Source organism: Lachnobacterium bovis, assembly GCF_900111325.1.
Taxonomy (GTDB): Bacteria; Bacillota; Clostridia; order Lachnospirales; family Lachnospiraceae; genus Roseburia; species Roseburia bovis_A.
In genome coordinates, this window is sequence record NZ_FOGW01000011.1 from 57,672 (window position 1) to 115,258 (window position 57,587).

At 32.2% G+C, this 57,587-nt stretch carries 44 protein-coding genes, 1 pseudogene and 1 other annotated feature (1 of these 46 only partly in view); of the genes and pseudogenes, 43 read left to right on the forward strand and 2 right to left on the reverse strand.

Features of this window, described 5'->3' with window-relative positions; translation table 11 throughout:
* From BMY79_RS05980 to BMY79_RS05990, 3 genes are all read left to right on the forward strand, one after another.
* Positions 1-606, forward strand: the 3' portion of a protein-coding gene (locus BMY79_RS05980; RefSeq protein WP_027422194.1) for a vitamin B12 dependent-methionine synthase activation domain-containing protein. The gene continues 66 nt to the left of window position 1, outside the view; 606 of the gene's 672 nt are visible here — the last part of the coding sequence; its start codon lies off the left edge, out of view; it ends in the stop codon at positions 604-606.
* Positions 599-3,043: a homocysteine S-methyltransferase family protein gene (locus BMY79_RS05985; protein WP_074730584.1), complete on the forward strand. Its 2,445-nt coding sequence runs from the start codon at positions 599-601 to the stop codon at positions 3,041-3,043. The genes BMY79_RS05980 and BMY79_RS05985 overlap by 8 nt, the downstream gene beginning before the upstream one ends.
* A 102-nt stretch (positions 3,044-3,145) precedes the next feature.
* Complete coding sequence (locus BMY79_RS05990) at positions 3,146-5,041, forward strand: bifunctional homocysteine S-methyltransferase/methylenetetrahydrofolate reductase (RefSeq protein WP_074730585.1); 1,896 nt, start codon at positions 3,146-3,148, stop codon at positions 5,039-5,041.
* A 315-nt stretch (positions 5,042-5,356) separates the two neighbouring features.
* On the opposite strand, the gene BMY79_RS05995 is transcribed toward BMY79_RS05990, so the two are convergent.
* Positions 5,357-6,886 carry a sodium/proline symporter gene (locus tag BMY79_RS05995; protein ID WP_074730586.1) on the reverse strand — a complete coding sequence of 510 codons (1,530 nt, stop codon included), beginning with the start codon at positions 6,884-6,886 and terminating at the stop codon, positions 5,357-5,359.
* A 247-nt stretch (positions 6,887-7,133) separates the two neighbouring features.
* Between BMY79_RS05995 and sufC the strand changes: the two genes are divergently transcribed.
* The 25 genes and pseudogenes from sufC to BMY79_RS06120 all read left to right on the forward strand — a co-directional run bounded on the left by sufC (position 7,134) and on the right by BMY79_RS06120 (position 34,755).
* Positions 7,134-7,883, forward strand: a complete 750-nt coding sequence (gene sufC, locus BMY79_RS06000; RefSeq protein WP_022749573.1) for a Fe-S cluster assembly ATPase SufC — start codon at positions 7,134-7,136, stop codon at positions 7,881-7,883.
* A gap of 48 nt (positions 7,884-7,931) precedes the next feature.
* Positions 7,932-9,344: a Fe-S cluster assembly protein SufB gene (sufB, locus tag BMY79_RS06005; RefSeq protein ID WP_074730587.1), complete on the forward strand. Its 1,413-nt coding sequence runs from the start codon at positions 7,932-7,934 to the stop codon at positions 9,342-9,344.
* 405 nt (positions 9,345-9,749) lie between these two features.
* Positions 9,750-10,445: pseudogene (locus BMY79_RS12555) on the forward strand (SufB/SufD family protein); the annotation flags it as partial.
* Between the two features lie 114 nt (positions 10,446-10,559).
* Positions 10,560-11,759 (forward strand): aminotransferase class V-fold PLP-dependent enzyme, encoded by a 1,200-nt coding sequence (locus tag BMY79_RS12560; RefSeq protein WP_027430026.1) that lies wholly within the window; start codon positions 10,560-10,562, stop codon positions 11,757-11,759.
* Positions 11,749-12,171, forward strand: coding sequence for a Fe-S cluster assembly sulfur transfer protein SufU (sufU, locus tag BMY79_RS06020; protein WP_022749569.1), 423 nt, complete (start codon positions 11,749-11,751; stop codon positions 12,169-12,171). The genes BMY79_RS12560 and sufU overlap by 11 nt, the downstream gene beginning before the upstream one ends.
* A gap of 437 nt (positions 12,172-12,608) precedes the next feature.
* Positions 12,609-12,884 (forward strand): flagellar biosynthesis anti-sigma factor FlgM, encoded by a 276-nt coding sequence (flgM, locus tag BMY79_RS06025; RefSeq protein WP_074730588.1) that lies wholly within the window; start codon positions 12,609-12,611, stop codon positions 12,882-12,884.
* A 60-nt stretch (positions 12,885-12,944) separates the two neighbouring features.
* Positions 12,945-13,457, forward strand: coding sequence for a flagellar protein FlgN (locus BMY79_RS06030; protein ID WP_022749567.1), 513 nt, complete (start codon positions 12,945-12,947; stop codon positions 13,455-13,457).
* 40 nt (positions 13,458-13,497) lie between these two features.
* The gene (locus BMY79_RS06035) at positions 13,498-15,357 is read left to right on the forward strand and encodes a flagellar hook-associated protein FlgK (protein ID WP_022749565.1); all 1,860 of its coding nucleotides are present in this window, start codon (positions 13,498-13,500) and stop codon (positions 15,355-15,357) included.
* A gap of 13 nt (positions 15,358-15,370) precedes the next feature.
* Complete coding sequence (locus BMY79_RS06040) at positions 15,371-17,215, forward strand: flagellar hook-associated protein FlgK (RefSeq protein ID WP_027422187.1); 1,845 nt, start codon at positions 15,371-15,373, stop codon at positions 17,213-17,215.
* Positions 17,216-17,237: 22 nt separating this feature from the next.
* Complete coding sequence (locus tag BMY79_RS06045; RefSeq protein ID WP_022749563.1) at positions 17,238-18,740, forward strand: flagellin N-terminal helical domain-containing protein; 1,503 nt, start codon at positions 17,238-17,240, stop codon at positions 18,738-18,740.
* A 146-nt stretch (positions 18,741-18,886) separates the two neighbouring features.
* Positions 18,887-19,384 (forward strand): flagellar assembly protein FliW, encoded by a 498-nt coding sequence (gene fliW, locus BMY79_RS06050; protein ID WP_074730589.1) that lies wholly within the window; start codon positions 18,887-18,889, stop codon positions 19,382-19,384.
* Between the two features lie 2 nt (positions 19,385-19,386).
* The gene (gene csrA / locus BMY79_RS06055; RefSeq protein ID WP_022749560.1) at positions 19,387-19,620 is read left to right on the forward strand and encodes a carbon storage regulator CsrA; all 234 of its coding nucleotides are present in this window, start codon (positions 19,387-19,389) and stop codon (positions 19,618-19,620) included.
* Positions 19,621-19,857: 237 nt separating this feature from the next.
* Positions 19,858-20,289, forward strand: a complete 432-nt coding sequence (locus BMY79_RS06060; protein ID WP_022749558.1) for a flagellar protein FlaG — start codon at positions 19,858-19,860, stop codon at positions 20,287-20,289.
* 35 nt (positions 20,290-20,324) lie between these two features.
* Complete coding sequence (gene fliD, locus BMY79_RS06065) at positions 20,325-21,806, forward strand: flagellar filament capping protein FliD (protein ID WP_074730590.1); 1,482 nt, start codon at positions 20,325-20,327, stop codon at positions 21,804-21,806.
* Between the two features lie 69 nt (positions 21,807-21,875).
* Positions 21,876-22,274 (forward strand): flagellar export chaperone FliS, encoded by a 399-nt coding sequence (fliS, locus tag BMY79_RS06070; RefSeq protein ID WP_022749555.1) that lies wholly within the window; start codon positions 21,876-21,878, stop codon positions 22,272-22,274.
* 33 nt (positions 22,275-22,307) lie between these two features.
* A complete protein-coding gene (gene flgN, locus BMY79_RS06075; protein WP_022749554.1) occupies positions 22,308-22,784 on the forward strand; it encodes a flagellar export chaperone FlgN in 477 nt (158 codons plus the stop codon).
* 181 nt (positions 22,785-22,965) lie between these two features.
* A complete protein-coding gene (locus BMY79_RS06080) occupies positions 22,966-23,778 on the forward strand; it encodes a flagellin N-terminal helical domain-containing protein (RefSeq protein WP_074730591.1) in 813 nt (270 codons plus the stop codon).
* Between the two features lie 325 nt (positions 23,779-24,103).
* Entirely contained in the window at positions 24,104-24,916 is an 813-nt protein-coding gene (locus BMY79_RS06085) for a flagellin N-terminal helical domain-containing protein (protein WP_027422184.1), read from the forward strand.
* Positions 24,917-24,998: 82 nt separating this feature from the next.
* Positions 24,999-26,159 carry a glycosyltransferase family protein gene (locus BMY79_RS06090; RefSeq protein ID WP_027422183.1) on the forward strand — a complete coding sequence of 387 codons (1,161 nt, stop codon included), beginning with the start codon at positions 24,999-25,001 and terminating at the stop codon, positions 26,157-26,159.
* Between the two features lie 17 nt (positions 26,160-26,176).
* Positions 26,177-27,136 (forward strand): glycosyltransferase family 2 protein, encoded by a 960-nt coding sequence (locus BMY79_RS06095; protein ID WP_074730592.1) that lies wholly within the window; start codon positions 26,177-26,179, stop codon positions 27,134-27,136.
* Positions 27,129-28,571: a lipopolysaccharide biosynthesis protein gene (locus BMY79_RS06100; protein ID WP_074730593.1), complete on the forward strand. Its 1,443-nt coding sequence runs from the start codon at positions 27,129-27,131 to the stop codon at positions 28,569-28,571. Before BMY79_RS06095 ends, BMY79_RS06100 begins: the two co-directional genes overlap by 8 nt.
* On the forward strand, positions 28,549-29,742 hold the full coding sequence (locus tag BMY79_RS06105; protein WP_074730594.1) for a CDP-glycerol glycerophosphotransferase family protein: 1,194 nt from the start codon (positions 28,549-28,551) through the stop codon (positions 29,740-29,742). Before BMY79_RS06100 ends, BMY79_RS06105 begins: the two co-directional genes overlap by 23 nt.
* Positions 29,736-30,698 carry a LicD family protein gene (locus BMY79_RS06110; RefSeq protein WP_074730595.1) on the forward strand — a complete coding sequence of 321 codons (963 nt, stop codon included), beginning with the start codon at positions 29,736-29,738 and terminating at the stop codon, positions 30,696-30,698. Before BMY79_RS06105 ends, BMY79_RS06110 begins: the two co-directional genes overlap by 7 nt.
* Positions 30,699-30,700: 2 nt before the next feature.
* Positions 30,701-31,834, forward strand: coding sequence for a phosphonopyruvate decarboxylase (gene aepY / locus BMY79_RS06115; protein ID WP_074730596.1), 1,134 nt, complete (start codon positions 30,701-30,703; stop codon positions 31,832-31,834).
* Between the two features lie 2 nt (positions 31,835-31,836).
* Entirely contained in the window at positions 31,837-34,755 is a 2,919-nt protein-coding gene (locus tag BMY79_RS06120; protein ID WP_074730597.1) for a glycosyltransferase, read from the forward strand.
* A 43-nt stretch (positions 34,756-34,798) separates the two neighbouring features.
* Here BMY79_RS06120 and BMY79_RS06125 read toward each other — a convergent pair whose 3' ends face one another.
* Entirely contained in the window at positions 34,799-36,097 is a 1,299-nt protein-coding gene (locus tag BMY79_RS06125; RefSeq protein ID WP_074730598.1) for a hypothetical protein, read from the reverse strand.
* 592 nt (positions 36,098-36,689) lie between these two features.
* Between BMY79_RS06125 and rpmG the strand changes: the two genes are divergently transcribed.
* From rpmG to tuf, 15 genes are all read left to right on the forward strand, one after another.
* Positions 36,690-36,839, forward strand: coding sequence for a 50S ribosomal protein L33 (rpmG, locus tag BMY79_RS06130; RefSeq protein ID WP_022749961.1), 150 nt, complete (start codon positions 36,690-36,692; stop codon positions 36,837-36,839).
* Positions 36,840-36,865: 26 nt separating this feature from the next.
* Entirely contained in the window at positions 36,866-37,081 is a 216-nt protein-coding gene (gene secE, locus BMY79_RS06135; RefSeq protein ID WP_022749959.1) for a preprotein translocase subunit SecE, read from the forward strand.
* Positions 37,082-37,097: 16 nt separating this feature from the next.
* On the forward strand, positions 37,098-37,616 hold the full coding sequence (nusG, locus tag BMY79_RS06140; RefSeq protein ID WP_022749958.1) for a transcription termination/antitermination protein NusG: 519 nt from the start codon (positions 37,098-37,100) through the stop codon (positions 37,614-37,616).
* Between the two features lie 13 nt (positions 37,617-37,629).
* A complete protein-coding gene (gene rplK, locus BMY79_RS06145; protein WP_022749957.1) occupies positions 37,630-38,055 on the forward strand; it encodes a 50S ribosomal protein L11 in 426 nt (141 codons plus the stop codon).
* A gap of 161 nt (positions 38,056-38,216) precedes the next feature.
* A complete protein-coding gene (gene rplA / locus BMY79_RS06150) occupies positions 38,217-38,912 on the forward strand; it encodes a 50S ribosomal protein L1 (protein WP_022749956.1) in 696 nt (231 codons plus the stop codon).
* Positions 38,913-38,987: 75 nt separating this feature from the next.
* Positions 38,988-39,131, forward strand: a sequence feature (ribosomal protein L10 leader region).
* Positions 39,132-39,190: 59 nt separating this feature from the next.
* The gene (rplJ, locus tag BMY79_RS06155) at positions 39,191-39,724 is read left to right on the forward strand and encodes a 50S ribosomal protein L10 (RefSeq protein ID WP_022749954.1); all 534 of its coding nucleotides are present in this window, start codon (positions 39,191-39,193) and stop codon (positions 39,722-39,724) included.
* A gap of 67 nt (positions 39,725-39,791) precedes the next feature.
* Positions 39,792-40,166 carry a 50S ribosomal protein L7/L12 gene (gene rplL / locus BMY79_RS06160; protein WP_022749953.1) on the forward strand — a complete coding sequence of 125 codons (375 nt, stop codon included), beginning with the start codon at positions 39,792-39,794 and terminating at the stop codon, positions 40,164-40,166.
* Between the two features lie 165 nt (positions 40,167-40,331).
* The gene (locus BMY79_RS06165; RefSeq protein WP_074730599.1) at positions 40,332-41,498 is read left to right on the forward strand and encodes a glycosyltransferase family protein; all 1,167 of its coding nucleotides are present in this window, start codon (positions 40,332-40,334) and stop codon (positions 41,496-41,498) included.
* Positions 41,499-41,621: 123 nt separating this feature from the next.
* Positions 41,622-42,794, forward strand: coding sequence for a glycosyltransferase family protein (locus BMY79_RS06170; protein WP_027422177.1), 1,173 nt, complete (start codon positions 41,622-41,624; stop codon positions 42,792-42,794).
* 472 nt (positions 42,795-43,266) lie between these two features.
* Positions 43,267-47,208 carry a DNA-directed RNA polymerase subunit beta gene (locus BMY79_RS06175; RefSeq protein ID WP_022749949.1) on the forward strand — a complete coding sequence of 1,314 codons (3,942 nt, stop codon included), beginning with the start codon at positions 43,267-43,269 and terminating at the stop codon, positions 47,206-47,208.
* 15 nt (positions 47,209-47,223) lie between these two features.
* Positions 47,224-51,021 (forward strand): DNA-directed RNA polymerase subunit beta', encoded by a 3,798-nt coding sequence (rpoC, locus tag BMY79_RS06180; protein ID WP_034226276.1) that lies wholly within the window; start codon positions 47,224-47,226, stop codon positions 51,019-51,021.
* Positions 51,022-51,468: 447 nt separating this feature from the next.
* Positions 51,469-51,888 carry a 30S ribosomal protein S12 gene (rpsL, locus tag BMY79_RS06185; RefSeq protein ID WP_022749947.1) on the forward strand — a complete coding sequence of 140 codons (420 nt, stop codon included), beginning with the start codon at positions 51,469-51,471 and terminating at the stop codon, positions 51,886-51,888.
* Positions 51,889-52,103: 215 nt separating this feature from the next.
* Complete coding sequence (gene rpsG, locus BMY79_RS06190) at positions 52,104-52,574, forward strand: 30S ribosomal protein S7 (RefSeq protein WP_207637420.1); 471 nt, start codon at positions 52,104-52,106, stop codon at positions 52,572-52,574.
* Positions 52,575-52,696: 122 nt separating this feature from the next.
* The gene (gene fusA, locus BMY79_RS06195) at positions 52,697-54,814 is read left to right on the forward strand and encodes an elongation factor G (protein ID WP_022749944.1); all 2,118 of its coding nucleotides are present in this window, start codon (positions 52,697-52,699) and stop codon (positions 54,812-54,814) included.
* A 108-nt stretch (positions 54,815-54,922) separates the two neighbouring features.
* Positions 54,923-56,110 carry an elongation factor Tu gene (gene tuf / locus BMY79_RS06200; RefSeq protein WP_022749943.1) on the forward strand — a complete coding sequence of 396 codons (1,188 nt, stop codon included), beginning with the start codon at positions 54,923-54,925 and terminating at the stop codon, positions 56,108-56,110.
* The last annotated feature ends 1,477 nt before the right edge of the window (positions 56,111-57,587 follow it).

Here is a 57,587-nt window from a genome sequence, read left to right on the forward strand (position 1 = left end):
GCACTTGATGAAGGAATTAAACAGCAAGTGCTTGATTCTATTACAAGGGTTAATGAAGCTTCAGAAGCTAAATATATTTATAAAGTTTTTGAGATGGAAGAAAACAGTTTTCCCAAGGAGCTCATTTTTTTAAAGGGAGATGGAATAAAAAATCATCTTAAAGGTTGTCACAAAGTTGTTTTGATGGCTGCAACAATAGGTATAAATGTTGAAAGGTTAATTAGAAGAGAACAAATCAAGAATATGTCTAATGCCGTTATTATGGATGCTTGTGCAAGTGTCTTAATAGAGGCTGTTTGTGATACGGTTGAATCCAATTTGAGGAAAGAGGTAGCTAAAGAAGGTTTATTTTTAACGACTCGTTTTTCACCAGGGTATGTGGATTTACCAATTGAAATTCAAAATCAGTTTTGCGATACATTAAATACTGCAAAAACAATAGGACTTACAGTTAGTGATAGTGGAATCTTGATTCCAAGAAAGTCAGTAACTGCAATTATGGGGATATCTAAAAGTTCAGTAAAAAAGAATAAAAGAAGTTGTAATGATTGCAATTTGAAAGAAAATTGTAGATTTAGAAGAAATGGAGTAAGTTGTAGTGAATAGTATTATTTTTTTAGACGGTGGAATGGGAACAATGCTTCAGGAGGTTGGTTTAAAGCCTGGTGAGCATCCTGAAGAATACGGTTATTATAATCCAGAGGTTGTATGTGAAGTACATGAAAAGTATCTAAAGGCAGGAAGCGATGTGATTTATGCTAATACATTTGGAGCAAATTCACATAAATTAAAGGGTTGTAAAATCGATACAAAATGTGCAATTGATTCTGCAATAAAGACAGCCAAAAAAGCAATTGATAAATTTGAAAGTCAAAATGATGTAAAAATTAAAAAAAGAGTTGCGCTTGATGTTGGACCAATTGGAGAATTACTAGAACCGTTAGGAACGTTAAGTTTTGAAGAGGCCTATGACGTTTATAAGGAAGTAATGATAGAAGGAGAAAAAGCAGGAGCAGATTTGGTTGTTATCGAAACATTTACAGATTTACTTGATGCAAAGGCAGCAGTTTTAGCTGCAAAAGAAAACACAAAATTACCAGTGTGGGTGACTATGACCTTTGAAAAAAATGGTAGAACTTTTACGGGGACTACTGTTGAGTCAATGGCGCTTACTATGTCGGGCTTGGGTGTTGATGCACTTGGAGTTAACTGTTCGTTAGGACCTAAAGAGATTTTGAAATTTGCTAAAATTTTAAAAGACTGGACTAATTTGCCTATTATTATTAAACCGAATGCAGGTCTGCCTGATCCAGCGACTGGATTATATGATTTGAAAGATGTCGATTTTGCAAAGGAGATGTTAGAGTATATTCCGCTTGGTGTGGATATTATGGGAGGATGTTGTGGAACAAACCCTTCATACATTAAAAATCTTGTGGATAACGTAAATAAATCTTTAAAAGAAAACAAAGATAATCATGAAGTATTAGGCGCAGTTGAAGAAAATAAAATCGGAGCAATTAAAAACGGTGTTTGCTCAACAACAAACGTTGTTACGTTTGGAGGAGTAAGAGTAATTGGAGAACGTTTAAATCCTACTGGTAAAAAAAGGTTTAAACAGGCTTTAGAAGAATGCGATTATGAATACGTTTGTAAAGTGGCACTTGAAGAAGAGGAAGCAGGTGCTGATATTTTGGATGTAAATGTAGGAATTCCTGGTGGTGAAGAAATTAAACTGATGAAAGATGCAATTAAGGAATTGCAGGGAGTTGTTTCAGTTCCACTTCAAATTGATTCATCAAATCCAAAGGTTATTGAGGAAGCATTAAGGGTTTATGCGGGTAAACCTATAATTAATTCAGTTAGCGCTGACGATGAAAAACTTGATGCAGTATTGCCTTTGGTAAAAAAATATGGGGCAGCAGTTATAGGACTCGCATTAGATGAGAATGGAATACCAGATACGGCAGAAGGGCGTTTTGAAAAAGCAAAATATATTTATGATAGAGCAAGAGAATATGGAATTCCTAAAGATGATATTTTGATAGATTGTCTTACACTTACAGTTTCGGCTCAGCAGGAACAGGCTGTTGAAACACTTAAAGCTGTACGAATGGTAAAAGAAAAACTGGGATTACATTGTACGCTTGGAGTTAGTAATATTTCATTTGGATTACCAGCAAGAAAGCATATAACAGAAAATTTTTTGATTCAGGCAATGCACTGTGGACTCGATTTTCCAATCATTAATCCAAATGTTTTAAGCTTGATGGATGCAGTGTCTTCTTTTAAGGTTCTATCTGGAGAAGATGTTAACTGTGATAATTATATAGAACGTTTTACAGGACGTATAGAGACAACAACTGTTAGTTCGGCAGAAAAAGATAAATCAAATAAATCAGATGTTAGTGGAGAAACAAATGAAATATCAACTTCAGTTCTAAAAGGTCTTGGGGAAGAGACAAAAAAATTGGCAAAGGAGTTAATTGAATCAGGGAGCAAAACGGAGATAGAAGTTATTAATGAATTTCTAATTCCGGCACTTGATGAAGTTGGTCAGCTTTATGAAAAGCAAAAGATATTTTTGCCTCAGCTTATTAATTCAGCAAATGCCGCTTGTGCAGCGTTTGATATGATTAAAGAAAGAATTGCAAATCGCGGAGGCGAGAGTGTATCCAAGGGAAAAATAATAGTTGCAACGGTAAAAGGCGACATTCATGATATTGGAAAGAATATTGTTAAAGTTATTTTGGAAAATTATGGATACAAAATAATTGACCTTGGAAGAGATGTGCCGGTAGAAAAGGTTGTTGATACAGTATTAAGTGAAAATGTTACACTAGTTGGACTTTCAGCCTTAATGACAACAACATTACCAGCTATGAAGGAAACTATTGTAGAAGTAAAAAAGGTAGCACCAGAGTGTAAAATCTGGGTGGGAGGTGCTGTGTTGACTCCGGATTATGCGATGGAAATAGGCGCTGATTTTTATGCGAGAGATGCAAGAGATTCTGTAGATATTGCCAAAAAAGTATTGGGATAATGCGGTTATCAATACAGAATCAATTAAAAAATGAATTTGCTAGAAAATCGTAGTTAATAATATTGCATATTGAATAATAGGAAGAATAGGATAGGGATTATTATGTTTAAAGAAAAAAATGTTTATTTATTTGATGGTGGTTTTGGTACATATTATAGCCAGAAATATGAAGAATCAAGCAACAGATGTGAAGTGATTAATCTAAAGAATCCACAAAAAGTTATAGATATTCACGTAGAATATATCAATGCTGGTGTTGATGCAATAAAAACTAATACATTTGGAGCTTTTTTTGAAAATTTTGGTAATGATTATGAAAAAATAATTAAAACTGGATATAATTTAGCTTTAAAAGCTAGAGAAATAAGCAGGCGTAATGTTGATATTTTTGCAGATTTAGGTCCGGTTACAGGAGATGAAGTAGTTAATCAAATTGAGGAATATAAAAAAGTCGTTGACGTTTTTTTAGAGGAGGGGGCAACGAATTTCCTTTTTGAGACGTTAGGTGATTCTAGCGCAGTTATTGAAATTGCGAAATATATTCGTCAGAGAAAAAAAGCTGCTACAATAGTGGTGTCATTTGGAGTGATGCCAGATGGATATTCTCCAGATGGCTTTTTTGTTAAAGATTTATTGGAAGAAGTTTTAAATGATGTAAATATTGATGCAATTGGTTTGAATTGTATTTCAAGTGCAATCCATTTAAATAATCTGTTGCTTCGATTGGTTAACACTTATAAGTTTGATATTACACAAAAAGCATTTTTATTTATGCCCAATGCAGGTTATCCGGTTGTAAGAGGATATAGAACTTTTTTTGAGGGGAATATTGATTTCTTTGAAAAGCAAATCGAATATGCACTAGGATTGGGTGTATCTATAGTTGGTGGATGTTGTGGAACGACACCAAAATATATTAAAAAAATTAAAGATGGAATTAATAATTTTAAAAAAAATACTGATACAGATCAGAATTTAGATGGTAAAGAGAGAAAATGTTTAGACGAAAATGTGAATCATAATGCTGAGTTAAATCTCAACAAGATTAATGAAATAAAATCCGAGATTAAAGAATTATTATTTTCAGATGATAATATTAAAGCTGATAGTATTGAAACAAATAATAATAAGCTAAAAACGATAAGTGATAACATCTCAAAAACCGGTAAAATTTTTGCGGTTGAATTAGATTCTCCTAAAAATGATGACACTTCTACCTTTATGAAAAATGCCAAAAAATTACAAGAGGCAGGCGTTGATAAGATTACAATTGCAGATTGTCCAATTGCTAGGCCGAGAATGGATTCGAGTTTATTGGCATGTAAGGTTAAAAGAGAGCTTGGACTTGATGTTATTCCACATATGACTTGTCGTGATAGAAATATTAATGCGACAAAGGCTTTACTTCTGGGTTTGTCTGCTGAAAAAATTAGAAACGTGTTAGTGATAACTGGGGATCCGATTCCTTCTGCACAAAGAGATGAAGTAAAGAGTGTATATCAATTTAATTCACGTAAATTAGCACGTTATATAAATTCATTAAATCAAGAATTACTAAATGGAAAGATTAATATTTATGGGGCGTTAAATGTTAATGCAGTAAATTTTAATGTAGAATTAGATCGAGCACTACAAAAAATGGAGGAAGGTGTGTGTGGTTTTTTGACACAACCGATTCTAACGCATAGAGGATTTGACAACCTAAAAATCGCAACTGAAAAATTAAAAGGAGCTTTAATTTTAGGAGGAATAATTCCAGTTGTAAGTGAAAGAAATGCGAGATTTATGCAGAGTGAAATTAATGGCATAGATGTAGATGACGAAATAATAGAACGATATGTTGGCAAAACAAAGGAAGAAGCAAGGGTGATTGCAGTAGAGTTATCTGTTGAAATCGCTAGTAAAATTAAAGATTATGTTGATGGTTATTATTTGATGACCCCATTTAATAGAACTGATATTATAATTGATGTAATAAAGAGAATCAAAGAATTATAAAAAGAAAAAAGAGCGAAATCATAGTGTGTAGAAAGGTACTATGATTAAGCTCTTTTTTCTTTTGCTATGTTAAACATGGCAGTTAACTGTTAGCAATATTAAATGTTTTTTTATTTCTTGATTGATGTATATTTTTATGTAGGTTATATTATTGATATTTTGAATATTTATTATGTAATGCATTTCCTTTACAGTTATAATTATAGCACAAAAAATACAAAAATATAACCTGGATTTAACAATAAAATAACCAAAAATCATTATCTTTTTTTGACTATTTGTTATAAAAACTAAAAGCAAATATAAAATATTTGTTTATTTTTTACAAATTGAGTCAAATTCTTTTGTGACCTCTTCAGATGGAGCTTGTGTAAGTAAACTTACGATGATATTTACAATTAAAGCAATTACAAATGCAGGTAATAATTCATAAATTCCGAATAGTCCACCGAGTTTTGATATACCGAATTTCCAAACAAATACCATGATTCCACCGATGATTAATCCACATAATGAACCTTGCATATTTGATCGTCTCCAGAATAAGGCAAGTAAAACAATAGGACCAAATGTGGCTCCAAATCCAGCCCAAGCAAACGATACGATACCAAATACAGAACTATTAGGATCCCAAGCTAAAAATACACCGAGTAAAGCGATTAATAATAATGTTATTCTAGAAAGAATAATTAATTTTTTATCGCTTACTTTTGCTTTAAAAAATCCTACGTATATATCGTTTGAGATTGCAGAAGATGCTGCTAGCAACTGCGAATCTGATGTTGACATTGTTGATGCAAGAATACCTGATAAAACAATACCAGCAATAACAGCAAAAAGTGTACCATGTGAACTAAGTAATGCTGAAATTTTTACAATTACAGTTTCTGAGGCAGAACCATGTAATACAGGTATTTTTTTGTGTGCGGACATAGATAATCCGATTACACCAATAAAAATAGATACTGCCATTGAAATAAAAGCCCAAATAGATGCAACTCTTCTTGAAAGTGCAATTTTTTCCTCGTTTTCAATAGCCATAAATCTTACTAATATGTGTGGCATACCAAAGTATCCAAGACCCCATGCGAGATTGGATAGTATTGATAAAAGTGAAATAGAAGTCGAACTTTTTGTGACAGGATCGTAGGCACTTGTTAAGCCTAAATATCCTGGCAAAGCTTTAGCATTATCTAATACGTTATCAATTCCACCGACCGTATTAATTCCAAATAATAAAATAATAAATAAAGCAATTGTCATAACAATACTTTGAATTAAGTCAGTTGTACTAGCAGCTAAAAATCCACCAAGTGTTGTATATAATATGATTACGATGGCACTTACTACCATTGCAAGATGATAATTAATACCGAATAAACTATTAAATAATTTTCCACATGCGGCAAAACCTGATGCTGTATATGGAATAAAGAATATTACGATTTCTATTGCAGCTACAAAAGCTAATATATTTTTTTTGTCGTGATATCTTTTTGAAAAGAATTGCGGTAATGTTATGCTGTGGTTTACAGCAGTGTATCGACGTAATCTCTTAGCAACGATAAGCCAATTGATATAGGTGCCGATTGCAAGACCGAGAGCTGTATAACCAGCACTTGAAACACCTGCCAAATATGCAACACCTGGGAGTCCCATCAACAACCAACTACTCATATCTGAAGCTTCAGCGCTCATAGCAGTAACAAACGGGCCAAGCTGTCTACCACCTAAGTAAAAATCATTTACAGTTTCATTTTTGTTAGATAGTTTAATTCCTATTCCGACCATAGCGAGCAAATAAATTGACATCGCTATAAGCATAGCAATTTGTGATATTGTCATAATTTTATGCTGCGAAAAAAGCAGCTCCTCCTTTATTTTTACTAGCACTTTAATTTAGTAAAGTATAAAACTACTAGCTACAATAGAATACCTTCTAATGAGCATATTGTCAAGAAAATACAGAGTTTTGTAATAAAAAAACATAAAAAATTAAATTGATTTTTAAGAATCTTATGGGTTGCAAAATGCAAAAAGTAGTGTTATCATTAATCCTAGTAAAATAGTAGGAATAAGAGAGGAAAACAATATGATCAACAATTCATTATTAAAGATAAACAATTTAAAAGTAAATGTAGAAGATAAAAATATTTTAAAAGGTATAAATTTAGATATTAAACCAGGTGAAACTCACGTAATAATGGGACCTAATGGTGCAGGAAAATCAACACTTGGTTACAGTATTATGGGAAATCCAAGATATGAAGTAACTGAAGGCAATATATCATTAGAAGGCGAAGACATTACTACAGATTCAACAGATAAAAGAGCAAGAAAAGGTATCTTTTTATCATTCCAAAATCCACTTGAAGTTGCTGGTATATCATTAGGAAGTTTTATCAAAAACGCTATTCATGAACAAACTCAAAAACCAATTAAACTTTTTGCAATGAGAAAAGAATTAAACAAAAATATGGAACTTTTGGATATGGATGAAAAATATGCAGATAGAGATTTAAATGTAGGTTTTTCTGGTGGAGAAAAAAAGAAAGCTGAAATCTTACAGATGTTAATGTTAAATCCTAAGCTTGCAATTTTAGATGAAACAGATTCCGGATTAGATGTTGATGCAGTTAGAACAGTTTCAAAGGGCATTAAAGAATTCCAAAATAAAGAAGATAGTGCGTTATTGATTATAACTCATAGTACTAAAATTCTTGAATCACTACATGTTGATTATACACATATTTTAGTAGATGGAAAAATTGTCCACACAGGTGATGCAAGTTTAGTTGAAGAGATTAATGAGAATGGTTTTGAGCGCTTTTTAACAGCATAAATTATAAAAAAGTTATATGTACGGAAATATTTTTAAGTGGAGAAGAATATGGTAGAGAAAGATATTTTATTAAAAAAAACAATTGAAAATATGTACGATTTTAAGGATAAAGAGACCTCTGAAAATTTTGTTAGAGAAAAAGAAGGTTTAGATGAAGAAGTAATAAGAAGAATTTCAAAAGGAAAAAATGAGCCTGATTGGATGCTTGATTTTAGACTAAAATCGCTAAAAATATATAATGAAAAAAAGATGCCAAATTGGGGACCTTCTATAGAAGGTCTTGATATGGATAAAATAGTTACATACGTTAGATCTAAAACTCCTATGCAAGGAAAATGGGAAGATGTACCAGATGATATAAAAAACACATTTGAAAAATTGGGAATACCAAAAGCTGAGCGAAAATCTTTAGCTGGTGTTGGTGCTCAGTATGATTCAGAGCTGGTATATCATAATTTGAAAAAAGAAGTAGCAGAAACTGGCGTAGTTTATACAGACATGGAAAGTGCATTAAACGGCCCATATGCAGATATGGTTAAAGAATATTTTATGACACTTGTTCCTCCTACAGATCACAAGTATGCGGCACTACACGGTGCTGTTTGGTCAGGTGGATCATTTGTTTATGTACCAAAGGGTGTCAAAGTTGAAGTACCTTTACAGTCTTATTTTAGATTAAATGCAGCAGGTGCAGGTCAGTTTGAACATACTCTTATCATTGTGGATGAAGGCGCAGATTTACACTTTATTGAAGGATGTTCCGCACCAAAATATAATGTGGCTAATCTTCATGCTGGTTGTGTTGAGTTATTTGTAAAAAAAGGCGCAAAATTAAGATATTCAACTGTAGAAAATTGGTCAAAGAATATGTACAACTTAAATACTAAAAGAGCAAAAGTTGAAGAAAACGGCATAATGGAATGGGTATCTGGATCTTTTGGATCGAAAGTTTCTTATTTATATCCAATGACATTATTGAGTGGTAAGAATTCAAAAATGACATACAATGGAATTACTTTTGCAGGTGAAGGACAAAATCTTGATACAGGTGCAAAAGTTGTGCATGCAGCTTCTAATACATCTTCGATAATTAATGCCAAATCGATTTCTAAAGATGGTGGAATTGGAACATTTAGAAGTTCAATCAAGATTTTAAAAAATGCAAAAAATTCGAAATCAACGGTGGATTGTCAATCGCTTATGTTAGATTCTATTTCTCGTTCTGATACCATTCCTGGAATGGATATTAGAACAAACGATGCAAAAGTTGGACATGAAGCAAAGATTGGTAGAATTTCAGAAGAAGCAATTTTCTATTTAATGAGTCGTGGAATTAGTGAAGAAAATGCAAAAAGCATGATTGTAAGTGGCTTTGCAGAACCAATATCTAAGGAACTTCCGCTTGAGTATGCGGTTGAGATGAATAATTTAATCAAACTTGAAATGGATAGAAATATGTAATAGTTGATTAAATCAAACTAAAGGAGACGTAAAGAAATGGATTTAAATTTAAATATAAATAAATTGCCAGTTACAACGTATAATTGGTTAAAAATGAACGGCAATCAAATTTTTATGGATGAAGATTTTTCTAAAATCAATGAAAATTTTGAAATAAAAAATCAGCCTGATGGAATATCAGTCAAGGATATATCAAAAGAGCAAATGGTTGAATTAGCAAGCTCTTTTAATAGAGAAATTCAGGATAAAACGAATGACTTAAATCCTGCTAATGGTCAGACTTATGGTAGGGATGAGCAAGTAATCAAAACGGGATTAGGCAAGGATTTTGATGAATTTTTAAAAAAAGAAGATATAAATACTAAATTAATTACTGTTGAAAAAAGTTTAGATGATAAGAATCCAATGATTATAAATTTTCATCAGGAAAATGATACTGTTGGTGTATACTCACAACTTATTCATGTAAAAGAAAATGTAAACGCAACTATTATAATGTCATACGATTCAGCAAGCAATGCTAAAGGCGTTGAGGCGATAAGTACAAAAGTATTAGTTGAGAAAAATTCAAATCTAAAATTAATTAAGCTTCAAACCCTTGGAAAAAAGGTATGGCACTTTGATGACATTGGATCAATTTGTAAAGAAAAAGCAAATTTAGATTTGATTCAAATAGAATTAGGCGGACAAAAAAACTGGACAGGTGCATTTGTAGAACTTGTTGGTAACGACTCAACTTTTAACAATAATATGGGATATTACATGCAGGATGAACAAGTTTTAGATATGAATTACGTTGTTTCTCAAAGGGGAGAAAAAACAGAGTCTAAGATGTTATTTAAAGGTGCATTAAATGATGAAGCTCAAAAGACTTGGAGAGGAACAATTGATTTTCATAAAGGATCAAGTGGCTCAAAAGGTGATGAGCAAGAAGATGTTCTTTTAGTAAGTCCTGATATTGTGAATAAATCAATTCCTCTTATTTTATGTCATGAAGAAGATGTTGACGGAAGACACGGAGCATCTATTGGACAATTAGAAGAAGATGAGTTATTTTATTTCCAGGCTCGTGGAATTTCAAGAGAAGAAGCACAAAAGATTATGATTAAGGCTCAATTAAATTCAATTGCTGAATTATTACCATTAGATGATGAGAAGGATAAAATTGAAGCATTCATAACTGAAAAAGTAAGTGATGAATTTGATGTTCAAAGAATAAGAAAAGATTTTCCTATTTTTGAGAGCGATTATATTTATTTAGATAGTGCAGCAACAAGTCAAAGACCAAAACAAGTTCTTGATGCGGTTGTTGATTTTTATCAGAAATCAAATGCAAATCCACTAAGAGGTCTATACGATTTAAGTATCGATGCAACTGATAGATATGAGGATGCAAGAAAAACGGTTGCGAATTTTATTGGAGCTAAAAGCAATAGAGAGATTATTTTTACGAGAAATACAAGTGAGTCTTTGAATTTAGTTGCATATAGCTATGGACTAAGTAACGTTAACGAAGGTGATGAGATAGTAACTACAATTATGGAACATCATAGTAACATGTTGCCATGGCAAATGGTTGCAAAAGAAAAAAAGGCTAAACTTATTTATTTAGAGCCTAACAAAGAAGGCGTAATTGAAAAGAGCGAATATGAAAGTAAAATTACTCCAAAAACCAAAATTGTGGCAATAGCTCATGTGTCAAATGTTTTAGGTGTTACAAATCCGGTTAAGGAAATTGCAGAATATGCGCATAAAATGGGAGCAATTGTCGTTGTTGATGGAGCGCAATCTACACCACATATGGAGATTGATGTCAATGAGTTAGGAGCTGATTTCTTTGCATTTTCGGGACATAAGATGCTTGCGCCTATGGGAATAGGTGTCTTGTATGGAAGACTTGAGTTACTTGAGAAGATGCCTCCATTTTTAGTGGGGGGAGAAATGATTGAATATGTAACTCGCGAAGGCGCTACATATGCAGAGGTTCCTCATAAATTTGAAGCTGGAACAGTTAATGCAGCGGATGCTGTTGGTTTAGCAGAGGCAATTAATTATATAAAAAATATTGGATTTGAGGCAATACATAATCAAGAACTTCTTTTGACAGAAAGATTGATGAGTGGTTTGAGGAAATATGATTTTGTTAAAATATATGGCTCAAGTGATCCTAAAAAACATTGTGGTATTGTGACGTTTACAATTGATGGTGTGCATCCACATGATGTATCAACAATTTTAAATGAAGATAAGATTTGTGTTAGAGCAGGAAATCATTGTGCACAGCCATTAGTTGAATTTCTTGGAGCGTCATCTACGGCTAGAGTTAGTGTTTATTTTTACAATACGCTAGATGAAGTTGATACATTTTTAGATAAAATTAAAGAAGTAAGAGAGGTAATGGGATATGGAGCTTAAACAATTATACAGAGAGATAGTAAATGATCATAATCTTACGCCATCACATAGAGGTAAAATGGAAAACCCAGATATTGTTTTGCAAGGGGTTAACCCAAGTTGCGGTGATAATATTTATTTGTACCTTAAAGTGAAAGATGGAATGATTGAAGATGGAACATTTACAGGAGTAGGTTGTGCTATTTCTCAAGCATCTGTTGATATGATGTTAGATAATATAATTGGAAAAAGTGAAGATAAAGCACTTGAAATTGCTGAAAACTTTATGAAAATGATAAAAGGAGAATCCTTAAATGAAAATGAAGTTGATGATTTAGAAGAATGTGCGTTATTATCGGATATTTCTCACATGCCAGCAAGAGTTAAATGTGCTGTTTTAGGCTGGAGAACGCTTGAAGAAATGCTAAAATAAAAGTTAAAATCATAAATTTTTTGAACGGCAAATAAAATACAATTTTTATAATTATTAAAATAGAGTAATCCACAATTTATTGTGGATAATTGTCCACCTAAATTGATTTTTGGGTGGATTTTTTCAACAGTTGATAATGTGGATAATTATTATTTTTATGAAAATTATATAAAAATTTAAGATTGAATATACAAAATTAACAAAATTTTAAGAAATTAATGACAATAGTTTATAGTTGTGTAATAATATTAAATGAAAAGAGAAAAGTTCACACTACTTAGTGGCTAAAGCCACACTCTAAAGTAAAAAAAAAATATAACCGATAAATAAGTTAAATAAAAACCGAACATATTTGATGCTTAAGAAATTTGAAAAGAGGAAGTCAAAGAGTTTAAGATTTTCGAGTGTGCGACGTTTCGGAAAGGAGATGCTAGATAGTGCGTATAGATGCATATAATCAGATTGCACATATTTACAGTGCTCATTCAACTAACAAGGTTTATCAGGCTACAAGAACAAACAAGGGAAATGATCAGTTTTTAATTTCAGCTTTAGGACGTGACTATACAGTGGCTAGAAGAGCTTTAGCTGAGAGCCAGGATGTAAGAGAAGACAAGGTAGATTATCTTAGAAATCAAATACAATCTGGTGAATATCATGTTGATCCAAGTGATTTTGCTTCAAAATTACTTGAAAAGATTCAAAGTGTTTAATAGTTTATTCAAGACATATTTATAGAAATAACTATTTTATAGAAAAGAGAGGATTAGGGTGTGGCTAGTTTAGTAGAAGAACTTTTATCTATTTTAAAAAAAGAAGAAAGAGTTTATAGAAAAATGCTTGGTTACGCAGAAAAGAAGGTACAAGTATTAGTTGATGCGAATATAAAAGAGCTAGAAAAAATTACTAGCGCTGAACAGCAGAGTAGTGATGTGCTTGTTAATTATAGTAACCAACAGATACAGTTGTTAAAAGACATCGCAAATGTCTTAGGTAAGGTTGAAGGTGAAATGACAGTAACTAAACTTATCGATATGTTAGATACTCAACCTGAAATGCAAGAGAAGTTGACCATAGCCCGAAATCATCTTATTGAAACTGCGACAAAGGTAAACGAAGTAAACGAACAAAATAAAATCTTGATTGAACAAGCTATAGAATTAAATAATTTTGACATAACTTTGTTTAAAAGTTTACGGCAGGCACCAGAGACTGCCAATTACGATGAACATGCCAATAATACAAGGAGTTTGTTGGGCACGAGCGGTTTCGACGCTAAACAATAGTTGTAAATGCGCAGACAGTTAGTGTGGGAGGTTTGAGAGTATGGCTAATGGTTTTGGTAGTTTATATGTTGGGTCGTCAGGTCTTAGAGGTGCACAAAATGCGATTAATACGACCGCAAATAACTTGGCGAATTTAAATACCGTAGGATATGTGCGCGAACAAGTTATTTTTGCAGATGAAACATATAATAGAATTAAGGACGTCACCACTAGAACGAACATGCAACAAAATGGTTTGGGAGTATCTATTGGTGACGTTGTTCATATAAGAGATATTTTTTTAGATAAAGCATATAGATTAGAAGAAGGTAGATCTTCTTTTTATAATACATCATATGAAGTAGTAGAACAGGTGGAAGATTTTTTACAGGAATTAAATGGAATGGAATTCAAAGAAAGCATACAAGAATTATGGCAGTCATTCCAGGAATATGAAAAGGAACCAGAGAATTCAACAAATCAAAATTTAGTAATTGAGAAAACTGAATTGTTTTTAACTAGATGTGATTCGTTATATTCGGATCTTATTAGTTACCAGGATAATTTAAATGAGCAGATAAAAGATTCAATTGATAATATTAATAAACTTGCGCGAGATATATATAAATTAAATTCGGAAATACAAAAAGTTGAGTCAGCAAAATTAGAGACAGCTATGACAGTTAGAGATATTAGAGATGCTAAGATTGATGAGCTTGCAACATATGGAAAAATTAGAGTTGAAGAAGATGCAACAGGCTTTGCTTTTATTACATTTGAGAATATTGAATTGGTAGGAACTGATAGAGCGTATGAGATTGAACTAAGAAAAGACGATCATACAGGTTTTTATACCCCATATTGGAAACATTTATCAGATAAAAGAGTTGGAAGATATCAGGATGTCTTTAATCTAGATGCAGTTATTTCCCCAGAATATGATTCAGATATTGGTAAAGTGAAAGCTTTGATGTTATCGCGAGGAAGTGAGTACGGAACAGACGAGTATTTGAATGGTGATGATAATGACGGAACTCCATATAAAGAACTAAAAAAGAGTTCAATAATGGAAGTTCAATCAGAAATATCTGTTTTGTTTAGAAAAATAGTTTTGACGGTAAATAATCATTTTTCACCACTCAAAGAATCAAATTTGGATACAATTACAGGTACATTAGATGATGGTACTACAGCTACATTTACGTATGATAATGGTACTGTCACTTATAATCATATAGATAAAAACGGTAATGAAGATATATTTGTTTTTAAAGATGAAGACGCATATTTAGATAGAGTAGATGGAAAAGTTGGAAAAACATATAGAAAAGCAAATTCTATCTTAATATTAGATGAAGAAAATGCATCATATGGAATAGATAATGAGTTGCCACCACGCGAATTATTTGTAAGATATGGTTCAGATAGATATACGAAATTAACAGCAGCAGATGGTAAGGTATACTACGTATATAATGGTGAAAGAGTTGATAATCCATCAACACATTATTCATTAAGTAGAGTCGAAGTAAATGCTGAAATTAGAAATAAAGCGGGGTTGATGCCTTGTTATACTAAAAATGGGGCAGTTAACAGAGATTTGTCGGCACAACTTGCACAGGCATGGGAAGTTAAGGATATGATTATTGGACCGGATGACACGATTCCATGTAACATAAGTGCTTTTTACGATAAGATTGTTGGAAGAACAGCTAATAGAGGTTCGGCTTATCATAGTGCAGGTCTAACGTTAGAGCGTTCTGCAGCAGCGCTAGATAAAAAGAGACAAGAAGTTATTGGTGTTTCTTCAGATGAGGAACTAACAAAAATGATTAAATATCAATCCGCATATAATGCTTCTAGTAGGTTTATGTCAGTAATTAGTGAAATGACAGAACTTATAGTAACGCAATTGAGGTAAAGGGGGGAAGCATATGCCATCAACATTTTTTGGTTTAAATATAGGTGCATCTGGATTAAGTGCTTTCCAAACATCGGTTACAACTACAGCTAACAATGTTGCAAATACAAAAACAAAAGGTTATACAAGACAGACCGCAACTTTGCAGTCAACAGATGCTATAAGAGTTGCAGCTAAATATGGTAGCGTTGGAACAGGTGTTGAAGTTACATCTATATTACAAGAGCGAAATTTATTTTACGATATGAAATTCTGGGAAGCAAACGAAAAACAAGGTATGTATGAAAAAAAATTGTATTACGCTGAACAAGTTCAGACTTTATTAAAGGATGACAAAGTGTTAAGTGGTTTTGCAACTATTTTCAACCAGATGTTTAACAATTTAGATGATATAAGTAAAAGTAATGCAGATAGAACAGTCAGAAATGCTTTTATAAATCAAGCACAAAGTTTGTGTACATATTTTAACAACTTTTCATCAAGCTTAAGAAGCATACAAGATGATTGTAATGAAGAGATAAAAGCATATGTAGAAAATATTAATGTTATTTCGCAGAAGATTTCGATTTTAAATAAAGAAATTAATCAAATTGAAATGAATAATGGAAGAGCAAATGAACTTAGAGATGAAAGAGCTGTATTAGTTGATGAATTGTCTGCGATTTGTAATGTTACAACTAAGGAATATAAAATTTTAAATACAAATGATCCTGACAATTATTTAGGTGGAACAAATTATGAAGTACGAATTAATGGTCAATTGCTAGTAGATGGTAATGATTACAGAACACTAGAGTGTGTGTCGAGAAAAGCTCGATTGAATCAATTAGATGCAGATGGTTTGTATGACATAATTTGGGAGGATACGCAGACAGATTTTGCAGCAGCGACACTAAATGCAGGTGGAATGCTTAAAGCATTAGTACTTGAAAGAGATGGAAATAATAACGAAAATTTAAAAGGAACAATTAGAGAAGCTGCAACTGATTATGTAGTGGTTGATAATTTAAATTTAGATTCAATTAATGCTTTTTCTCATGATAAAGTAGGCGTTTTATATATTAACAATAAAAAATATAATTACACAGGATGGGAAGCAGAAGTAAAGGATGGAAAGCTTGATAATGTAAAATTTAATTTATCAACAGAGATATCAGCTAATGATATTACAAAAATGAATACGAATAATTCTAGAGTTGAGTGTGGAGTTGGAATTTCTAATTTCGGAATTCCATATTATCAGAAGCAGGCAACAGAATTTATGAGAGCGTTTTGTAGTATGTTTAATGCAATTGAACTTAAAGGTGTAGATTTAGAGGGTAAACCAATGACTACATTTTTTACTGCAAATCTTCCAGAAGATCCAAATAGTTTTTGCATGTCAGAAAAAGTAAGTGATAGAGCTGTATATGAAGATGGCATATATACTTCAGAGCAGGCAACTTACTACAATATGACAATCGATAATGTAAAAATTAATAATGAATGTTTGAAAAATCCAGTAAGATTTGCTACAGCATATGATCTTGTGAATGGTATAGATAGAAATGAAGTTGTTGTGGAGTTAAAGAAATTGCAATCTGATATTCACTTCTTTAGAGGAGAAAAAGCAAGTTCATTTTTAGAGACTATATTATCAGATGCTGCTATTGATGCACAAAGAACGACAGTATTTAATAAAAATTATAGTAATTTAGCAACTTCAATTGATAGACAAAGAGAATCTATTTCTGGTGTAGATAGAGATGAAGAGGCGATGAATTTAATAAAATTCCAAAATGCGTATAATTTGTCTTCAAAAATAATTTCAGTTATGGCTCAAATGTATGACAAACTTATAAATGAAACTGGAGTTTAGTATACGGAAGGAGGAATAGCCTATGCGTGTTACAGATAACATGATTATGAATAAAACAAAATACAATATTAACTTGAATAAAGTATCTGTTGATAAATTAAATTCACAGATGACGACTCAACAAAAAATCGAAAAAGCATCAGAAGATCCTGTAATTGCTATGCGCTCGCTTAGATTGTCTACAGATCTAAGCCATATGACACAGTTTGTAGATAATAACATTCCAGATGTAGAGTCTTGGATTGATGTTACCAAAACATCACTTATGAATATGAATAAGGTTTTGACAGATATCAGACAAAAATGCGTTGCAGGAGCGCATGATACATTACAACCAGAAGATAGAAATACAATTTGGAAAGAACTTACAGCGCTTAGTGAGCAAGTTTATGCTGAAGGAAATGCGGATTATGCTGGTAGAACAGTTTTTACAGGCTTTAGAACAAATTGTCAGTTAGTTTTTACAAAAGATGAACGTGATACAACGTATGAAATAACTCAGAAATTCCAAGAGAGTGACATTGAACATAGACGTTATTACACAAAGGGTTCTGAAGTACCAACAGATGCTAGTACGCAGTATACAGGAACAATTTCACAAGAACATAATTATGATAGATTAAGATTAGCGTACAATGGAGTAGAATCACAAAACGAGCCTACCCTAAAATTATTTGATCAAACAGATCCAGATAATTTAGTTGAAGTGACAAATACCGCAAATTATAGATATTATGCGAGTGAACAAGAATGGCAGGATGATACAGGAGTTAAATCGCTAGGTGATGATGAGATCATTGTAATTAGAAATACTGGCGAAATGATACTAGGTAAAAATATATCAGATACTATGAAATCAAATGATTATTTGGCCGAAATAAACTACGTCAAAAAAGGTTTTGCAAAGGGCGATGTAAAACCAGAATATTATTTTGATTGCAAGGATGTTACGGATCCACAAAATCCAATTGAATATACTAAAGAGGATCAGCAGATTACTTATACAGTTGCGATAAATACTCATATAACTATTAACACTCAGGCTAGTGATGTTTTTTCGACAGATATAGCAAGGGATGTAGAGGAAATGATCGATATTATCAATTCTGCAATTGTTGCGCATGATAAGTATGACAAGATTACGAATATGATGAAACAATCAAGGTATTCTGACGAAGTTAGTCAAAACAATTTGAAAACATATTTAGATGCAGCTGCTAAAGAAGTAGCATATGCTGAGGATAATCTTCAAAAGACATATAGTCAGTATATTACAAATTTTGATGGATATCAGCGAGATGTTAACCTTGCAGTAACAAATTTAGGTAGTACACAAGTAAGATTAAGTTTAATTAAGACGCGTGTAGAAAACCAAAAAACGACAGTTAATGAACTAAAAGTAAAGAATGATTATAGAGATCTTTCTGATGTTATTTTAGATTTTTATACAGCTAATAATGCATATCAATCTTCATTAACTGCAGCAGCACAAGTAGGTCGTCAATCACTTTTGGACTATTTATAAAAAAAGGTTGTATAATTTTTAGTTTTCTTTTATTATGATTATGGGTTTGCATGAATCGATGCTTATCAAGGAAAAGAGAAATATGCTTTTTTGATGCTTGGCATCGTTTCAAATACACGTCGTCGGAGACGAAGGAGGAAATTACCATGAAGGCAGAAACAAGAGTATTTGGAACAGTTGACATTGCAGATGAAAAAATTATTACCATGGAAACAGGAATGATAGGGCTTCCGCTTTTCAAGAAATTTGCTTTGATTTTTGATGAGGAAAAAGCAAAAGAAGAAGAAAAAGAAGCAACAAGTATTATGTGGCTACAGTCATTAGATGACCCAGAGACCGCTTTTCCTGTAATGGTTCCACAGACCGTTATTCCAGACTATAATCCTAAAGTAAATGATGAAATCCTGGCTCCGCTTGGAGAATTAACGGCTGAAAATACTTATATTTTGGTAACGGTTACAGTACCTTCTGAGATCGAGGATTTGTCTATTAATTTGAAAGCGCCTATAATCATAAACGCAGATACTCATAAGGGGGTTCAAATAATAGTAGAGGATGATTTCCCTGTGAAATTTAAAATCTATGATCTTGTCAAAGGCAATAAAAAACGTGAAGACATCGAGGATGGAAAGGCAGGTGAGTAGATATGTTAGCATTAACACGAAAAAAGGGCGAGTCGTTAGTGATTAATAACAATATCGTAGTCACTATTTTAGAGGTTCGCGGAGATCAAGTTAAGGTTGGTATAACTGCACCAAAAGAGGTACCTATTTATAGAGAAGAAGTGTATGTGCAGATTAAAGAAGAAAATAAGGCATCAGTTGATGTGCAAGGTATAACAGCGTTACAAAACTTAATAGAAAGAAAAACGGTAAAGTAGAAAAATAAATATTTGATGTAAACCCTAAAATGGATTTTATGAAACTTGTAAAAAGGAATTTATATAAGAAAGACCAAGGTATTATTTAGTTTAGTAATACTTTGGTTTTTTTTATTTTTTTTTAATAAAATAAGGTTAAGAGTAAGTCGATAGGTATTGTAGTTAGATATGTCCTTTTGTAAAGCTTATTTTTGTTACAAGTCAGGGAAGAAGTTTTTTCACATGGAGGTGTTATGTATGGCCCTAGAAGCTATAAAAGGAGCTGGAATGGCGTTACAAGGAAGTTCGTCATCGGCGGTAAAAAAGGTTCAGATGCAACCTAAAGAACAAATAGCATCTAATGAGGCCGTTTCGAAACAATTAGCAGTTAAGACTACAGATATTGCAAAATTCGGTGGTCAAGGAAAAGGAAACGGCGGAGAACAACAAGGTTTTTACAACGACAAAGATAATCCGCAATTAAAAAAAGTGATAGAAGAAATGAAGAAGCACACAGCAGAAAATCAAGAAGTAATTTATGGCGTTCATGAACAAACAAGAAGATCAACGATAAAGATTGTTGACAAAAAAACAAAAGAAGTTGTTAGAGAATTTCCGCAAGAAGAAGTTCTTGATAAGATAGGCATAGTCCTGGAAAATGCAGGTTTATTAGTTGATAAAAAATTATAACACGTTAATTTTGTTTTTTAAAAGGAGTATAAAATATGGCAATTAGGTTATCAGGTATGAACTCGGGTCTAGATACTGACGCGTTAGTAAAGGCCTTGGTATCATCATACAGTTTAAAAAAAGATACATATAAAAAAGAACAAACGAAATTATCTTGGAAACAAGATGCTTGGAAGACATTAAATTCTAAAGTTTATAAGTTGTATTCTAACGTAGGAAATTTAAAATTCCAAGGTGCATATTCAATAAAAAAGAGTACAGTTTCAGATACAACAAAGGCAACTGTAACTGCTACTAATAAGGCAATTAATGGTGTACAGAGTTTAGAAGTTACAAACTTAGCTCAAACAGGCTATCTTACAGGTGAAAAGCTTGGAGATGACGTAAAAGAGGGAACTAAGCTAAGTGAGCTTGGAGTTGCTGGAACAGAAACCATTACGGTTACAAAAGGTAGTGGGGTAAATCTTAAGACTGAGCAAATAGAAGTAAATGCAGATATGACAGTAAAAGATTTGACTGAGAAGTTATCTAGTGCAGGCTTGAAAGTTAATTTCGATACAGATAACAATAGGATTTTTATTGGATCAGATAAATCTGGTGCTGATAATGATTTTACTATTACATCGACAAATACAGGTGGAAATGGTGCATTAGATAAGCTAGGAATTACTAACGGAACAAAGATTGAAGGAAAAGATGCAACAATTTTACTAAATGGTGTTGAGTATACTAATAGCACAAATAACTTTAGTATTAATGGGCTAAACATTACGGTTCAAGCTACTACAACTAACAGTGGGCCAATTACAATTAATACTAATTCAGATTCTCAAGGATTGTATGACAAAGTAAAAGAATTTATCACAGAGTATAATAGTTTAATTAATGAAATGACTAAATTATACAATGCTCCTTCATCTAAAGGATATGATCCTCTTACAGATGATGAGAAGGAAAGTATGAGCGATAAAGAAGTTGAACAGTGGGAGACTAAAATCAAGGATTCCGTACTTAGAAATGATTCGTCTTTAAATACTATTATGAATGCTATGACATCTGCAATGAATAGTAGTTTTAACATTAATGGTAAGACTTATTCATTATCTAGTTTTGGAATTTCGACAGAAAGTATTTTAACAGCGCCAGAAAATGAGTACAATTCATTCCATATTGCAGGAGATGCAGATGATAATACTTCTTCAGGTAAAACAGATAAATTAATGACAGCAATAAATGCTGATCCAGATGCTGTTATAGATTTTATGAAACAGCTCTCAACAAAGCTTTATGACAATATTGATAAACAGATGAAGAGTTCAACAATTAAGTCTGCTTATAAGGTATATAACGATAAACAATTAACATCAGAGTATAATAATTATCAGAAATTAATTGCCGAGTGGGAAGCAAGAATTACAGAAAAAGAAGATTATTATTATAATAAGTTTGCAGCTATGGAGACAGCGTTAGCTAAATTACAAAATTCAAGCAGTTCACTTACGAATTTCTTTAAATAATAATCATGATGTTACTAGCGAGGCATTTGCTTCGCTAGTAATTAAAATAGTTATGAGGAGGCTTGTTTTATGGTACAAAATCAGGGTTACGCAGCGTATGCAAATAATAAAGTTTTGACAGCGTCGCCTGCAGAATTAGTTTTAATGTTATATGAGGCAGCTATTAAGTTTACAAATATTGCGATTGCAGCAGTAGATGTAACGGAGCAGCATCCGAAAAAAGACATTCAAAAAGCTCACGATAACATTATTAAAGTTGAACGAATAATTGATGAGTTACAGTTAAGCTTAGACAAGAGATATCCAGTTGCACAAGATTTTGATAACGTGTATCAGTATATACAAGAACGACTAGTTGTTGCAAATATGGATAAAGATAAAGAAGTATTAGAAGAGATATTAAAACATTTAAGGAAAATGAGAGATACTTGGAAAGAGGTAATGAAGAAGGCACTAGCAAATAAATAAGTTGATTCGTAGTCAAAACATAAGGAGCTTGATATGCAAGAGACGTATATAGAAGTTATGTTACAAAGTTTACGAAAAAAAGAATTGATATTAGATAGAATAATAGAATTAGATGAGTTACAAAAAGATGCATTGGTAAATCAAGGTATAAAGCCAGATGATTTTGATATTATAGTCGAGCAGAAGTCTAATTGTATAAATGAACTTAATTTATTAGATGAAGGGTTTCAAGAAATTTTTAATAAAATAAGTGATGAAATAGATAAAAATCGAGCCTTGTATGCTGAAGAGATACGTCAAATGCAAGAAAGTATAAGACGAATAACAGATAAGAGCGTTCAAATACAAGCGCAGGAAGCAAGAAATAAAGAATTAATGAAGAAAAAATTTAGTACCATTAGGCGTCAAGTAAAAGATATAAGGACGAATCAGGGTGCGTTAAAGAGATATAATCAAGCAATGAAAAAGGTGGAATATATAGATCCACAATTTTTAGATAATAAAAAATAGAAAAAAGGTTAAGTAAAAAAAAAAATTACCGATATATAGTGTAAGAAAACAAAGTGATTTGTTTTTGAAGTGAGGAAGTTTCGCTGAGTCGCGCGTAAGGTGAAATTGAATTACAGTTACAACATTTTATTTAAGAAAGTAGCAAGGAAGCTACGGTGTTTTATTCAAGGAGGAAAAAATTATGGTAGTACAACACAACATGGCAGCTATGAACACAAATAGACAGTTAGGTCTTAGCACAACAGCATTAGCTGGACATACAGAGAAATTATCATCAGGATACAAAGTAAACCGTGCATCAGATGATGCAGCTGGATTATCAATTTCTGAGAAAATGAGAAGCCAGATTAGAGGTTTAAAGAAAGCTTCTGAGAATGCTCAAAATGGTATTTCTTTAATTCAAACAGCTGAAGGTGCTCTTAATGAGACACATGCAATTCTTCAACGTATGAATGAATTGGCAACACAGGCTGCAACAGATACAAATACAAGCGATGATAGAAATGCTATTAAGAACGAGATTGATCAGTTAACATCTGAAGTTAATAGAATTTACTCAACAACTCAGTTCAATACAATGAATCTTATCGATGGAAATTTCTCAGGAAAGAAATTACAGGTTGGTTCATTATCAGGACAGGTTATTGATGTTTCTATTGCAAAGATGAATGCATCTGGATTAGGAATTGCTTCATTAGCAGTTAGTGATAATGCAAAAGCTGGTAAATCTATGTCACAAGTTCAAAAAGCTATTAAAACAGTTTCTTCAGAAAGATCAAAACTTGGTGCATTACAGAATCGTTTGAATCACACAATTAAGAACCTTGATACAGCAGCTGAAAATACTCAGGCAGCTGAATCACGTATCCGTGATACAAATATGGCTGAAGAGATGGTATCATACTCAGCTACAAGTATTATCCAACAAGCTGGTCAGGCTATGTTAGCTCAGGCAAACAGCCAGACACAGGGTGTAATGTCATTAATTAGATAATAGTGTTTAAAGCTATCACTTAAAATTAAAGGACTATCAAAAGAGGTTGGTTTATCCAACCTCTTTTTTTTGTGAGTTAATATTAAATTTATTTTTAATTAATAATTAATTTGAATGTATAAAAATTTTATTGGTAATATAAATTAAATTAAAAAAAAGAATAAATTAATAGTTAACCTGAAATAAATAAATCCGATATAACTAGTGTATGTAAACATAGTTGTGTGTTTATATACAGAATCTTAGTATGCTGCTTAAGACTAAGATGGAGTTAGATAAAAAGTTGTGGCATGGATGTCACATTTAGTTCAAGGAGGAAATTATCATGGTAGTACAACACAACATTGCGGCAATGAACACTAATAGACAGTTAGGAATCACTACAGCAACACTTGCGGGAAATACCGAGAAATTATCTTCTGGATATAGAGTTAATAAGGCAGCTGATGATGCAGCAGGTCTTTCAATTTCAGAAAAAATGAGAAGTCAGATTAGAGGTTTAAAGAAAGCTTCTACAAATGCTCAGGATGCTATTTCGTTAATCCAAACAGCTGAAGGTGCATTAAATGAGAGTCATAACATATTGCAACGTATGAATGAGTTGGCTACACAAGCAGCTAATGATACTAACACCAAAGATGATAGGGAAGCAATTACATTAGAAATTGATCAATTGTTATCAGAAATTGATAGAATTCAGTGTACAACACAGTTTAACACTATGAATTTGTTAGATGGATCATTTTCTGAAAAAAAATTGCAAGTTGGTTCATTAAGTGGTCAGACTATAGAAATATCAATTGCAAATATGAATGCCTCAAGCCTTGGATTGGTATCACTTAGTGTATCCTCTAATGAAAGTGCAGGAAAAACGATGTCTCTTGTTCAGTCGGCTATCCAACAAGTATCTGATCAAAGAGCAACTCTTGGTGCATTACAAAATCGTTTGAATCATACCATTAAAAATCTTGATACAACATCAGAGAATACACAAGCAGCTGAATCACGTATCAGAGATACAAATATGGCAGAAGAAATGGTAGCATACTCAGCTACAAGTATTATCCAGCAGGCAGGTCAGGCAATGTTAGCACAAGCTAATACTCAGACGCAAGGAGTTCTTTCATTGATTAAATAATATAACTGTTGAAAATGTTGTCGCAGACATTCAAAGAAGGCAAGTTAAACAACTTGCCTTTTTTGGCTAGAAGGAGAAAAAAATGAGATTAGTTTATTGGAAGTGGAGTTCTTTTTTTGAAAATTCGATAGTGGATGCATTGGATCAACTTAATGTTGAGTATATTGTTTATGAAAAAAATATAGTTGAGTGGGAAAATAACAAAGAATTTGAAGACACATTTGAAAAGTTTATAGAGTGTATTAACGATAATAAGAAAATAGATGCAATTTTTTCAATTAATTACAATCCAATAATTGCGAAAATAGCAAATAATAAAGAAATAATATATATATCATGGATTTATGATTCTCCTATACACATTAGAGATTTAAGTACAATGAAATATAAGACAAATAGAATTTTTACATTTGATAGAGGACAAGTAGAATGTTTTAAAAAACAAGGAATAGAAAGTTTTCATTTGCCATTAAGATGTGATTATAATCATCTACAAAAAATTATAAGAGAAACTAAGGCAAGTAAAATGGAAGAATATAAATCAGATATATCATTTGTAGGAAAATTATATGATAATGACTATCCGTCTGTAATCGAGCCATTATATGATTACGAAAAAGGGTATATAGAAGGTGTAATACGTTCTCAAATGCAGCTATATGGGGCATATATAGTAGATGAATTAGTAACTAATAATTTAATAAAGAAAATGAATCAAGCATATAAAGAAAGAGTAAAAGAAAAATTTCAAGTTACTAATAGACAAATCGAATTTTTAATTGCAAGTGAGATAACGCGAAGAGAAAGAAGAATTGTATTGACGATTTTATCGCATGAAAATAATGTTGTATTGTACTCAAATGAAAATAACGAAAAAATGAAAGATGTGATAAATAAGGGATATATTGATTATGATACAAAATTGCCATTAGTATTTTATAATTCGAAAATAAATTTGAACATTTCTCTCAAAACAATTAGAACAGGAATACCTCTTAGAGTATGGGAAATACTTGGCTCAGATGGATTTTTGATATCGAATTTTCAAGAAGAATTAGCGGAATATTTTGATATTGGAAATGATATAGTTCTTTATGATGATGTTGAACAGCTAGTAGGGTTAACAGATTTTTATTTAAGAAATGAATCTGAGAGAAATAGAATTAGAGAAAACGGCATAAAGAGATTAAAAAGTTATGGAACAATAAAAGATCAGGTTAAGAGAATGTTAGAACAAATATAAAAAAGGAGATATTGCTAATGAAAGAATTAATATCTGTGATAGTGCCAGTATATAACATTGAAAAATATATAAAAAAATGCGTTAAATCGATTGAAAGACAAACTTATGAAAATATAGAAATTATACTAGTAGATGATGGTTCAACAGATAAATCGGGTATTATTTGTGATGAATTAGCCAAAAGTGATAAAAGAATTAGAGTGTATCATCAACAAAATAAAGGACTTTCAGAGGCAAGAAATAAAGGAATAAAAGAAGCAAAAGGTGAATTTTTAAGCTTTGTTGATGGAGATGATGTGGTTTTTTCTAAAATGTATGAAAAAATGCTTGAAACATTACTTATTAGTGACGCTGATTTTGCGGTTACAGGTGTTGTAAAATATTATGGAAAAGATAAAAAGGAATTCGATCCAATTACAAAATTTGAAGTAGTAGATGAAAAAGGATATTGGAGATCAATTAGAATAGAAAAAGGAATTAAATACAATGTTTCGTGTGCTAAATTGTATAAAAAAGAGTTGTTTAATGATGTGGAATTCTTACCAGGTCGTGTTCATGAAGATGAATTTTTATTAAATGAAATTATGCCAAAAGTGGATAAAGTTGCTAAGGTAAAAGGCGTATATTATGTGTATAGAATGAGAGAAGGAAGTATAACTAATACTAAAAAAACGGTAAAAGAAATAATGTGTTCGTTGATGGCATTGTGGGATAGATATATGTATTTTAAAAATATGAGATATAAAGAAGATCAGGCTTACACGCTTATGTGTTTAATACATATAATTCGTTTCAACGATGAAAATATCGAAAAAACTTTAGATTATGAAATATTAAAGAGAAGAATTTTTATGGAGTACAAAAATAAGAAAAATAGATCTAAAGATATTTTGGTTAGAGTAAAAACCTATTTACTTGTAAAACATTTTAAAATTTTTTCTATACTAAAAAGGTGGAGGAATATTTTAGGTGCATGATGACATAAAAAAAAGCATAATAAAAGGAATAGGCTGGAAATTTGCAGAAAGGATAATAGCGCAAGGAGTATCTTTTATAGTTTCAATAATATTAGCTAGAATTTTAATGCCAGATGATTATGGAATGGTAGCAATAGTCTTTTTGTTTATCACGTTAGCAGATGTACTCGTATCAAGTGGGTTAGGAACTGCATTAATACAGGATAAAAATGCAGTTGAGGATGATTTTTCAACGATATTTTATTGTAGTTTGTTTATTTCGATTTGCTTGTATATGATAATGTTTGTAAGTGCACCTTTGATAGAACATTTTTACAAAATACAAGGATTAACAATTGTTCTAAGAGTTTTTTCACTTAGAATAATATTAGGTGCATATAATACAATACAACATGCATATATTGTGAAAAAAATGGAGTTTCAAAAATTTTTTTGGGCGACACTTATAGGTACTATGATATCCGCTTTTTTAGGAATATACTTAGCTGTGAAGGGATATGGAGTGTGGGCTTTAGTTATGCAATATTTATCTAATTCAGTTATGGATAGTGTTGTTTTATCATTCATAATTAAGTGGTATCCTAAAAGAGTTTTTTCGATAAAAAGGGCAAAAGTATTAGTTGGATATGGTTGGAAAATAATGTGTGCTGATTTTATAGGAACTTTTTTTAATCAGATTCAAACTGTTTTTATAGGTGGCTATTACAATGCAACACAATTAGCATTTTATAATAAGGGAAACCAAATTCCAAATGCAATGTTTAATAATATTACAGGAACGATTTCTAGTGTATTATTTTCAGCATTTTCAAAGGTTGAGGATAAACTGAAAAAAAAGAAATTAATAAGACAAGTAATAAAAAAACTATCTTTTGTAATATTCCCTGGTTTAGCTGTGATGTATACGATATCTGATACTATTATTATTGGATTATTTACCGCAAAATGGGCTAGATGTGTAGAATTTATGAAATATGGGATATTAAGCATTCCATTTTTTTTGATAGGTGAGATTAGTATTCAAATAGTAAAATCAACAGGGAGAAGTGATATTGTTCTAAAAATAGAATTAGTAAAAAAACCATTATATTTGATATTAATATTAATCGGAATGAAAAAAAGTGTAATTGCAATAGCACAAATGACATGTTTGTATAGTATTGTCGTGGCGATAATAAATTTATATGTAATGGGTAAATTGATAGGATATAAAGGACGAGAAATACTAAGCGATTTGCTATGGCCTAGTTTTACAGCTATAGTTATGGCTGTTATTCTAACGTCATTTAATAGTTTTCTAAAAATGGGATATATTAAAGTTTTATTCAATGCAGTTTGTTTAGTAGTGTTTTATATGTTTAAATTTGGAGTAAATAATAAGGGGATTATATTTAAGCTAAAAGGGGAAAAGTATGAAGATAGTGAAAAAGTTTAGTATAAAAATATATCATATATTAATTTTTTTAGTGTTTTCAAAAATAATGAGTTGTTTGCCTGCTAAAAAAGGAAAAATTGTATTTTTAAATTTTCAAGGATCAGGTTTCGGAGATTCGCCAGCAGAAATAGCAAAAAAATTGCAAAGCTACAAGGGATTAGATTTGGTATGGTTAGTAAAAGATGAAAATGAGCCTATGCCAAACTATATTAGAAAAGTTAAGTATCGTTCACTAAAAGCCTGTTTTGAATTAGCTACAGCTAGTGCATGGGTTGATAATGTAAGAGACGAGCATCTAGTTTTGAAAAAGAAAAATCAGATATATTTGCAATTATGGCATGGAAGTATTTCGCTAAAAAAAATAGAAAGAGATGCTAGTGATAAATTAAGTTTTAGATATAAATTGAATGCAATATATGATGGAAAAATTATAAATGCAATAACGTGTGGAAATAGGAATCAAGAAAGAATTTTTGAGAGAGCGTTTTATCTGAAAGATAAAAATCAGATATTAAAGTATGGCGTGCCAAGAAATGATATTTTTTACGATTTAGAAAGAGTTAATAGTGTACGAAAAAAGGTTAGGGAGAGGTTAGAAATTAGGGATAATGAGTATGTGATTTTATATGCACCAACATTTAGAAATGATGTTGATAGAGAAAGTAATAAAATTGATTTAGAAAGATTAATAGATATTTTAGAAAGAAAAGTCCATAAGAACATTAAAGTGCTAATAAAATTACATCCTAATATTAGAAGGTGTGGTAAATATTATTCATATTTGGCGGAAGAAAATAATCAGATAATTGATGTGTCGGATTATGTGGATTCAGTAGAAATAGGTATTTGTTCTGATGCAATTATAACGGATTATTCGAGCTATATATATGATTTTGCAATTTTAGGAAAGGTAGGAATGTTTTTTACTTTGGATTATAAAGATTACATTGAAGAGAGAGGCTTATATGAAAAATTAGAAAATTATCCATTTCCGTTAGCTACTTCAAATGATGAATTGATAAATGTTATAAAAAATTTTGATATAACAGAATACAAGAAGAATCTTAAAGAGTGGTTAAAAAAATTAGGAGTATATGAACAAGGTTGCGCGTCAGAAAAGATTAGTGATTGGTTAATTAGTCAAATAGGAAAGAGGTATGAAAAATGTTAGAATTTGAAGAAAATTATTTTGACGGAGAAATTAGAGAAGGATTTTATATAGAAACCATGATGAAAAGAGCATGGGCTGCTCAATTAGAAGTGTTGAAAATATTTGAAAATATATGTAAGAAATATAATATTACATATTTTGCCCATTGGGGGACTCTATTAGGAGCAGTTAGACATAAAGGCTTTATACCATGGGATGATGACATAGATATCATTATGAAGAGAAAAGATTGGATAGAATTTATCAAGCATAAAAATGAATTACCAAATGATTATATGATTTTAAATTATGCAGATGATAATGAATATAGAAATTTTTTTACTAGAATTATCAATGGTTCTAAAATTCCCTACAGTGGAGAAAAGTTAGAATATTATCATGGATGTCCTTATATTGTTGGGCTTGATATAGAGATATTAGATGGAATAAGTGATGATACAAAAGAAGATGAGTTACAAAAAACTATTATAGATATTATTATAAGTACAGAAAATTTATTAAAGAAAGTAAATAATAAAAAAGCAGGAAAATGTGTTGATGGTGAAGAGTTAGAAAATGTCGATGAAAAAGATTTAGAAGATGCAATTTGTTCGATTGAGGAGATGTGTGCGGTTAAATTTAATAGAGATGCTGATTTATCTTATCAGTTATTTGATTTGTGTGAGAAAGTTTCTAGTATTTATAGTTATGATGATACCAAAAGGCTACAATGCGTACTAGAAAGACAAACCAAAGATAAGGATTTTATATTTGATAAAGAGGATTATTTAGAAGCAATAGAAGTTCCATTTGAAAATACAACAATATTTATACCCCGAAATTATGATAAAATATTGAAGTATTTATACGGAGAAGATTATATGATACCTAAAAAAATGGATGCAAGCCATGATTATCCTTTTTACAAGAATCAGGAAGTTGAATTGATGAAATTTTTACAAAGAGGAGAAGTATAACTATGTTATTAGTAGAAAAATTTATTTCAATGTTAGCAGTTGATTTTTTTGTTGGAGTTCCAGATTCAAAACTTAAACCGTTAGTTAATTATTTGATGGATAAATACGGAGTAGATAATAAGCATCATTTGATTGCTGCAAATGAGGGAAATTGTGTTGCCATAGCAGCAGGGTATTATTTGGCAACAGGAAAGATTCCTTTAGTGTATCTACAAAATAGTGGAGAAGGGAATGTGATTAATCCAATTGCATCGTTGATATCGCCAGATGTATATAATATACCAGTTATTTTTGTTATAGGATGGCGTGGAGAAGACGGAATAAAAGATGAACCACAGCATAAATTCCAAGGTAAAATAACGAAAGATTTAATTGATTTGATGCAAATAAAAAATGTAACACTTACAGAAAATACAACAGAAGAAACTTTAGAAGAAGATTTAAAAGAATTAAAAAAAGAGTTAGAAGAAGGAAGAAGTATTGCGTTTTTAGTTAAAGAAAAGGCTTTGAAATTTGAAAAAAATATAGAGTATAAGAATAATAATAAACTTAAAAGAGAGGAAATTATTGAAAAAATAGTAGAATTTGCTAATGAAGATATTATGGTCTCAACTACGGGAAAAGCTAGTAGAGAGCTATTTGAAATAAGAGAAAATAAAAATATGTCGCATAATAATGACTTTTTAACAGTAGGTTCGATGGGACATTCATCTTCTATTGCGCTTGGTATTGCAATCAGTAATGAAAAGGAAAAAATATGGTGCATAGATGGAGACGGTGCAGCTATTATGCATTTAGGAGCACTACCTGTAATAGGAGAAGTAAAGCCATCGAATTTAATACATGTGCTAATAAACAATGGAGCACATGAATCAGTTGGGGGAATGCCTACTGTAGCCAAAAATGGTTGTGAGTTTTCAAAAATAGCAAAAGCATGTGGATATGAATATATTTATAAGGTAAAAACTATGTGGGAATTAGAAGAAGCATTATTACAGACAAAAAAAAATAAAGGGTTAACATTCATAGAAGTGATGAGTGCAATAGGTGCTAGAAGTGATTTGAAAAGACCTACATTAACTCCAATTGAAAATAAACAAAATTTTATGGACAGGTTAAGAAGGAAAGGTGTATAAAAATGTTGATAGTTGATATTTTATCTCCATGTGGTGGTGGAAAAAGTGGAATAGAGAAAGTATTAAGCTCATGGAAAAAAATTACACATATAAAATTTAGATTTATTCATTTGGGTTTAGGTATAGAATATCTTGAAGGTTACGATGAAGCATATGAATATAAAGTATATGATTCTTCAAAGAATATAAGTGAACAATTAGAAAAAATGGCAATGACATATGCAAATTTTATAAAAGTACATGGAAAACCTATGCTTTGTGTGACACTTAATTATCCGATAATGTCTAAAGTGGTTAAGTTATCTCAGCAATATTTAATAAATAATTCTGAGGCGGAGTTTAAGATTGTTTCTTGGGTACATAATGATGTAAATATGTACAATTCAGTTGGCTTAGGTGGGATAAAAGAACTTAAAGAGGCAGATTATCATTTATGTATAAATAAAGCGATAATTAAGCAATTGAAACAAGATGGAGTAAACGATGATAAGATTTATTATATAGCTAATCCTATTGTTTTTCCTAAAGAAGATTATTTTGAAAAAATAAACTATGTAAATGGTGATGTAAGAAAAAAAAGTAATAAGCTAATATATGTAGGGCGAGTTTCGGCAGAAAAGAGATTGGACATAATTCTTGAAGCAATGTATAGAGCAAAAAGTGACTGGAGTATTAAGATAATTGGAGATGGAGATTATAAAAAAGAATTATTTGAAATAATAAGCTATTTACAAATGGATGACAAAGTAAAATATTTAGGGTGGAAAGATAATCCATGGGATTATTTAGAAGATGAAGTAGCCCTAGTTGCAGCGTCTGATTATGAGGGCTTTCTTTTAGTTGGAGCAGAGGCATTAGCTTATGGAAGAATGGTTTTAAGTACGCCGACTGTTATTGATTATATACAAGAAGGGGTAAATGGATATTTTTTTAATAATGAAGATGGCGTGCAATTAGCTGAAATTTTGGATAAAATAGCAAACGGTGAAATTAGTATACCAGATCCTAGACTATGTCGTGAATCGGTTGCTCAATATGAAGAAAAAAACTACATAAAAGCTGTAGAAATAAGCTTACTTTACATAATTAAGGAGTCTGTAAAAAAGAATTCAGAAGAGTATTTTGAGCTTGTTTCGAGTTTTATAGATTGTAATAGGATACATGAAGTAGAAGAAGTATTAAAAGAAGCATTTATTGAATATCCATTGGATTATAGATGGTACTACATAAAAGGACTTTTAGCAGAGAATGGAGAAAATTTTGAAGAACAGCTAGTGTGGCTAATATTTGTAAAACTTTTAAAAGAAATTAATAAGGAGCATATTACAAAAGAAATTTCTGAATCTCTTGATGAAGAATATTATAATATTCGTAATAAAAAAGGATTAGTTGTAAAGAAAATATTGAATACTGCAAAACAAATCTTTATAGAAATGATAAATCTAAAAAGTTATGATGTGGTTTTTAAATTAATTACAGAATTAACTAGCTCTTCAAATATAGACAGTGAATGTAGAAAAATATTTATTGATAGAGAAATACTTATGTTAAAAAACATTTTAGAGATAGGTTTGATGCAGATAAAGAGAACAAAAAAAGTAGTATACCCAAATGATATAAAAAAATTAGAAGATTATAATTGCATTGATAAATATAAAGATAACATTAAGGGGTTTTATGAAGTCTTTAAGGAAGTGCGCTTTTATCTAGAAAGAATGTTGTATGGAATTCCTGAAACAAGTGAAGAATCATTGGCAGAAACTATTTTAAAATATGATGTTACACCGGAAATGTTACTATTATTTATAAGAGAAATGGTTCCATTACTGTATGATGATGTGCCAATGTATGAAAAAGTCGCAGAGTATTTGAAAACTTCTAAAAAGCAAGGAAAGAATTTTAGTGAATACTATATAGAAATTTATCATACCTTCGTACATTCTGTAAAAAAATTATACGAATGCAATCATGATGAAGAAAAAAAGAAAATTATTTTTAAAGAAAAAAAAGAAAAAAATTTTTTTAAAAAAATTATAGTGAATTTAGACAAAACAAAGAGTTGTGAGATAATAGACTATGAAAGAAAAATTGAAAAAAATGATATTTTAAAACAAGGTGAAAGTACAATTGTAAATTATGAGCTAAAAGAGTGGAATGAAACACAACGATTAATAAATAAAAAAAATGAAGGTGTTGAATATGATGAAAAGAAAATAGCCATTATTTTTTGTACTAATGATAATAGAATGAGATTAGAATGCGAAGCTTATATTAAAACATTAGATATACCAAAGGATTTTTCGTTAGAAGTTATAGAAGTAATAAATGCAAAAAGTATGGCAAGTGGTTATAATGCGGCAATATTAAACACAAATGCAAAATATAAACTTTATATACATCATGATGTGTGGTTGATTGAAGAGAATATCCTAATAGATGCGGTAGAAGCATTACAACAAAATCAAGATGTTAATTTATTAGGTGTTGCAGGCTCCGCAAAGATTAATAAAAATGGATGTTGGTTTGAAAAGAAAGATATAGATTACGGTTTTGTGAAAGTAGTACAAAATCATGAAGCACAAACAGTGGAATCATCTCATATTGGGAATAATTTAAGGATTATAGGTAAGGCTAATGATAATATTATTTTATATTCAGCAAAAGCTATAGATGGTGTTTTTTTGTTTACGAATAAAGACGTACCATGGAGAGAAGACATATTTGATCATTGGCACTATTATGATATATCAGAGTGTATAGAATATATTTATCGAGGCTATAAATGTGCATTTTGGGATAATGGAAAGGTTAATATCCATCATTATGTGACAGTTGATACAGAAGCTGATGTGGTATATCGTTTATGGCGGGAGGTTTTTTTGAAGTATGTAAAAGAAATTGATGAAAATTTATTAGGATAAAATATCAGGGAGCATTCTTTAAGAATGCTCCCTAGTATTAGGATCAAACGTAATTATCTAAAAACAATCCGACATAAACAGATGGTACATATGGAGTAGGAAAATTATTGTAAGGAGGCTTATATTCGTAAATAATTTTATCCATGTAAGCAAGAGGATTAATGGAAATATCATCTGCTTTAGATCCAATGGAATTTTTGAAAGAATTTAATGTTTCAAAAGTTTCATCGAGATTTTTACTTGAAACAGCATCTTCTAATAGTAAGTCATTAACAAAAACGTATCCATTATCAGAAACTTCAAGGCCTATTGAGTCAAGTTGCGATTTCATACCAACAGAAATACTTGCCATTGATAAAAAAAATTGATTCCGATTATTTTGCTTTTCATGAATAGTAGCGTAGTTTTGGGCTAAGGTAAGCATATTATTGTATGCCGTTGTTAAATTTGTTACATTTTCAGAAATAGCTTCAACGTTATTTTTGAATCCAATTTTAGTAGTAGCATCATCACCTTCAGCAAGTAAGAGTAATTCAATGTCATTATTTAATATGAAGGAATTTGAAGTTGATGAATATGGTTCTCCATCAATAGTAAAAGAAGAATTACATGCAGGATGAGAAATATTAGTGATACCCAATACATCCATCATAGCAATGGAATTGTTCTTTGAAGATGGAAAAACACTAAATGGTTGTTTGTTATTTTCGACTAAACCTGTATTATTTCCAATAAGTCTAATGGCGTTAGCATTATCATCATCGCTAATAAGTGACGCCTTTAAACCTACATTAGAAGAATTTATGAGGTTAACTAATTTATTTTGAATCATAAAATTTGTATCTGTTGACTTAATATTAAATTGAAATTCATAGGTTGAAGATTGGGTTTTTAAGTCAAAAGTATAATTTCCAGGAATAAAAGACAAAATATCTGCTTTTAAAAAATTACCTGTGTTAACCTGAGGTTTTGCCAAACTATCTATATGTAAAGTAAACGTATCATTTTCGTTATAGGATGAATTTCCCCAAAAAGTAGCATCAGCAACGTCAGGATTAGAAGAGTATGCCACCTTTTTATCGAAACAACTTTCTAAACTGTCTTCGTTAGAAAGAGAAGCCACAACATGCAACAGACTGCGTGAAGTCTCTTTGATATCAATCGCAAAACGTTTTGCAGTTGAAGGTTCCGCTAATTTAAAAAGAGGAGAGTCCTTATTAACTTGTATTATTTTTGTATATACTTTTTTTAAATCATTCTTCGAATGATAATCATATTTAGATGATTTCTTGTTACTAGTCGAAGAAATATAATAAGCATATACATTATCAATTTTTGCCATGAGCTCTCCTCCTTTCCAAATACTAACACTAGAGGGGAATAGGTATGAATGAAAAAATACAACAATTAAAATTATAAGTAAAAAACATAGAATGCTATGCAGGTACCTGTGAGCAAAATATTAAGTTATAAAATAATGTAAAAAGGGATTGTGTTACTATGAAGTATAAAAAAGTAAAAAAGGGATTGTGTTACTATGAAGTATAAAAAAGTAAAAAAGGGATTGTGTTACTATGAAGTATAAAAAAAGTATAAAAATAATAACTAAGATGTAAAAATTATGTAGAATAAATATAATTAAAAACTAGATAAAACAATATTTTATGACATAATTCATAAAACTGTAAGTTAAGAATACAATATACTCATATTAATAAGTATAACTATATGACAATTATACAATAAAGTGAGAGTAAAATCAATAGTTTTTAATAAAAATACTTGCTTTTTTTTGTAAAAAGTGGTAGAATCAAAAAAAATATATTGACGAGAAAAAAATATTGTGTTATATTGAGAAGGCTTAAAAGTAGGTCTTTTTTTTATGCCTAATAATAGGTATTAAGCAACAAAGAAATTAAACGGAGGTGGAAGTTGTGCGCACAAAGATTACATTAGCTTGCACAGAGTGCCAGCGTCGTAATTATAACATGACAAAGGACAAAAAAGCTCATCCGGACAGAATGGAAACAAAGAAGTACTGCAGATTCTGCAAGACACATACAGTACATAAAGAAACAAAATAGTCTGAATAGAGTGAAGGAGTGAGAAAATGGGAGAAACCGAAAAGTTAGAAAAAGCTCCAAAAATGAGCTGGTTTACCGGTCTTAAGACTGAGTTCAAAAAGATTATCTGGCCAGATCAAAAAACACTTACAAGACAGACTACTGCTGTTATTGTTATTTCTATTATTGCTGGAGCGATTATCGCTTTAATGGATAGGGGTATTCAATATGGCGTAGACTACATAGTGGGATTTACATTGTAATGGAGGAAGACGATTTATGTCAGAAACAAATTGGTATGTAGTTCATACATACTCAGGATATGAGAACAAGGTCAAAGCAAATATCGAAAAGACAATTGAAAACAGACATCTTGAAGATCAAATCTTAGAAGTACGAGTTCCTATGGAAGAAGTACTAGAAGTGAAGAACGGTACCAAGAAACAGGTTTCCAAGAAAATGTTTCCAGGATATGTTTTAGTTCATATGATTATGAATGATGACACATGGTACGTAGTAAGAAATACTCGTGGCGTTACTGGATTCGTTGGACCGGGAAGTAAACCCGTTCCTCTCACTGAAGCTGAAATGAAACCATTAGGTATCAAATCAGAAAGTATTGTTATTGATTTTGAAGTCGGTGATACAATTGTTGTTATCGGTGGCGTTTGGAAAGACACTATTGGTGTTATCCAAGCAATCAATGAACACAAACAAACAGTTACAATTACAGTTGAACTGTTCGGTCGCGAAACACCAGTTGAAGTAAGTTTCGCAGAAGTTAAGAAAATGAATTAAGGAGGCAATTCCAATGGCAAAAAAAGTTGAAGGATATATTAAATTGCAGATCCCTGCAGGTAAAGCAACTCCAGCTCCTCCAGTTGGACCTGCACTTGGTCAGCATGGTGTAAATATCGTAGAGTTTACAAAACAGTTTAATGCAAAAACAGCAGATAAAGGAGATTTATTAATCCCTGTAGTTATTACTGTATATGCAGATAGAAGTTTCAGTTTTGTAACTAAAACTCCACCAGCACCAGTATTAATTAAAAAAGCATGCAACATTAAGAGTGGTTCAGGTGAACCAAACAAAACTAAAGTTGCAAAGATTACAAGAGCTCAGCTTCAAGAAATCGCTGAGTTAAAAATGCCAGATTTAAATGCAGCTAACATTGATTCTGCTATTAGCATGATCGCTGGTACTGCTAGATCTATGGGTGTTGAAGTAGTTGACTAATTTGTAATCGATTAGTGATATTTCTTTCTGATTGGTTATATAAACTCTGAGAGGAATATAATTAAATCAGATAGACATTAGTAGATGACAATTTAAAGGGCATTTAATAATAACAAGTGGGAGGGCCCTCTCCCGATAATACCACCAGGAGGTTATTTTTCATGAAAAGAGGAAAAAAATATCAAGACGCTGTAAAAAGTTTTGACAAGAAAGCTCTTTACGAGATTAAAGATGCTATCGATATTGTTAAGAAAAATGCTACAGCAAAATTTGACGAAACAATCGAACTTCATCTTAGAACTGGTTGTGATGGACGTCACGCAGATCAGCAGGTTCGTGGAGCAGTAGTTTTACCACACGGTACAGGTAAAAGCGTTAAAGTTTTAGTATTCGCTAAAGGTGCTAAAGCTGATGAAGCTCAAGCTGCAGGTGCTGATTTCGTAGGCGGTGAGGAATTAATTCCTAAGATCCAAAACGATGGTTGGTTAGACTTTGATGTTGTAGTAGCTACACCTGATATGATGGGTGTTGTAGGACGTTTAGGACGTGTACTTGGACCAAAAGGTTTAATGCCAAACCCTAAAGCTGGTACAGTTACAATGGACGTTACTAAAGCTGTTAATGATATCAAAGCTGGTAAGATTGAATATAGATTAGATAAAGCAAATATCATTCACGTGCCAGTTGGAAAAGCTTCTTTCACAGAAGATCAATTAAGCGACAACTTCCGCGCTCTTATGGGTGCAGTTAACAAAGCAAGACCTGCTAGCGTGAAAGGTCAGTACATTAAGAGTGCAGTAATCACTTCTACAATGGGACCTGGAGTGAAGTTAAACGTTACAAAGATTACTGAGTAATTATTTACAATAGACCTATTTAAGCAGACATGTTTTGCGGAAAGTTTTTATTGACATCCGTGATATATAATGTTATAATAGCAATGCATATTGCCGAAGACAGTAGGTGCCGAAAGGCGTAAACGTAGTGCCTACCGAGGAAGTTTTTAGATGGGATTCCCATCATTAAAAATGACTTATACCTCTCTGTCTAGGCAGAGAGGTTTCTTTGATTTATAGAGATATAAATCTTATACCTCATGTCTTTTATGCAAATAATAAAAGGAGGTGCACGATTCGTGGCAAAAGTAGAACTTAAACAGCCTATAGTACAGGAAATTTCAGAAACAATCAAAGATGCTCAGTCAGTTTTAGTTGTTGATTATAGTGGACTTACTGTTGCAGAAGATACAGAGTTACGTAAACAGTTAAGAGAAGCTGGTGTTACTTACAAAGTATACAAAAATACTTTAGTTAAGAGAGCAATCGAAGGTACTGAGTTTGAAGGTTTAAATGAATCTCTTGAAGGTCCTAATGCTTTCGCAATTTCTAAAGATGATGCAACAGCACCAGCTAGAATTATTGCTAAATTTGCTAAAACAGCAAAAGCATTAGAGATTAAAGCTGGTATCGTAGAAGGAACACTTTACGATGCAGAAGGAATGAAAGCTATCTCAGAAATTCCAGGAAGAGACGAGTTACTTTCAAGATTACTTGGAAGCTTACAGTCACCAATTGCAAACTTTGCTCGTGTTATTAAGCAAATTGCAGAAAAAGGTGATGCTTCAGATGTAGCTGAAGAGGCTGCACCAGCAGAGACACCAGCTGAATAATTGGTGTTAAAAAAGTATTAATGACAAAAGTCATAAATTTTTATATTTCAAAATGGAGGAAATTATAATGGCAAAATTAACTACAGAAGAATTTATCGATGCTATCAAAGAGTTAAGCGTATTAGAATTAAATGATTTAGTAAAAGCTTGCGAAGAAGAATTCGGCGTTTCTGCAGCAGCAGGTGTTGTAGCAGTAGCAGGTGGAGCAGCAGCTGGAGCAGCTGAAGAAAAAACTGAATTTGATGTTGAATTAACAGAAGTTGGTTCACAGAAAGTTAAAGTTATCAAAGTTGTTCGTGAAGTAACAGGTTTAGGATTAAAAGAAGCTAAAGATGTTGTAGATAACGCTCCAAAGGTTATCAAAGAGCAGGCTGACAAAGCTTCAGCAGAAGAAATCAAAACAAAACTTGAAGAAGTAGGAGCTAAAGTTACTCTTAAATAATTTTAGTATTTAACTTACGTTGAAAGTTTAAAAGGCAGGAATCATTATGATTCCTGCCTTTTTTGTATACAGAGATAATATTAAATTCTTATCATATTTGTCGATAAACATATTGTTATAGTGATAGAAAATAAAGATTCATGTACCTGAAAGGTGAATGATTATATGAAGATGTTGTTTTATAGATATGGGAGTATTTGTGAAGACGATATTATAAAGACATTTGAAGAATTTGGAATTGAAATAATAGAGTATGATAGGGAAGTGTATGATAAAAGATTTCCTGTAGAAAGGGAAGTTTTAGAAATAGCAGAATTGTTGGATGGTAATAATATATTGTTCGTGTTTTCTATAAATTTTTTCCCTTATTTATCAGAGATAGCCAAAATTTATAAAATCAGATATGTTACATGGGTTGTGGATTCGCCAGTATTAGAGTTGTATACAAAGGAAATAAAAAATGATAATAATCGAATTTTTATTTTTGATAGACAATTAAAAGAAGAGATAGCAAAGTATAATGAAAAATGCGTGTTTCATTTGCCCTTGGGGGCAAGAGTTGAGGAAAAAGAAAAAATATTTGAAGAAAAAAGAAAATTTAAACATGAAATCTCTTTTGTGGGATCTTTATATACAGAAAAAAATCCAATTTCATTATATGAAAAAAATATTCCGGATTTTTATAGAGGGTATTTGGCTGGAATCAGTGATATGCAAGAGTGGTGTTATGGTACGTATATGATAGATCAAATAGTGGATGACGATTTTGTGTTGAAAATTAAAAAATATATGAATGAGTTTGAAGATGTAAATAAATATGAATATTTGACAGATAGAATTATATTTACACAATATTATATGGGGGCGGCGGTGACGGCAAAAGAAAGAGTTGATACATTTAAAATGTTATCAAAAAAATTCAATGTCGATTTATATACATTGAGTGATACTAGTTGCTTACCTAAAGTAAACAATTGTGGACAAGCAAAGACTAAAACACAAATGCCAAGGATATTTTATGAATCGAAAATTAATATAAATACTACAAGTAAAGCTATCAGAACGGGGGTTCCGCTTAGGGTTTTTGATATTTTAAGTTGTAAAGGTTTTGTTTTGTCTAATTATCAAACTGAAGTGTTAGAGCTTTTTCCACAAGGGGAGGCGTTAGACGTTTATGTAAGCTTAGAAAATTTGGAAGAAAAGATAGAATATTATATGTTACATGAGAAGGAACGAAATGAGATTGCTGAAAATGGATATGAATTTTTGAAAAAAAATTATTCCATGGCTAAACAATTAACAAAAATGCTGGCAATAGCTTTTGATATATAAAGTGGTAAGAATAAAAGAAAAATTTTAAAAGAAATAAATGGCAGAAATAAAAATAAGAAATAAATTTAGTGGACGGCAAGGGGTCAATAATAGATGATATTTTATGTTTTTTAGGAGGGAAAAATGAATATACTATTTCTGGATTGGTTGTGCTATGCGAAAGAAGGGACGATAGACGCATTCAAAAAAATGAAACATAATGTTTTTGAGTTTGCACATGAGGATTATCAAGAAGACAAAAGTGATAAATTTGATAGAGATATTACTGAATTTTGCAAAAAAAACGATATTGATATATGCTTTTCGTATAATTTTTATCCGGTTTTATCAGAGTTTTGCTATAAAAATAATATGAAATATATTTCGTTTGTTTATGATTGCCCGTACGTTATGCTATATTCATATCAGCTAAAATATCCTACCAATTATGTGTTTTTGTTTGATAGTTCACAATATAAGGAGTTGTATGAGGGCGGATTAAGAAATGTTTTTTATATGATTCTGCCAACAGATCCTAAATTAATAGATAGAATGCTTGAAACAGAATATGATAAGGAAAAACTTACATGCGATATATCTTTTATGGGACAATTGTATGATGAAGAGTATAATTATTACGACAGAATACAAGGGAAAAAGAATGAATATCTTAATGGTTATATGGATGCAATTGTTTGTGCTCAACAAAAGATATATGGTTATAGTTTTGTGAAAAAGGTTTTGACGCCAGATATAATAGATATGCTTGAAAAAGAATTTGGTTATGGTACGCCTAAAGGTGCGTTTGGCTTGGATTATATATATGAAAATTATGTAATGAATAGGAAAATAACACAAAAGGAAAGAAGAAGAATTTTAGAAAGAGTTGGAAGAGAATATCCTAGAAGATGTAAACTTTTTACCTGGGAAAAAAAGGCTGAGGTCTTGGGTGTAAAAAATATGGGGGTTGCAGACTATATAAAAGAAATGAACTTGGTGTTTTATCTGAGTAAAATAAATTTGAATATAACTTTAAGAAGTATAAAAACAGGAATACCACTTCGCTGTATGGATATAATGGGGAGCGGTGGTTTTTTGCTTACAAATTATCAACGGGACTTATTTGAATTCTTCGATGTTGACAAAGAATTTGTGATTTATGAAGATGATGATGACTTGGTAAGAAAAATTGATTATTATTTAAAAAATGAAAATGAAAGAAAAGAAATTGCCTTGAATGCAAGAAAAAAAATAGAGGCAAATTATACATTTTATCATATTTTCGGTGAAATATTTGATATTGTAAACCATAAATAACTAGAAAATATAAGATTACATTTTGAAAAACCGAAATAAAATATGCATAAAGTATAAGGAAAATAGAGAACGATAGAAGTTATAAGCGTCAAATTGATTTGCGCGGCCATAATGAATAAAGCGTATGGAATCTGATTTAGAAATCATTATTGAAAAATGATTGATTAAAAGATTAGAGACTATACGCTTTGTTTCTTGTATATATAAAGTTTAAAAATTGTTGTGGCAGGTTAATTCTATTTCTTCTTATATAAAATGGATAACAAAAGACAGAGAAGGCATAATAAAATATATAAAATATATAAAAATGGAGAATACGCGTATATAATAGTAATTTAAGCTTGCAATTAATTTGGTTTGGTTGTATACTATAAATTGCACTATTATGGTGCAGTAGGCTTAAATGATAAAAAAAGCCTCATAAACTAGTTAATAATTAATAATGAAAATAAAAACGAGAGGTGAAACGTCAATGGAGAAAAACAGATTACGTCCGGTCAAGGCTGGAAAAGGCATGCGTATGAGTTACTCGAGACAAAAAGAGGTATTAGAGATGCCAAATCTGATAGAAGTTCAAAAGGATTCCTATCAATGGTTTTTAGATGAAGGATTAAAAGAAGCCTTTTCTGATATCTCTCCAATAACTGATTACAGTGGACATCTTAGCTTGGATTTTGTAGGGTTTACATTATGCGAAGATGATGTTAAATATACAATTCCAGAGTGTAAAGAAAGAGATGCTACATATGCAGCCCCTTTGAAGGTTAAGGTAAGACTTCATAATAAAGAGACAGATGAAATAAATGAACATGAAATTTTCATGGGAGATTTACCTTTAATGACAGAGACTGGTACCTTTGTTATCAATGGTGCAGAGCGAGTAATTGTAAGTCAATTAGTTCGTTCGCCAGGCATCTATTATGGTATTGATCATGACAAAGTTGGAAAAGAGCTTTTTTCGTGTACAGTAATACCAAACCGTGGAGCTTGGTTAGAGTACGAAACTGATTCCAATGACGTTTTCAATGTTCGTGTAGATAGAACAAGAAAAGTACCTATTACAGTGTTTATTAGAGCACTTGGAGTTGGTACAAATCAGCAGATTTTAGAATTATTTGGTGAAGAACCAAAGATTTTAGCTTCATTTGAAAAAGATCCTACAATTACAGAAAAGGATCCACAGGGAAGCTATGAAGGTGGTTTGTTAGAACTTTACAAGAAAATTCGTCCAGGTGAACCACTTTCAGTGGACAGCGCAGAAAGCTTAATTTCATCAATGTTCTTTGATGCAAGAAGATATGACTTAGCTAAAGTGGGTAGATACAAATTTAATAAAAAATTAGCATTAAAGAATAGAATTAGTGGACAAGTTCTTGCTGAAAATGTTACAGATCCTTCAACTGGTGAATTCATTGCAGAAAAAGGTGATGTTGTAACTAGAGAATTAGCTGATGAAATTCAAAATGCTGCAGTTCCATATGTTTGGATTCAAACAGAAACAAGAAATGTAAAAGTTTTATCATCAATGATGGTAGATATTACAAAATGGGTTCCTGAAATTGAAAATCCAGAAGAATTAGGAATTAAAGAGTTAGTTTATTATCCAGCTTTAATTCAGTTATTAGAGCAAGATGATGATTCAATGAGCAAGATTGAAAGAATCAAAGCTAATATTAATGATTTAATTCCAAAACATATTACAAAAGAAGATATTTTCGCATCAATTAACTACAACATGCACTTAGAGTGGGGATGCGGAAAAGATGATGATATTGATCACTTAGGTAATAGACGTATTCGTGCCGTTGGTGAATTATTACAGAATCAGTACAGAATTGGTTTATCAAGATTAGAGAGAGTTGTTCGTGAAAGAATGACAACACAGGATATTGAAACGATTTCTCCACAATCATTAATCAATATTAAACCAGTTACAGCTGCTGTTAAAGAATTCTTTGGTTCATCACAGCTTTCTCAGTTCATGGATCAAAATAATCCACTTTCTGAGATAACACATAAGAGACGTTTATCTGCATTAGGACCAGGTGGTTTATCAAGAGATCGTGCCGGATTCGAGGTTCGAGATGTTCACTATTCACATTATGGTAGAATGTGTCCTATCGAAACACCTGAAGGTCCTAACATCGGTTTGATTAACTCACTTGCGAGTTATGCTAGAATTAATGAATATGGTTTCGTAGAAGCACCATATCGTAAGATTGATAAATCAGACCCAGAAAATCCAAGAGTTACAGATGAAGTAGTATATATGACGGCTGATGAGGAAGATAATTACCATGTAGCTCAGGCTAATGAAAAATTAGATGAAGAAGGACATTTTGTAAGAAACTCAGTATCAGGTCGTTACAGAGAAGAAACACAAGAATACGATAAATCAATGTTTGATTATATGGATGTATCTCCTAAGATGGTATTCTCTGTTGCTACAGCTATGATTCCTTTCCTACAGAACGATGATGCTAACCGTGCTTTAATGGGTTCTAACATGCAGCGTCAGGCAGTGCCATTGTTAACAACAGAAGCACCAGCAGTAGGTACAGGTATGGAAACAAAAGCATCTGTGGACTCAGGTGATTCAGTGGTAGCTAAAGCATCAGGTGTTGTTTTAAGTTCTGAATCTAATAGAATTGTTGTTAAAGAAGATGATGGAAACAGAAGAGAATATGTATTAACAAAATTCTCTCGTTCTAACCAGTCTAACTGCTACAATCAGAGACCTATTGTTTTCAAAGGCGATAGAGTTGAAGCAGGTGAAGTTATTGCAGATGGTCCATCAACATCTAACGGTGAATTAGGTTTAGGAAAGAACCCATTAATTGGATTTATGACATGGGAAGGTTATAACTACGAGGATGCGGTTTTACTTAGTGAAAAATTAGTTCAAAATGATGTATATACTTCTGTTCATTTGGAAGAATATGAATCGGAATCAAGAGATACTAAATTAGGACCAGAAGAGATTACAAGAGATGTACCAGGTGTTGGTGAAGATGCTCTTAAAGATCTTGATGAAAGAGGTATCATTCGTGTAGGTGCAGAGGTTCGTGCTGGTGATATCTTAGTTGGTAAAGTTACTCCAAAGGGAGAGACAGAGTTAACAGCTGAAGAAAGATTACTTCGTGCTATTTTCGGTGAGAAAGCTCGTGAAGTTAGAGATACATCATTGAAGGTTCCACATGGTGAATATGGTATTGTTGTAGATGCTAAAGTATTTACAAGAGAGAACGGCGATGAGTTACCACCAGGAGTAAATCAATCTGTAAGAATTTACATTGCACAAAAGAGAAAAATTTCAGTCGGTGATAAGATGGCCGGTCGACATGGTAACAAGGGTGTAGTTTCACGTGTATTACCAGTTGAAGATATGCCATTCTTACCAAACGGTAGACCACTTGATATTGTATTAAATCCATTAGGTGTACCTTCGCGTATGAACATTGGACAGGTCCTAGAAATTCACTTATCTCTTGCTGCTAAAGCACTTGGCTTTAACATTGAAACACCGGTATTTGACGGTGCAAACGAAGAGGATATCGGAGATATTCTTGAAGTGGCAAATGATTATGTAAACTGGCCATTCAATAGAGAAGAAGCTGAAGAATGGGCTGAAAAAGAAGGAAAGAGCGTTGAAGATTTCGATGGAATCTTTATTGAAAAATATAATGATATATTAAGACCGGAAGTTATTGATTACTTATACACAAACAGAGCTCATAGAGAGTTATGGAGAGGCGTTCCACTTTCTAGAGATGGTAAAGTTCAACTTAGAGATGGACGTACAGGTGAGTTCTTTGATGGTAAAGTAACAATTGGACACATGCATTATTTGAAACTCCATCACTTAGTTGATGATAAGATTCATGCGCGTTCAACAGGACCATATTCATTAGTTACTCAACAGCCATTAGGTGGTAAAGCACAATTCGGTGGACAGAGATTTGGAGAAATGGAGGTTTGGGCTCTAGAAGCATATGGAGCTGCCTATACATTACAAGAAATCTTAACTGTTAAATCTGATGATGTTGTTGGTCGTGTTAAGACATATGAAGCAATTATAAAAGGTGACAATATTCCTGAACCAGGTATCCCAGAGTCATTCAAAGTACTTCTTAAAGAATTACAAGCTCTTGGTCTTGACGTTAAGTTGTTAGACGAAGGACGTAATGAAGTACAGCTTATGGAAACTAGCGAGTATGGAAACACTGATCTTAATGCAATTATAGGGAATGATAAGAACTTTGCATTTGAGAATCAAGAGTCATTTGAAGAACATGGCTTTACAAAACAAGAATTTGATTCTGAAAAAGAAGAGTTAGTCAATATAGAAGATACTGATGATGAACAACTAGATGATGCATTTGATGATTCACTAGATGTTTCAGACCTTGAGTAGAAGGGAGTATTATAAATGCCAGATATAAAAGAAGAAATGAATCAAGCAGTACAATTTGATGCAATTCAGATTGGTTTGGCTTCTCCAGAAAAGATTAGAGAATGGTCACATGGTGAAGTTAAGAAACCAGAGACAATTAACTATAGAACACTTAAACCTGAAAAAGATGGTTTATATTGTGAAAAAATCTTTGGACCAACAAAAGACTGGGAATGTCATTGTGGTAAATACAAAAAGATTAGATATAAAGGTGTTGTATGTGATAGATGTGGTGTAGAAATTACAAAGGCCAGCGTTCGTAGAGAGCGCATGGGCCACATCGAACTTGCAGCCCCAGTATCACACATTTGGTATTTCAAAGGTATCCCTTCAAGAATGGGACTTATCTTAGATTTATCACCAAGAGTTCTTGAAAGAGTATTATATTTTGCTGCATACGTAGTATTAGATGCAGGTGATACAAACCTTTCATATAAACAAATTTTAACAGAAGCAGATTTCCAGGAAGCAAGAGAACAGTACGGTAGTGCGTTCAGAGCTGGAATGGGTGCAGAAGCAATTAGAGAATTATTAGAGGCTATTGACTTAGACGCTGAGTCTGCTGAATTACAAGCAGAACTTGAAGGTGCAACAGGCCAGAAGAGAGCTCGTATTATTAAGAGACTTGAAGTAATTGAAGCTTTCAGAGAATCAGGAAACCGTCCAGAATGGATGATTATGACTGTAATTCCTGTAATTCCACCAGATTTAAGACCAATGGTACAATTAGATGGTGGTAGATTTGCTACATCTGATTTAAATGATTTATATAGAAGAATCATTAACAGAAATAACCGTTTAAGAAGATTATTAGATCTTGGAGCACCAGATATTATCGTTAGAAACGAAAAGCGAATGCTTCAGGAAGCAGTTGATGCATTAATTGATAACGGTAGAAGAGGTCGTCCTGTAACAGGCCCTGGTAACAGAGCACTTAAATCTTTATCTGATATGTTAAAAGGTAAAGGTGGACGTTTCCGTCAAAACTTATTAGGTAAACGTGTTGATTACTCAGGACGTTCCGTTATTTGTGTAGAACCTAAATTGAAGATTTATCAATGTGGTTTACCAAAAGAAATGGCAATTGAATTATTCAAACCATTTGTTATGAAAGAATTAGTATCTAATGGTACAGCTCATAATATTAAATCTGCTAAGAAAATGGTAGAAAGACTTCAGACAGAAGTATGGGATGTGCTTGAAGATGTAATTAAAGAGCATCCAGTTATGTTAAACCGTGCTCCTACACTTCATAGATTAGGTATTCAGGCATTCGAACCTGTATTAGTTGAAGGTAAAGCAATCAAACTTCATCCATTAGTATGTACAGCGTTCAACGCCGATTTCGATGGTGATCAGATGGCCGTGCATTTACCATTATCAGTAGAAGCACAATCTGAATGTAGATTTATGTTATTATCACCTAACAACTTATTAAAACCTTCTGATGGTGGATTAGTAGCTGTTCCATCACAGGATATGATTTTAGGTTTGTATTATTTAACAATGCGTAAACTTGCAGATTACTCAAATGATAAGTCAATCAAAGCAGTATCTGATAAAGTTTATACAGATATTGAAGAAATTAAATCTTTAGTTGAACCAAAGAATGCTAATGAAGATGCAGAATTAGGATTATATGATTACATTTGGTTCGAAGATGTAGAAGATAATAATAGAAAAGTTTTATGTAAACCAATTGATTTAATTGGATATAGATACGGTAGCATGAATCAAGCTTACCTTGCATATGAGAACAAAGAAATTACATTACACCAGACAATTTATGTTTACAGAACAGCTGTAATGCCAAATGGTGAAAAGATTTCTGGTTTCGTTGAAACAACTTTAGGTTTATTAATTTTCAACGAAGTAATTCCACAGGATTTAGGTTTTGTAGATAGATCTAACCCTGACGAAGCACTTAAGCTTGAAGTTGATTTCCATGTTGGAAAGAAACAAATCAAGAAAATTCTTGAAAAAGTTATCAACATTCATGGCTCAACAAAGACAGCTGAAGTTTTAGATGCTGTTAAGGCAATGGGTTATGGCTATTCAACAAGAGCAGCTATGACAGTATCAGTATCTGATATGACAGTGCCACCACAGAAACCACAGATGATTGAAGATGCACAGAATACTGTAGATAAGATTTCTAGACAGTATAAACGTGGTTTAATTACAGAAGAAGAAAGATATAAAGAAGTTGTTGAAACATGGAAAGAGACTGATGATGAGTTGACAAAAGCTCTATTAACAGGACTTGATAAATATAATAACATCTTTATGATGGCCGATTCCGGTGCCCGTGGTTCTGATAAACAGATCAAACAGCTTGCTGGTATGCGTGGTTTGATGGCTGATACAACAGGTAAAACAATTGAGTTGCCTATCAAATCGAACTTCCGTGAAGGTCTAGACGTATTGGAGTACTTCATGTCGGCACATGGTGCTCGTAAAGGACTTTCAGATACAGCTTTGCGTACAGCCGATTCAGGATACTTAACACGTCGAATGGTTGACGTTTCACAACACATGATAGTTCGTGAATCAGATTGTTGTGAAGGAACTGGAAGAGAAATTCCAGGTATGTATGTTTCAGCATTTATGGATGGAAAAGAAGAGATTGAATCACTTCAAGATCGTATTACAGGTAGATTTGCATGTGAAAACATTGTAGACAAAGATGGTAATATCATCGTAAAAGCAAACCATATGATTACTCCACTTAGAGCACAAGAAGTTATTTCTAAGGGTGTTGGAAAAGATGGTGAACCAATCAAAGAAGTTAAGATTCGTACAATCTTAACTTGTAGATCACACATGGGTGTGTGTGCTAAATGTTATGGTGCTAATATGGCTACTGGTCAGGCAGTTCAAGTTGGTGAAGCAATTGGTATTATTGCTGCTCAATCAATTGGTGAGCCTGGTACACAGCTTACAATGCGTACATTCCATACTGGTGGTGTAGCCGGAAACGATATTACACAAGGTCTTCCTCGTGTCGAGGAAATTTTTGAAGCGCGTAAGCCTAAGGGATTAGCTATTATTACTGAAATTCCAGGTATTGCGACAATAAAAGATACTAAGAAAAAACGTGAAGTTATCGTTACAGATACAGAATCTGGAGATACAAAGACATATTTAATTCCTTACGGATCACATATTAAGATTTCAGACGGTCAAAGACTTGAAGCGGGTGATGAATTAACAGAAGGTTCAGTAAACCCACATGATATTCTTAAGATTAAAGGTGTAAGAGCTGTACAGGATTATATGTTAAGAGAAGTTCAAAGAGTTTACCGTCTACAAGGTGTAGATATTAACGATAAACATATAGAAGTTCTTGTACGTCAGATGTTACAGAAAGTAAGAATCGAAAATCCAGGAGATTCTGATTTATTACCAGGAATCATGGTTGACTCACTTGATTTCTTAGAGTTAAATGAGAAATTAGAAGAAGAAGGTAAAGAATTAGCTGAAGGATCACAAGTATTACTTGGTATTACAAAAGCTTCTTTAGCAACAAATTCATTCTTATCAGCTGCTTCATTCCAGGAGACAACAAAGGTTCTTACAGATGCTGCAATTAAGGGTAAAATTGATCCATTAATTGGTATGAAAGAAAATGTATTGATTGGTAAACTTGTTCCAGCTGGTACAGGTATGAAGAGATACAGAGACGTTAGATTAGATAGTGAAATTTCTGAGGATGAGGAGATTTTATTTGACGATCAAAATGTAGCTGCATTCGATACAAATTCTGAAGAATAAAATTTAAACTACAGTATAGATATAGTAATTTATAGAAGAGACTCCTTATTAGAAAGTAAATCTAATAAGGAGTCTCAAATTTTATAAAATTTTAAGATTAGGTGTTTTAATCACCTAATTTTTTTATAAAAAACATTAAAGTCGAAATGTTGTGTAAAAACTATAATTTGTTGTATTTGTAGTGTTCTTTAATAGTATATGGGATTTTATTGAATACGAAAAATAATATAATGTAAATAATAATGTAAAAAGATTTATATTAGATTATGGATGTGAAAGAATGAATTTTATTTCATGAAGATTTTGTATATAAATGATAAATAGTATAAAAAAAATATAAAAACGAATATAAAAATATAAATGTACTTGACTTTTTTTTTGAGTAAATATATACTGTAATAGTGTGTATTAAATTACACATTGAAAAGATTATAGGAGGTGAAAATAATGCCAACATTTAACCAGTTAGTAAGAAAAGGACGTAAGACTACAACTAAAAAGTCTACTGCACCAGCACTTCAGAGAAGTTATAACTCTTTACAGAAAAAATCTGTAGCTAATTCTTCTCCACAAAAACGTGGTGTATGTACAGCTGTTAAAACAGCTACTCCTAAAAAACCTAACTCAGCTCTTAGAAAAATTGCCAGAGTTCGTCTTTCAAACGGTATTGAAGTTACTTCATATATCCCAGGTGAGGGACACAACTTACAGGAACATAGCGTTGTTTTAATTCGTGGTGGTAGAGTAAAGGATTTACCAGGTACACGTTACCACGTAATCAGAGGTACACTTGATACAGCAGGTGTTGCTGATAGAAGACAAGCTCGTTCTAAATATGGTGCTAAGAGACCAAAAGCTTCTAAATAATTTTATTTAAGTAAGCAATAGTATTATATTATTTACAAGCAATAGTCTCACAAACAGAACTAAAGGTTTAGTGTTGGGATTGCCCGTAAGGGATTTTCACATGAAGATAAATATTCCGCACGAACACATTAGAAAGACACATGTGAGTACCGTTGAATTAATCGAAGAAACACACTTGCATTAGCAAGAAAAATATGATTAAGGAGGGAAGTACCGTGCCACGTAAAGGACATATTCAGAAAAGAGATGTTTTAGCAGATCCAATGTACAATAACAAGGTAGTAACTAAGCTTATTAACAACATCATGTTAGATGGAAAAAAAGGAGTTGCTCAGAAAATTGTATACGGAGCTTTCGCTAGAGTAGAAGAAAAAACTGGTAAACCAGCCCTTGAGGTTTTTGAAGAGGCAATGAACAATGTTATGCCTCAACTTGAAGTAAAAGCTAGACGTATCGGTGGTGCTACATATCAGGTACCTATCGAGGTTCGCCCAGATCGTCGTCAAGCATTAGGTTTACGTTGGTTAACAAATTTCTCACGCGCTAGAGGAGAAAAAACTCAAGAAGAAAGACTTGCAAACGAAATCATGGATGCAGCTAATAATACAGGCGCATCTGTAAAACGTAAAGAAGATATGCACAAAATGGCTGAAGCTAACAAAGCTTTCGCACATTATAGATTCTAGTTTTAGGACGTTTGTTAATTACTTAATTAAGTTGAGTGATAATTCTGTGATTAAATCTTTATGGTTTAATCACAGGCTTTATGTTATGTAAAGTAGTTAAATAACATTAGGAGGAAAGAATCTTGGCAGGAAGAGAGTATCCACTTGAAAGAACCAGAAATATTGGTATCATGGCTCATATTGATGCTGGTAAAACAACATTAACAGAGCGTATCCTTTATTATACTGGTGTAAACTATAAAATTGGTGAAACTCACGAAGGTACAGCTACAATGGACTGGATGGAACAGGAACAAGAGAGAGGTATCACAATTACTTCAGCAGCTACAACTTGTCACTGGACATTACAGGATCATGCTAAGCTTAAACCAGGAGCATTAGAGAACCGTATCAATATCATTGATACACCAGGACACGTTGATTTTACGGTAGAAGTAGAACGTTCACTTCGTGTACTTGATGGTGCTGTTGGTGTGTTTGATGCTAAAGGTGGTGTAGAGCCACAGTCTGAGAACGTTTGGCGTCAAGCTGATACATACAATGTACCACGTATGGCATTCGTTAACAAGATGGACATTTTAGGTGCTGATTTCTACAATACAGTAGATGAAATCGGTACAAAACTTGGTAAAAATGCCGTTGTAATCCAATTACCAATCGGTAAAGAAGATTACTTTGAAGGAATTATTGACTTATTTGAAATGGAAGCTTACATCTACAATGATGCTAAGGGTGAAGATATTTCAATTGTTGAAATTCCAGAAAATATGAAAGATGAAGCAGAAGCTTATCATCTTGAATTAGTAGAAAAAATTTGCGAATTTGACGATGAATTAATGATGAAATATCTTGAAGGTGAAGAACCATCAATCGATGAATTAAAAGCAGCACTTCGTCAGGCTACAATCGATAATAAAGGTGTACCTGTATGTTGTGGTTCAGCTCATCAGAACAAAGGTATTCAGAAATTAATCGATGCGATCGTTGAATATATGCCAGCTCCAACTGATATTCCTGATATCAAAGGTGTTGACATGGAAGGTAATGAAATTGAAAGACATTCATCAGATGATGAACCATTCTCTGCATTAGCTTTCAAGATTATGACAGATCCATTCGTTGGTAAACTCGCATTCTTCCGTGTGTATTCAGGAACAATGAACTCAGGTTCATACGTTCTTAATGCAACTAAGGATAAAAAAGAGCGTGTAGGTCGTATCTTACAGATGCACGCTAATAAGAGACAGGAAATTGATAAAGTATATGCTGGTGATATCGCTGCAGCTGTTGGATTTAAAACAACAACAACAGGTGATACAATCTGTGATGAAAAACACCCAGTTATTCTTGAATCAATGGAATTCCCAGAGCCAGTTATTGAATTAGCAATCGAGCCTAAGACAAAAGCTGGACAGCAGAAGATGGGAGAAGCTCTTGCTAAATTAGCAGAAGAAGATCCTACATTCCGCGCACATACTGATGAAGAAACAGGACAAACAATCATTGCTGGTATGGGTGAGTTACACTTAGATATCATCGTTGATCGTTTATTACGTGAATTCAAAGTAGAAGCTAACGTAGGTGCTCCACAGGTTTCTTACAAAGAAACATTTACAAAACCAGTTGATCAAGAGTATAAATATGCTAAACAGTCTGGTGGTCGTGGACAGTACGGACATTGTAAAGTTAAATTTGAGCCAATGGATCCTAACGGTGAAGACTTATTCAAATTTGAATCAGCTATCGTTGGTGGTGCTATTCCTAAAGAATATATCCCATCAGTTGGTGCTGGTATTGAAGAAGCATCTCAGTCTGGTATCCTTGCTGGATTCCCAGTACTTGGTATCAAAGCAACAGTTTATGACGGATCATACCATGAAGTCGATTCTTCAGAAATGGCATTCCACATTGCTGGTTCAATGTGTTTCAAAGAGGCTATGACAAAAGCAGAACCTGCTATTCTTGAGCCAATCATGAAAGTTGAAGTAACAATGCCAGAAGAATACATGGGTGATGTAATCGGCGATATTAACTCTCGTCGTGGACGTATCGAAGGTATGGAAGATGTTGGTAATGGTAAGATTGTTAAAGCATATGTTCCATTAGCAGAAATGTTTGGATATGCAACAGATCTTCGTTCATCAACACAGGGTCGTGGTAACTACTCTATGTTCTTTGAAAGATATGAACAAGTACCTAAGAGTGTTCAAGAAAAAATCATTAACTCAAAAGCAAATTAATTTTTTTGAGTATTGAAAAGCTTATAATTATTTACTATAATCACTTATAGTCGATTAAATAAAAATCATGCTCTTTATAGGGCAGACAAATTAAGGAGGACGTTTAAAATGGCAAAAGCTAAGTTCGAAAGAAGAAAACCACATTGTAACATTGGTACTATTGGTCACGTAGATCATGGTAAAACAACATTAACAGCTGCAATTACAAAAGTATTATCTGCAAGAGTAGAAGGTAACGCTGCTGTAGATTTCGCAAATATTGATAAAGCTCCAGAAGAAAGAGAAAGAGGTATCACTATCTCTACAGCTCACGTTGAGTACGAAACAGATAACAGACACTACGCTCACGTAGACTGTCCTGGACATGCTGATTATGTTAAAAACATGATCACTGGTGCTGCTCAGATGGATGGTGCTATCCTTGTAGTAGCTGCTACTGACGGTGTAATGGCTCAGACAAAAGAGCACATCTTACTTTCTCGTCAGGTAGGTGTACCATACATCGTTGTATTCTTAAACAAATGTGATATGGTTGATGATCCAGAACTTATCGAATTAGTAGAAATGGAAGTAACAGAGCAGTTAGAGGAATATGGTTTCGAAGATTGCCCAATCATCCAAGGATCAGCTTTAAAAGCTCTTGAAGATCCAAACGGAGAATGGGGAGACAAAATCATGGAACTTATGTCAACAGTTGATGAGTACATCCCAGATCCAGAACGTGAAACAGATAAACCATTCTTAATGCCTGTAGAAGATATCTTCACAATCACAGGTCGTGGTACAGTTGCTACTGGTAGAGTAGAGCGTGGTACATTACATCTTAACGATGAACTTGAAATCTTAGGTGTTAAAGAAGAAGTTGGTAAAACTGTTGTAACTGGTATCGAAATGTTCCGTAAACAGTTAGATGAAGCTATGGCTGGTGATAACATCGGTGCTTTACTTCGTGGTGTTAACCGTGATCAGATCGTTAGAGGTCAGGTATTAGCTAAACCAGGTACTGTAACTTGCCACAAGAAATTTACAGCTCAGGTTTACGTATTAACAAAAGATGAAGGTGGTCGTCATACTCCATTCTTCAACAACTACCGTCCACAGTTCTACTTCAGAACAACAGACGTTACTGGTGTAATCCAATTACCAGAAGGAACAGAAATGTGCATGCCTGGTGATAACGTAGAAATGACAATCGAATTAATTCACCCAGTAGCTATGGAGCAAGGTCTTACATTCGCTATCCGTGAAGGTGGTAGAACAGTAGGTTCTGGTCGTGTAGCTTCAGTTATCGAATAATTTTTGATTGAAATTGTACTAAACTAGATTACAAAGGTCTTCGAGAAATTTTTCTCGAGGACCTTTTTTGCGTAGATAAAAATAATACTGCCTATATTGAATAATGTTTCGTAGATAGAGTAATGGTCGTGTAGGTAGGATATTACTTCATATAAAGAATAATACTGTGCATAAAGAATATTACTGCATATAAAGAATAATACTGTGCATAAAGAATAATACTGTGCATAAAGAATAATACTGTGTATAAAGAATAATACTGTGCATAAAGAATAATACTGTGCATAAAAATAATATTGCACATAAAGAATAATAATATTGTATAGATAAAATAAATTAGCATATAGTGATTTTGCATAGTTGCATGAAATAAATTTCAATGTATTAGTTTTACACACGTTTATAAAGATAATATTAAAGCATTCAGAAATTTAAAAAATCAACAGATATAAAAAGAAAAATCTAACATAGATAAAAAGGTCCTACTGGGATAAGGAATTATCAAACAGGAACAAAAGCGTTTCTAATAGGGATAATCGAGAGGGACGTTTAAAGACTTTAGAATACGATAGGATTACATGTTATAACGAGCGAAGCTTAATCTATAGAATAGTATGTAAAATGGGACAAAGAAATACAAATAAAGCAAGATAAAAGAGATCTTTGATTTATCCCATCTTAGGGATTTCTTCACCACAGGAGCTATAGAATAACGTACGTATATAACATGTTAAAGATTTTAAGAAATTTTTGGAAGTATATTTTAGAAATGTTGCTATCTGGTGTAATATAGATAGTATAGAGTGTTGGCGACTATTTAGCAGTTTGATTTAACGAATCTGAAAAATAGATATTATAGATTTTTTAGAAACACTAGCCATTTTCATCAATTACAATTGAGATGTTTTCGTTTATTTTTATTTGTTGGAAAATAAAAAAATGTAATAATTTCATATAAGTAGATATGTGGAGAACAGATTTGCATATAATTTTCTGAAAAAAAGATCAAAACTTAAAAATAAACTTTTTATAAAAAAATCCGCTTAAGCAGTTGACGAGCGGAAGAAAAAGTGCTATTATAATCTAGCTGACAGCGAAGTGCTCACAAGCAAAGGAAACTAGCAAGTGAGAAAGACTTCAATCAGACATTTTTCGCCAGATGATGGCAAGTTTTTATTTAGAAACGATTCGATATAAAGCACCTTGATTGGTAGCAATGAATTGAAAAAATAAAAACAAAAAAGTGTTGACAAACACTAAGAAAGGTGATAAGATATAGAAGTTGTCGCTGACAAGCGAAACAAAAACTTTGATAACTAAATAGTGAAAAACCTTGAAAGATTCTAAAGAGAATTATTCAAGTAATCAAAAGATTACACGAACAGCATCTGAGAGAAGATGCACCTTTAAACAGTAACAAGGAAATTAGCCAAGCTAAGTTCTGAGAATCAAATTTTAAAATGAGAGTTTGATCCTG

What these genes read in the sequence shown, in the direction of transcription:
- BMY79_RS05990 (WP_074730585.1), top strand. Translation starts at nt 3,146, where the DNA reads ATGTTTAAAGAAAAAAATGTTTATTTATTTGATGGTGGTTTTGGTACA.
- BMY79_RS05995 (WP_074730586.1), bottom strand. Translation starts at nt 6,886, where the DNA reads ATGACAATATCACAAATTGCTATGCTTATAGCGATGTCAATTTATTTG.
- sufC (WP_022749573.1), top strand. Translation starts at nt 7,134, where the DNA reads ATGATCAACAATTCATTATTAAAGATAAACAATTTAAAAGTAAATGTA.
- sufB (WP_074730587.1), top strand. Translation starts at nt 7,932, where the DNA reads ATGGTAGAGAAAGATATTTTATTAAAAAAAACAATTGAAAATATGTAC.
- sufU (WP_022749569.1), top strand. Translation starts at nt 11,749, where the DNA reads ATGGAGCTTAAACAATTATACAGAGAGATAGTAAATGATCATAATCTT.
- BMY79_RS06035 (WP_022749565.1), top strand. Translation starts at nt 13,498, where the DNA reads ATGGCTAATGGTTTTGGTAGTTTATATGTTGGGTCGTCAGGTCTTAGA.
- BMY79_RS06040 (WP_027422187.1), top strand. Translation starts at nt 15,371, where the DNA reads ATGCCATCAACATTTTTTGGTTTAAATATAGGTGCATCTGGATTAAGT.
- BMY79_RS06045 (WP_022749563.1), top strand. Translation starts at nt 17,238, where the DNA reads ATGCGTGTTACAGATAACATGATTATGAATAAAACAAAATACAATATT.
- fliW (WP_074730589.1), top strand. Translation starts at nt 18,887, where the DNA reads ATGAAGGCAGAAACAAGAGTATTTGGAACAGTTGACATTGCAGATGAA.
- csrA (WP_022749560.1), top strand. Translation starts at nt 19,387, where the DNA reads ATGTTAGCATTAACACGAAAAAAGGGCGAGTCGTTAGTGATTAATAAC.
- BMY79_RS06060 (WP_022749558.1), top strand. Translation starts at nt 19,858, where the DNA reads ATGGCCCTAGAAGCTATAAAAGGAGCTGGAATGGCGTTACAAGGAAGT.
- fliD (WP_074730590.1), top strand. Translation starts at nt 20,325, where the DNA reads ATGGCAATTAGGTTATCAGGTATGAACTCGGGTCTAGATACTGACGCG.
- fliS (WP_022749555.1), top strand. Translation starts at nt 21,876, where the DNA reads ATGGTACAAAATCAGGGTTACGCAGCGTATGCAAATAATAAAGTTTTG.
- flgN (WP_022749554.1), top strand. Translation starts at nt 22,308, where the DNA reads ATGCAAGAGACGTATATAGAAGTTATGTTACAAAGTTTACGAAAAAAA.
- BMY79_RS06080 (WP_074730591.1), top strand. Translation starts at nt 22,966, where the DNA reads ATGGTAGTACAACACAACATGGCAGCTATGAACACAAATAGACAGTTA.
- BMY79_RS06085 (WP_027422184.1), top strand. Translation starts at nt 24,104, where the DNA reads ATGGTAGTACAACACAACATTGCGGCAATGAACACTAATAGACAGTTA.
- BMY79_RS06090 (WP_027422183.1), top strand. Translation starts at nt 24,999, where the DNA reads ATGAGATTAGTTTATTGGAAGTGGAGTTCTTTTTTTGAAAATTCGATA.
- BMY79_RS06095 (WP_074730592.1), top strand. Translation starts at nt 26,177, where the DNA reads ATGAAAGAATTAATATCTGTGATAGTGCCAGTATATAACATTGAAAAA.
- BMY79_RS06105 (WP_074730594.1), top strand. Translation starts at nt 28,549, where the DNA reads ATGAAGATAGTGAAAAAGTTTAGTATAAAAATATATCATATATTAATT.
- BMY79_RS06110 (WP_074730595.1), top strand. Translation starts at nt 29,736, where the DNA reads ATGTTAGAATTTGAAGAAAATTATTTTGACGGAGAAATTAGAGAAGGA.
- aepY (WP_074730596.1), top strand. Translation starts at nt 30,701, where the DNA reads ATGTTATTAGTAGAAAAATTTATTTCAATGTTAGCAGTTGATTTTTTT.
- BMY79_RS06120 (WP_074730597.1), top strand. Translation starts at nt 31,837, where the DNA reads ATGTTGATAGTTGATATTTTATCTCCATGTGGTGGTGGAAAAAGTGGA.
- BMY79_RS06125 (WP_074730598.1), bottom strand. Translation starts at nt 36,097, where the DNA reads ATGGCAAAAATTGATAATGTATATGCTTATTATATTTCTTCGACTAGT.
- secE (WP_022749959.1), top strand. Translation starts at nt 36,866, where the DNA reads ATGGGAGAAACCGAAAAGTTAGAAAAAGCTCCAAAAATGAGCTGGTTT.
- nusG (WP_022749958.1), top strand. Translation starts at nt 37,098, where the DNA reads ATGTCAGAAACAAATTGGTATGTAGTTCATACATACTCAGGATATGAG.
- rplK (WP_022749957.1), top strand. Translation starts at nt 37,630, where the DNA reads ATGGCAAAAAAAGTTGAAGGATATATTAAATTGCAGATCCCTGCAGGT.
- rplA (WP_022749956.1), top strand. Translation starts at nt 38,217, where the DNA reads ATGAAAAGAGGAAAAAAATATCAAGACGCTGTAAAAAGTTTTGACAAG.
- rplL (WP_022749953.1), top strand. Translation starts at nt 39,792, where the DNA reads ATGGCAAAATTAACTACAGAAGAATTTATCGATGCTATCAAAGAGTTA.
- BMY79_RS06165 (WP_074730599.1), top strand. Translation starts at nt 40,332, where the DNA reads ATGAAGATGTTGTTTTATAGATATGGGAGTATTTGTGAAGACGATATT.
- BMY79_RS06170 (WP_027422177.1), top strand. Translation starts at nt 41,622, where the DNA reads ATGAATATACTATTTCTGGATTGGTTGTGCTATGCGAAAGAAGGGACG.
- BMY79_RS06175 (WP_022749949.1), top strand. Translation starts at nt 43,267, where the DNA reads ATGGAGAAAAACAGATTACGTCCGGTCAAGGCTGGAAAAGGCATGCGT.
- rpoC (WP_034226276.1), top strand. Translation starts at nt 47,224, where the DNA reads ATGCCAGATATAAAAGAAGAAATGAATCAAGCAGTACAATTTGATGCA.
- rpsL (WP_022749947.1), top strand. Translation starts at nt 51,469, where the DNA reads ATGCCAACATTTAACCAGTTAGTAAGAAAAGGACGTAAGACTACAACT.
- tuf (WP_022749943.1), top strand. Translation starts at nt 54,923, where the DNA reads ATGGCAAAAGCTAAGTTCGAAAGAAGAAAACCACATTGTAACATTGGT.